The 55,194-nt window shown below is 35.3% G+C and carries 57 protein-coding genes and 1 tRNA gene (1 of these 58 only partly in view); 34 read left to right on the top strand and 24 right to left on the bottom strand.

Annotated features, from left to right (window positions below; genetic code table 11):
- Positions 1-132 precede the first annotated feature (132 nt).
- Positions 133-912 (bottom strand): tetratricopeptide repeat protein, encoded by a 780-nt coding sequence (locus PUH65_RS09200; RefSeq protein WP_305519708.1) that lies wholly within the window; start codon positions 910-912, stop codon positions 133-135.
- Positions 913-1,428: 516 nt separating this feature from the next.
- Between PUH65_RS09200 and PUH65_RS09195 the strand changes: the two genes are divergently transcribed.
- A complete protein-coding gene (locus tag PUH65_RS09195; RefSeq protein ID WP_305519706.1) occupies positions 1,429-1,575 on the top strand; it encodes a hypothetical protein in 147 nt (48 codons plus the stop codon).
- Positions 1,576-1,653: 78 nt separating this feature from the next.
- On the opposite strand, the gene PUH65_RS09190 is transcribed toward PUH65_RS09195, so the two are convergent.
- The 6 genes from PUH65_RS09190 to PUH65_RS09165 all read right to left on the bottom strand — a co-directional run bounded on the left by PUH65_RS09190 (position 1,654) and on the right by PUH65_RS09165 (position 9,115).
- Positions 1,654-2,697, bottom strand: coding sequence for a site-specific integrase (locus PUH65_RS09190; RefSeq protein ID WP_305519705.1), 1,044 nt, complete (start codon positions 2,695-2,697; stop codon positions 1,654-1,656).
- A gap of 564 nt (positions 2,698-3,261) precedes the next feature.
- On the bottom strand, positions 3,262-4,608 hold the full coding sequence (locus PUH65_RS09185; protein ID WP_305519704.1) for a chloride channel protein: 1,347 nt from the start codon (positions 4,606-4,608) through the stop codon (positions 3,262-3,264).
- Between the two features lie 997 nt (positions 4,609-5,605).
- Entirely contained in the window at positions 5,606-6,712 is a 1,107-nt protein-coding gene (locus tag PUH65_RS09180) for a GEVED domain-containing protein (protein WP_305519703.1), read from the bottom strand.
- A gap of 20 nt (positions 6,713-6,732) precedes the next feature.
- Entirely contained in the window at positions 6,733-6,906 is a 174-nt protein-coding gene (locus PUH65_RS09175) for a hypothetical protein (RefSeq protein ID WP_305519702.1), read from the bottom strand.
- A gap of 360 nt (positions 6,907-7,266) precedes the next feature.
- Complete coding sequence (locus PUH65_RS09170; protein ID WP_305519696.1) at positions 7,267-8,019, bottom strand: polysaccharide deacetylase; 753 nt, start codon at positions 8,017-8,019, stop codon at positions 7,267-7,269.
- A gap of 130 nt (positions 8,020-8,149) precedes the next feature.
- Positions 8,150-9,115: an NAD-dependent epimerase/dehydratase family protein gene (locus PUH65_RS09165; RefSeq protein WP_305519695.1), complete on the bottom strand. Its 966-nt coding sequence runs from the start codon at positions 9,113-9,115 to the stop codon at positions 8,150-8,152.
- Positions 9,116-9,350: 235 nt separating this feature from the next.
- Between PUH65_RS09165 and PUH65_RS09160 the strand changes: the two genes are divergently transcribed.
- From PUH65_RS09160 to PUH65_RS09150, 3 genes are read left to right on the top strand one after another with little or no spacing between them, the layout of a single operon-like run.
- Positions 9,351-9,512, top strand: coding sequence for a hypothetical protein (locus PUH65_RS09160; protein WP_305519694.1), 162 nt, complete (start codon positions 9,351-9,353; stop codon positions 9,510-9,512).
- A 4-nt stretch (positions 9,513-9,516) separates the two neighbouring features.
- Complete coding sequence (gene ggt, locus PUH65_RS09155; protein ID WP_305519692.1) at positions 9,517-11,202, top strand: gamma-glutamyltransferase; 1,686 nt, start codon at positions 9,517-9,519, stop codon at positions 11,200-11,202.
- Between the two features lie 10 nt (positions 11,203-11,212).
- Entirely contained in the window at positions 11,213-11,818 is a 606-nt protein-coding gene (locus PUH65_RS09150; protein WP_305519691.1) for a Crp/Fnr family transcriptional regulator, read from the top strand.
- A gap of 206 nt (positions 11,819-12,024) precedes the next feature.
- On the opposite strand, the gene PUH65_RS09145 is transcribed toward PUH65_RS09150, so the two are convergent.
- From PUH65_RS09145 to PUH65_RS09120, 6 genes are read right to left on the bottom strand one after another with little or no spacing between them, the layout of a single operon-like run.
- Positions 12,025-13,452 carry an SDR family oxidoreductase gene (locus tag PUH65_RS09145; RefSeq protein WP_305519690.1) on the bottom strand — a complete coding sequence of 476 codons (1,428 nt, stop codon included), beginning with the start codon at positions 13,450-13,452 and terminating at the stop codon, positions 12,025-12,027.
- Complete coding sequence (locus PUH65_RS09140; protein WP_305519689.1) at positions 13,449-13,934, bottom strand: SRPBCC family protein; 486 nt, start codon at positions 13,932-13,934, stop codon at positions 13,449-13,451. Before PUH65_RS09140 ends, PUH65_RS09145 begins: the two co-directional genes overlap by 4 nt.
- 23 nt (positions 13,935-13,957) lie before the next feature.
- Complete coding sequence (locus PUH65_RS09135) at positions 13,958-14,431, bottom strand: sterol desaturase family protein (protein WP_305519688.1); 474 nt, start codon at positions 14,429-14,431, stop codon at positions 13,958-13,960.
- A 1-nt stretch (position 14,432) separates the two neighbouring features.
- Entirely contained in the window at positions 14,433-14,891 is a 459-nt protein-coding gene (locus PUH65_RS09130) for a hypothetical protein (RefSeq protein ID WP_305519687.1), read from the bottom strand.
- Positions 14,891-15,736, bottom strand: a complete 846-nt coding sequence (locus PUH65_RS09125; RefSeq protein ID WP_305519685.1) for a phytoene/squalene synthase family protein — start codon at positions 15,734-15,736, stop codon at positions 14,891-14,893. The genes PUH65_RS09130 and PUH65_RS09125 overlap by 1 nt, the downstream gene beginning before the upstream one ends.
- A gap of 2 nt (positions 15,737-15,738) precedes the next feature.
- Positions 15,739-17,208 carry an NAD(P)/FAD-dependent oxidoreductase gene (locus PUH65_RS09120; RefSeq protein ID WP_305519683.1) on the bottom strand — a complete coding sequence of 490 codons (1,470 nt, stop codon included), beginning with the start codon at positions 17,206-17,208 and terminating at the stop codon, positions 15,739-15,741.
- An 86-nt stretch (positions 17,209-17,294) separates the two neighbouring features.
- Here PUH65_RS09120 and PUH65_RS09115 point away from each other — a divergent pair, with 86 nt between their 5' ends.
- From PUH65_RS09115 to PUH65_RS09080, 8 genes are read left to right on the top strand one after another with little or no spacing between them, the layout of a single operon-like run.
- Entirely contained in the window at positions 17,295-17,960 is a 666-nt protein-coding gene (locus PUH65_RS09115) for a TetR family transcriptional regulator C-terminal domain-containing protein (RefSeq protein ID WP_305519682.1), read from the top strand.
- Positions 17,960-19,273 (top strand): AarF/ABC1/UbiB kinase family protein, encoded by a 1,314-nt coding sequence (locus PUH65_RS09110; RefSeq protein ID WP_305519680.1) that lies wholly within the window; start codon positions 17,960-17,962, stop codon positions 19,271-19,273. Before PUH65_RS09115 ends, PUH65_RS09110 begins: the two co-directional genes overlap by 1 nt.
- Positions 19,270-19,551 carry a TIGR03643 family protein gene (locus PUH65_RS09105; RefSeq protein ID WP_305519717.1) on the top strand — a complete coding sequence of 94 codons (282 nt, stop codon included), beginning with the start codon at positions 19,270-19,272 and terminating at the stop codon, positions 19,549-19,551. Before PUH65_RS09110 ends, PUH65_RS09105 begins: the two co-directional genes overlap by 4 nt.
- A gap of 1 nt (position 19,552) precedes the next feature.
- Positions 19,553-20,176, top strand: a complete 624-nt coding sequence (locus PUH65_RS09100) for a flavin reductase family protein (protein ID WP_305519679.1) — start codon at positions 19,553-19,555, stop codon at positions 20,174-20,176.
- A 15-nt stretch (positions 20,177-20,191) separates the two neighbouring features.
- The gene (locus PUH65_RS09095) at positions 20,192-20,323 is read left to right on the top strand and encodes a DUF2256 domain-containing protein (RefSeq protein ID WP_305519716.1); all 132 of its coding nucleotides are present in this window, start codon (positions 20,192-20,194) and stop codon (positions 20,321-20,323) included.
- Positions 20,324-20,328: 5 nt separating this feature from the next.
- Positions 20,329-21,024, top strand: a complete 696-nt coding sequence (locus PUH65_RS09090) for an SDR family NAD(P)-dependent oxidoreductase (protein ID WP_305519677.1) — start codon at positions 20,329-20,331, stop codon at positions 21,022-21,024.
- 15 nt (positions 21,025-21,039) lie between these two features.
- On the top strand, positions 21,040-21,690 hold the full coding sequence (locus PUH65_RS09085; RefSeq protein WP_305519676.1) for a MarR family winged helix-turn-helix transcriptional regulator: 651 nt from the start codon (positions 21,040-21,042) through the stop codon (positions 21,688-21,690).
- Positions 21,683-22,990, top strand: a complete 1,308-nt coding sequence (locus tag PUH65_RS09080) for a deoxyribodipyrimidine photo-lyase (RefSeq protein WP_305519675.1) — start codon at positions 21,683-21,685, stop codon at positions 22,988-22,990. Before PUH65_RS09085 ends, PUH65_RS09080 begins: the two co-directional genes overlap by 8 nt.
- Before the next feature lie 213 nt (positions 22,991-23,203).
- On the opposite strand, the gene PUH65_RS09075 is transcribed toward PUH65_RS09080, so the two are convergent.
- The 6 genes from PUH65_RS09075 to lysS all read right to left on the bottom strand — a co-directional run bounded on the left by PUH65_RS09075 (position 23,204) and on the right by lysS (position 30,041).
- Positions 23,204-24,055 carry a diacylglycerol kinase family protein gene (locus PUH65_RS09075; protein ID WP_305519674.1) on the bottom strand — a complete coding sequence of 284 codons (852 nt, stop codon included), beginning with the start codon at positions 24,053-24,055 and terminating at the stop codon, positions 23,204-23,206.
- A 38-nt stretch (positions 24,056-24,093) separates the two neighbouring features.
- Complete coding sequence (locus PUH65_RS09070) at positions 24,094-24,915, bottom strand: DUF3298 and DUF4163 domain-containing protein (RefSeq protein WP_305519673.1); 822 nt, start codon at positions 24,913-24,915, stop codon at positions 24,094-24,096.
- Between the two features lie 97 nt (positions 24,916-25,012).
- Complete coding sequence (locus PUH65_RS09065) at positions 25,013-25,438, bottom strand: DUF5684 domain-containing protein (RefSeq protein WP_305519672.1); 426 nt, start codon at positions 25,436-25,438, stop codon at positions 25,013-25,015.
- Between the two features lie 145 nt (positions 25,439-25,583).
- The gene (gyrB, locus tag PUH65_RS09060; RefSeq protein WP_305519671.1) at positions 25,584-27,518 is read right to left on the bottom strand and encodes a DNA topoisomerase (ATP-hydrolyzing) subunit B; all 1,935 of its coding nucleotides are present in this window, start codon (positions 27,516-27,518) and stop codon (positions 25,584-25,586) included.
- A gap of 224 nt (positions 27,519-27,742) precedes the next feature.
- Positions 27,743-28,159, bottom strand: a complete 417-nt coding sequence (locus PUH65_RS09055) for an OsmC family protein (RefSeq protein ID WP_305519670.1) — start codon at positions 28,157-28,159, stop codon at positions 27,743-27,745.
- Positions 28,160-28,343: 184 nt separating this feature from the next.
- Entirely contained in the window at positions 28,344-30,041 is a 1,698-nt protein-coding gene (gene lysS, locus PUH65_RS09050) for a lysine--tRNA ligase (protein ID WP_305519669.1), read from the bottom strand.
- A 218-nt stretch (positions 30,042-30,259) separates the two neighbouring features.
- Here lysS and PUH65_RS09045 point away from each other — a divergent pair, with 218 nt between their 5' ends.
- The 16 genes from PUH65_RS09045 (at position 30,260) to lipB (ending at position 46,550) form a co-directional block, all read left to right on the top strand.
- Positions 30,260-30,643 carry a hypothetical protein gene (locus PUH65_RS09045; protein WP_305519668.1) on the top strand — a complete coding sequence of 128 codons (384 nt, stop codon included), beginning with the start codon at positions 30,260-30,262 and terminating at the stop codon, positions 30,641-30,643.
- An 89-nt stretch (positions 30,644-30,732) separates the two neighbouring features.
- Positions 30,733-31,242, top strand: a complete 510-nt coding sequence (locus PUH65_RS09040) for a hypothetical protein (protein ID WP_305519667.1) — start codon at positions 30,733-30,735, stop codon at positions 31,240-31,242.
- 47 nt (positions 31,243-31,289) lie between these two features.
- Positions 31,290-34,460 (top strand): efflux RND transporter permease subunit, encoded by a 3,171-nt coding sequence (locus tag PUH65_RS09035; RefSeq protein ID WP_305519666.1) that lies wholly within the window; start codon positions 31,290-31,292, stop codon positions 34,458-34,460.
- A 149-nt stretch (positions 34,461-34,609) separates the two neighbouring features.
- Positions 34,610-35,833 carry a TolC family protein gene (locus tag PUH65_RS09030; RefSeq protein WP_305519665.1) on the top strand — a complete coding sequence of 408 codons (1,224 nt, stop codon included), beginning with the start codon at positions 34,610-34,612 and terminating at the stop codon, positions 35,831-35,833.
- 15 nt (positions 35,834-35,848) lie between these two features.
- On the top strand, positions 35,849-36,418 hold the full coding sequence (locus PUH65_RS09025) for a cytochrome b/b6 domain-containing protein (RefSeq protein WP_305519664.1): 570 nt from the start codon (positions 35,849-35,851) through the stop codon (positions 36,416-36,418).
- Between the two features lie 16 nt (positions 36,419-36,434).
- A complete protein-coding gene (locus PUH65_RS09020; protein WP_305519663.1) occupies positions 36,435-37,559 on the top strand; it encodes an efflux RND transporter periplasmic adaptor subunit in 1,125 nt (374 codons plus the stop codon).
- Positions 37,560-38,030: 471 nt separating this feature from the next.
- Positions 38,031-39,449, top strand: coding sequence for an anthranilate synthase component I family protein (locus PUH65_RS09015; protein ID WP_305519662.1), 1,419 nt, complete (start codon positions 38,031-38,033; stop codon positions 39,447-39,449).
- 12 nt (positions 39,450-39,461) lie between these two features.
- Positions 39,462-40,031, top strand: coding sequence for an aminodeoxychorismate/anthranilate synthase component II (locus PUH65_RS09010; protein WP_305519661.1), 570 nt, complete (start codon positions 39,462-39,464; stop codon positions 40,029-40,031).
- A gap of 74 nt (positions 40,032-40,105) precedes the next feature.
- A complete protein-coding gene (trpD, locus tag PUH65_RS09005) occupies positions 40,106-41,092 on the top strand; it encodes an anthranilate phosphoribosyltransferase (protein WP_305519660.1) in 987 nt (328 codons plus the stop codon).
- A gap of 2 nt (positions 41,093-41,094) precedes the next feature.
- Positions 41,095-41,874, top strand: a complete 780-nt coding sequence (trpC, locus tag PUH65_RS09000; protein ID WP_305519656.1) for an indole-3-glycerol phosphate synthase TrpC — start codon at positions 41,095-41,097, stop codon at positions 41,872-41,874.
- Between the two features lie 16 nt (positions 41,875-41,890).
- Positions 41,891-42,547, top strand: a complete 657-nt coding sequence (locus PUH65_RS08995; RefSeq protein ID WP_305519654.1) for a phosphoribosylanthranilate isomerase — start codon at positions 41,891-41,893, stop codon at positions 42,545-42,547.
- A gap of 50 nt (positions 42,548-42,597) precedes the next feature.
- The gene (locus PUH65_RS08990; RefSeq protein ID WP_305519652.1) at positions 42,598-42,801 is read left to right on the top strand and encodes a transposase; all 204 of its coding nucleotides are present in this window, start codon (positions 42,598-42,600) and stop codon (positions 42,799-42,801) included.
- Between the two features lie 354 nt (positions 42,802-43,155).
- A complete protein-coding gene (gene trpB, locus PUH65_RS08985) occupies positions 43,156-44,340 on the top strand; it encodes a tryptophan synthase subunit beta (protein WP_305519650.1) in 1,185 nt (394 codons plus the stop codon).
- Positions 44,337-44,879 (top strand): DoxX family protein, encoded by a 543-nt coding sequence (locus PUH65_RS08980; protein WP_305519649.1) that lies wholly within the window; start codon positions 44,337-44,339, stop codon positions 44,877-44,879. The genes trpB and PUH65_RS08980 overlap by 4 nt, the downstream gene beginning before the upstream one ends.
- Positions 44,876-45,610: a tryptophan synthase subunit alpha gene (gene trpA / locus PUH65_RS08975; RefSeq protein ID WP_305519648.1), complete on the top strand. Its 735-nt coding sequence runs from the start codon at positions 44,876-44,878 to the stop codon at positions 45,608-45,610. Before PUH65_RS08980 ends, trpA begins: the two co-directional genes overlap by 4 nt.
- A gap of 217 nt (positions 45,611-45,827) precedes the next feature.
- On the top strand, positions 45,828-46,550 hold the full coding sequence (gene lipB, locus PUH65_RS08970) for a lipoyl(octanoyl) transferase LipB (protein WP_305519646.1): 723 nt from the start codon (positions 45,828-45,830) through the stop codon (positions 46,548-46,550).
- A 164-nt stretch (positions 46,551-46,714) separates the two neighbouring features.
- On the opposite strand, the gene PUH65_RS08965 is transcribed toward lipB, so the two are convergent.
- Both PUH65_RS08965 and PUH65_RS08960 read right to left on the bottom strand, forming a co-directional pair.
- Positions 46,715-47,332, bottom strand: a complete 618-nt coding sequence (locus PUH65_RS08965) for a peptide deformylase (RefSeq protein ID WP_305519645.1) — start codon at positions 47,330-47,332, stop codon at positions 46,715-46,717.
- Between the two features lie 3 nt (positions 47,333-47,335).
- Positions 47,336-47,629 carry a putative quinol monooxygenase gene (locus PUH65_RS08960; protein WP_305519644.1) on the bottom strand — a complete coding sequence of 98 codons (294 nt, stop codon included), beginning with the start codon at positions 47,627-47,629 and terminating at the stop codon, positions 47,336-47,338.
- A 129-nt stretch (positions 47,630-47,758) separates the two neighbouring features.
- Between PUH65_RS08960 and PUH65_RS08955 the strand changes: the two genes are divergently transcribed.
- Positions 47,759-49,102, top strand: a complete 1,344-nt coding sequence (locus tag PUH65_RS08955; RefSeq protein WP_305519643.1) for a dihydrolipoamide acetyltransferase family protein — start codon at positions 47,759-47,761, stop codon at positions 49,100-49,102.
- Between the two features lie 312 nt (positions 49,103-49,414).
- A complete protein-coding gene (locus PUH65_RS08950; RefSeq protein WP_305519642.1) occupies positions 49,415-49,885 on the top strand; it encodes a GNAT family N-acetyltransferase in 471 nt (156 codons plus the stop codon).
- Between the two features lie 52 nt (positions 49,886-49,937).
- Here the strand turns inward: PUH65_RS08950 and PUH65_RS08945 are convergent, their stop codons facing one another.
- The 3 genes from PUH65_RS08945 to PUH65_RS08935 all read right to left on the bottom strand — a co-directional run bounded on the left by PUH65_RS08945 (position 49,938) and on the right by PUH65_RS08935 (position 52,374).
- Positions 49,938-50,321, bottom strand: coding sequence for a hypothetical protein (locus PUH65_RS08945; protein ID WP_305519641.1), 384 nt, complete (start codon positions 50,319-50,321; stop codon positions 49,938-49,940).
- A gap of 154 nt (positions 50,322-50,475) precedes the next feature.
- Positions 50,476-50,925, bottom strand: coding sequence for a GAF domain-containing protein (locus PUH65_RS08940; protein ID WP_305519640.1), 450 nt, complete (start codon positions 50,923-50,925; stop codon positions 50,476-50,478).
- A gap of 12 nt (positions 50,926-50,937) precedes the next feature.
- Positions 50,938-52,374, bottom strand: a complete 1,437-nt coding sequence (locus PUH65_RS08935) for a TonB-dependent receptor (RefSeq protein WP_305519639.1) — start codon at positions 52,372-52,374, stop codon at positions 50,938-50,940.
- 337 nt (positions 52,375-52,711) lie between these two features.
- Between PUH65_RS08935 and PUH65_RS08930 the strand changes: the two genes are divergently transcribed.
- The 4 genes from PUH65_RS08930 to PUH65_RS08915 form a co-directional block, all read left to right on the top strand.
- Positions 52,712-53,479 (top strand): MBL fold metallo-hydrolase, encoded by a 768-nt coding sequence (locus tag PUH65_RS08930; protein ID WP_305519638.1) that lies wholly within the window; start codon positions 52,712-52,714, stop codon positions 53,477-53,479.
- Between the two features lie 71 nt (positions 53,480-53,550).
- Positions 53,551-53,635: transfer RNA gene (locus PUH65_RS08925), tRNA-Leu, on the top strand.
- A gap of 475 nt (positions 53,636-54,110) precedes the next feature.
- On the top strand, positions 54,111-54,644 hold the full coding sequence (locus PUH65_RS08920; protein WP_305519637.1) for a YceI family protein: 534 nt from the start codon (positions 54,111-54,113) through the stop codon (positions 54,642-54,644).
- A 36-nt stretch (positions 54,645-54,680) separates the two neighbouring features.
- On the top strand, positions 54,681-55,194 hold the beginning of the coding sequence (locus tag PUH65_RS08915) for a hypothetical protein (RefSeq protein WP_305519635.1). The gene runs 806 nt beyond the window's last position; the window shows 514 of its 1,320 coding nt (coding positions 1-514); it begins with the start codon at positions 54,681-54,683; its stop codon lies off the right edge, out of view.

Below are 55,194 nucleotides of genomic sequence, written 5' to 3'. Positions count from 1 at the left end.
TGCGGCTTTGCGATGGTGCGGCTAAATATGGTAAATCTTTCTATTATAAACTAAACTTCGAAATATCTAAAACTTTTAAACTTGTGAAAATCCCGCACTATTGCAAAACCGCTGTTATATGATGTGCTTTTTTTAGAGTGAGTTTTTGTATAATTCTTTTAGATTATTCAAATTTCGTCCGAGTAATTTTTCGGCGTCTTTTGGCGCATTGTCTATTTGTTGTTTTGATAAATCTTTCTCAAGTTCTTTAATTTCCTTGATTGCTTCTTCTTGCTTCAAAATACTAAAATCTACTTTTGATTCATTATAAATCAAATACCATAAATAACTTTGATAATTATCTTTTTCAAAATACTTTCCATTTTTAAAAAAGTTCGCAAGTTCTAATCTTGCTGAAGTTATATTTCCACTTAATTCAAGGTTTTCAGGATTTGGAAGTTTTGCAAGTCTTATAATCCATTCTTTAAATTTTGAATTATCAGGTTTAACACCATTTCCACTTAAATAGCAATTAATAACATTCCACATACAAGTTTCATCATCATTATTTGCGCATTTTAGAGCATATTCAAATGCTTTTTCAGAGTTTTGTTCAATTCCGTTTCCATTTCCATAAGCCATCATCATTGCATAATGGGCATTATTAAAACCATTATTAGACGATTTTTTATACCAATCAATCGCTTCTTTTTCATTTTTTATTCCTGTCGTTCCACTTTGCAAAAAATATCCAAGATTGTATTGGGCTTCAGCATTTCCTAATTCAGCAGATTTTTTTAAAATAGGAAATGCATCATTATATTTTCCTTGCTGAATTAGATCTTTGGCTTGCATATTTAATTCGTCAGCATTTTGAGAAAATGCAGTTTGAAAAGTTACTAAACTAATTATAAAAAGTAAAATTTTCTTCATTATTCGGTTTTTTGGTAGCATATCATATAACGTTTTGCGGCTTGGCGATGTGGCGGAAATCGAAGCACAAAATTTCAAATTTGTACTAAATTTCAATCGAAGAACCGAACTTGAAATTAGCACTAAATCCGCCATATTGCCAAACCGATGTTACCAGATGCGCCTGTTCCTTCGTTTGTTTTTGTTTCGTTAAATTTAGAAATATTTTCAATTATTCAGTGATATTTTTTCAATAAATTTCAAAAAAAAGTCCAAAATTCAGTTGCGCAATTTTTGTCCAAGTCGATTTGTCCAATTTTTGACTGTTAAACCTCTATTTTTTCAAAATTTTTTCGGTTGCGCAAAGTTCAGAACGCATTTTGTTCAGCAGTTTTAGTCCAGCAAAATTTTGTCCATTTTTTTGTTAAAGTCGAGTAGAATTTGTCCAAAAAGTTGTCAGAAATGGTCATTGAAAATTTCGTTAAGTCAGAGGTTTTTTGAAAATTTTCGTCAGCGTTTTTTTTAGTCCGATAGAAAATGAATTCAGACCTCTCAGCGTTGTCAAAGTTAGGTCTGGATTCAGTTTCTTTTACGATTCAAGTTTGTCCAATATTCGGAACCATTGTTTTATGCCGGATTTTCTATGGCGTTTCTGGTAACTTACTTATATGTTCCACAAAATAATACACAACCTACCAAATCTGTAGTGATAAGTATCATAAATGGATTACATTATATATTTCCAAATATATCATTTTTTTCTTATAAATCGTCGAATGGGCTTTTAATTTGTTGTAGATTTTTTGTACTTACGTGAGTGTAAATTTCAGTGGTTCTGCTGCTGTTGTGTCCCAGTAATTCTTGAATATAACGCAAGTCGGTGCCGCTTTCTAATAAATGAGTGGCGTAACTGTGTCGCAACCAATGCAAGGTAACTGGTTTTGTTATTTTTACCTTGGCTAAAGCCTGTTTCAGAACATTATGCAAACTGTGTTCAGAATAGCAACTTCCTTTTTGTGAACCTTCAAATAAAAAAGTGGTGGGTTTGTAAATGCTGTAATATTCTCGTAATAATGCCAGGATCTTTGGCGATAAAGGCGTAATCCTGTCTTTCTTGCCTTTTGATTGGCGAATGATTACAATGTTTCTTTTCGAGTCAATATCTGTCGGTTTTAAATGTAAAAGTTCGCTTCGTCTTAAGCCGCAACTATAAATTAAACTGAGCATCGTTTTATGTTTGATGTTCTGGTGTGCCTCTAAAATCGCTTTTATTTCTTCTTTGCTTAATACATTCGGTAAAATCTTTTCCCGCCGTGGACGATGAATTTTTGCAATATCTATTTTCTTTTCTACAATGGTGGCAAAATATAATTTTATGGCACTCACAATTTGATTTTGATAGGAAGCCGAAAAATTATTATTCAGAAGAAAAGCAGTATTATAAGTGATTACATCTTCATTGGTGATTTCCGCAATGTCTTTGTTGCGGTAAAAAATAAAGAAAGATCTTAAGGCCTCTGTGTAAGTCTTTATAGTACTTTGGCTGTATCTTCTGGAAGATAACCACTGAGTGAATTTTTGCAACTGCACGATTCCGTCTGCAGATGGGGTGGTGTTTTCGTAGTGTTCAATCTTAAAGTGATCTCTGTTCTGGGGCGTATCGGGAAGGTGCCAAAGTCTCTTTTGCTGGCTCCAGCGCGCGCCTTCAAATTGCTTTATTCTTTTGATTAAAGTAACATCTTTTTCAAACTGTACTGCAATTCTACTTTCACTTCTGTGTTGTATAAGTTTCGCTGTCCAGATCATAATGAGTTGGTTTTAAGAAGTAAAGATAAATGTAATTTATTGTATGCCCGTTCTAAATTGTTGCAAAAATTTAAACTCCTTGCTCGAATTCGAATCCTTTCGCATGGCTATTATAAAAGATCACCGTTCTTCTTTCACCCTCTGTTTTAAGGACAAAAACTTTTTTAAAACAATTTTAATTAACTGAAAAATCATCAATTGCGGTTGTTTATCCATAATTATACGTTCGCAACCCTAAATTATACGTTCGGAACCGCAAATTATACGGTCACTAACCTATAATGATACGCTAGCAACCCCAAAATATACGTAGACCAAGGTATAATTATACGTTAGGAATCCCAAATGATGGGCTCAGAGCGTATAATTAGAGGTTTAATGGGTTTTTTTGTAGCCAACTTGAGGAAAAAATACTCGTCTTATGATAAGAGAAACTGCCCGAAATTCTAGCCCTGATCGCAGTGAAAATCCCCGGAATGAGGGAAGAGCAAAGCGAAGTCCGAAAGTAGGGATTGTAACGGAGAGCAGGATTGGTTTTGGGAGCAACTAAAATCTTGTTGCTCCTTATTCTTTCCGTAATTCCTCCAGATACATTACTTTTAGTTGATCGTACAGCGAGTGTTTGCTTACCAGCACGGAGATCAGCGAGGAAACCATGCCGGCCAGCATGAGGTAGAAAATTAAACTGTGGCGGTCGGTCATCTCCAAAACGATAATTGAAGAGGTAAATGGTGCGCGCGTAATTCCGGTGAGGAAAGCCACCATTCCAGCTAAAATAACCACGTTGGTTTCGTGCGGTGTTAAATTAATCCAGCCCGCAATCACTGATCCCATGCTGGCTCCGGCTGCTAAAGCGGGTGCAAATATGCCGCCCGCGCCACCCGAAGTGAAGGATAATGCCGGACCAATCATTCGGAATAGAGGCATGTACCATTCTTCATTTTTATCCTCGGTGAAAAGCACTCGCTGCATAATTCCTTTTCCTGAACCCAATATTTCCTCATTAATGAAATAGGCCAAAGTAGCGATGATTAATGCCGAAATAACCAGGAAGATAATATTGGAGCGGTCGCTTTTTAAATTTTTTTTCCAGTTGCTGATGTTGATCATCATTCGGGAAAGTTGACTGGCAAAAATTCCAGAAACTGCCGAAACCAAAATTACGGGAAAGATAATCATCATACTGATTTCACTCGTTTTCGGATATCCTAAATAAAGATAAGAACCCGCAAAAGTCTGCGCCGTAAGTCCTGCAATAATTACCGCAGTAAACAAGGCTGTTTTAAAATAGTTGATGTGTGTTTTCGAAAGTTCCTCCACGGCAAAAACAATTCCACCCAGCGGCGTGTTGAATGCTGCGGAAAGTCCGGCTGCTGCACCAGTCATGATCATATTCTTCTTCGATATTTTTGGCCACCACTCGGGCAGGTATTCATTAATCTTCCGAAAAACGGATCCCGCGATTTGGATTGTAGGCCCTTCTCGCCCTACAGCGCCACCACCAATCACCAAAATAATGGAGGAAAGAACTTTGAATAAAATAATTTTGATGCTGAGTAATTTGGAGATTTTATAATGTTCCTTCGGATTGGCTAATTCTACCGATGCCATAACCTGTGGGATTCCGCTTCCTTTCGCATAAGGCGCAAATCTCTTGATGAGCCACCACGACAAAACAAAAGCAATTGGCGCTACGATGAAGATGAGCCAACTGTGCCAGCGCATCATTGCGTGCATCAGGTTTTCGCCCCACTGAAAGAGTTGGGCGTAGGATACAGCGAAAATAGCGGTGATAAAAGAACCGATCCAAAACGGAATCGCCTGCAGCAAATTGTGCTTCAGTTTTTCGTTATGAATCCTGTCAAATGATCTTTTAAGGGATCGGCGAATAAGGATAAAGAGACTTCGCATAGTGCAAAAATATAATTTTTTGAACGTTTTAAAGGTATTAATCTGGGATAATCCCGCATTATTTTATTTGGAATAATTTCATAAATGCACGGATGTTTTTACGCGCCGATACCACGGATTTACACAGATTTTTATAATAACTCTCTATGTAAACAATGTATTCATCTGTGTTCCTCTGTGTAAATCAGTGAGAGTAACTGCCACGAATGCACGGATGTTTTTACGCACCGATACCACGGATTTACACAGATTTTTTTAATAACTCTCTATACAAACAGTGTATTCATCTGTGTTCCTCTGTGGAAATCAGTGAGAGTAACTGCCACGAATGCACGGATGTTTTTACGCACCGCTACCACGGATTTACACAGATTTTTTTAATAACTCTCTATACAAACAATGTATTCATCTGTGTTCCTCTGTGGAAATCAGTGAGAGTAACTGCCACAAATGCACGGATGTTTTTACGCGCCGATACCACGGATTTACACATATTTTTAATAACTCTCTATACAAACAGTGTATTCATCTGTGTTCCTCTGTGGAAATCAGTGAGAGTAACTGCCACAAATGCACGGATGTTTTTACGCACCGATACCACGGATTTACACAGATTTTTTTAATAACTCTCTATGCAAACAATGTATTTATCTGTGTTCCTCTGTGGAAATCAGTGAGAGTAACTGCCACAAATGCACGGATGTTTTTACGCACCGATACCATGGATTTACACAGATTTTTTTAATAACTCTCTATACAAACAATGTATTCATCTGTGTTCCTCTGTGGAAATCAGTGAGAGTAACTGCCATGAATACATGAGTGTTTTTATTTAAAGTATTTTCTATTGGTTTAAATAAAAATTCTAATACGGTAAAAAAAATAGATAAACTTACCATAGAATTTAGTTTGACTTTATTCGTGCATACAGGCAAAAAAACATCAAAAAAAGGTCTGCAATTTCGCAGACCTTCATTTAAATAGAAATTAATCGGTTTTATTTTTTAACAATTTTCACAGATTGCGTTCCATTCTCAGTTTGAATATTAACAACATAAACTCCTGGAGCCAATTTGCTAAGATCAACTTGATTTTTCACTGCGCTTAAAGCGTGTGAAGAAACTACTTTTCCTGTTAAGTCAAATACCTGTACAGTACTTACTTTAGAAGCAGCTTCAACATTTAATATGTCTACCACTGGGTTCGGATAAACTTTAACCTGAGTTTTGCTAACATCTGAGACTGCCAAAGCGGTAATGTTTAAGGTGTAATCTTCAACTTGTCCAAAACTAGAAGTTCCACAAGGCGTTAAGTTTGGAGTCAATACAGAATCGTGTAATCTAACTCTCATACGAACCTGACCTGCAGAAGTATTTGCAGGAATAGTAATCGTTCCAGTCCAAGGTGATGTTTTTTTAGGAGTTACTAAAACTTGTTCACCAGCGTCTGCGAAATCTTTGTCATTGTTAAAATCAATCCAAACGAGAACTTGATCGTCTCCGAAAGAAGTTCCTGTAAAAGAAGCGGTAAAGGGGTAAGGTTGACCTGCAGTAACATTTCCAACAACTTGAGAGAAATCTTCATATCCCGCTGTAGAAGTGGAGTTGTTATTAATATCAGCAAAACTCACATTGCTTATTTTTTCAAAACTTGTATTGGTCGCACCTGCAGTACAATAAGTGGGAGCAATGGTTGTAAATGAAAAGACCGAACAACCAGTCGCAGATCCAGCCGCATTTTTAGGAACCACTCTCCAGTAATAAGTAGAAGAGGCATCTAAGTTTAATGCCGTATAACTTGTTCCTGTGACGTTACCAACCAATGTAGTTGGATTAGCATTTTTATCAAGATATACGTCATAAGAAGCTGCTTCAGAACCAGTTGTTGGAGCAGTCCATGTTAGGTTTACAGAGTTATAAACAATGCCAGTAGCACCGTTTGCGGGAGAAGTTGGTGTTGCACAATTTGGTGCAGCAGTTGGCGGTGCAGCAACGACTACATTATCAACATATAACGCGGCACCATCTAGCCCTACATATTGAAACGCAATTTTCACATTTGGATTTCCAACATAAGAATCTAAATTAATAACTACTGGGTTCATTGTCCAGTTCGTAAATACTCCTAAATCATTTTCTGACCAGAGTTGAGTCCAGGTGCTCCATTGTCTGTAGAGATTTTAATAAAGGCATCATAATTATTTTCTGGATCAACTGACCAGTAGTAACTTAAACCAATATTGGCTTTTAATGTAAATGATGTTGCTGTGGTAAAATCCATACTGGGCGTAATGAGCATTTCATTTTGTGCTCCAGGCAGTGGATCATAGTCAACAGTTGCTCTAAAATCGGATGCTCCAAGGTCAGAAACACTCCAAGTTTGTACAGTGTTTGTTTGCGCAACAGTCTAGGTTGCAGGAATGCTTCCAGACTGGAAATTTTCGTTCAGCAGCATTTGTGCATTTGCGGTTAGTGGTAATGCCATCATGCTGGCAAAGAGTAAAAGTTTCTTCATATTATAAAATTTAATTAGTGTATGCTAAAATTTGAAAATATAAATAGAATCCACAATAAAATATGTTAATTTGTGATGTTTTTGTATAAATATGTTTAAAAATCTAAATAATTCATAATATGAAATGCGGTGGTTATCGTTCTTTTAAACAGCAAAATCCTTTATCCGTGCAGATGCCAACTCATTTTCATTCATCCAAATTAAAAACTGATCCACCTTATCCTGAAGTTTTTTTCCTGATCTGTATTTTTTATAAAAAGGAATTTCAAACTGAAGTTTTTCAAAATCAGTAAACTGCCAGGAGTTTAGGTAAACTAAAACAAATTCATCTTTTTTAATGGTTTCGATCACCATACTTTCATAATAAGAAAGTGGAATCATCTGGAAAACAAAATCATTATAAGGAATTTGGGAGTAGGGCGAAATACTGTCGTGTAAAATACTTAAACCATGTTCTTCGGTGTACGGTGCTTTTCTTTCAAACCGTTTAAAAGGAAATATTAAAGCAGTTTCTTCAATTAAAGAAACATAGGTAAACCGCAAACTTTGAATGGTACTTAGATCAAATGCAGCTTCTTTCATGCGAATTCCCCGAATTTGCTTTCCAATTAAATCTTCCGTGTTTTTCTTGATGAGTTCAATTTGCTCGATCGTAGAATCAATATTGTAGAAAGAGATTTCGTGACCATCATTAATGATTTTCTTTACTAATTTATCCAAATGAGCAATGAGTGAAATTTCAATAAAAAAAGTCGCCAGGATTTCCTGACTTTCTAAACTCCGCAAAAGTGCTTTGGTATTTTGAATCGTGATTTCTAAAATTTCTTCACTCTTCAATGCTCCGGTATTTTCGAAAATCCGATCTGGATTAATAATATTAAAAGTCAATAGAATCATTTCGTTATGCGATTGTTTTGGTGAAAGTATAAAAAAAATCTGCAAAATCAATCAGAGAAATCCAATTGAAATTACAGATTTTAAGAGAAACGTTTATTTTAAAACTTTAAAAAAGCGAAAAAAAGTCTTATTAATTTTTAGCCAACTTCATCTTTAGATTTTTCAGCATATCTTTTGTCATTTCGGTAATTCCGTATTCGTAAGAAAGTCCCCAGTCTTTTTTCGCCACCGAATCATCAATCGATGCTGGCCACGAATCAGCAATTTGCTGACGGAAATCGGGTTTGTAATCAATGGTAAAATCAGGCATTTCTTTTTTAATTTCTGCTGCCAGTTCTTTTGGGGTAAAAGACATTCCACCCAAATTATAAGCCGTATGAACAGTTAGACTTTCTTTCGGAGCCGCCATTAAATCAAGGGTTGCTTTAATTGCATCATCCATATAAAGCATTGGCATTCCTGTGTTTTCTGAAATGAAACTGGTGTATTTTCCCTTTTCAATTGCTTCGTAGAAAATCTCTACCGCATAATCCGTAGTTCCGCCACCAGGTGGAGTTTTCCACGAAATTAAACCCGGATACCGAATACTTCTAACATCAACTCCAAATTTATCGTGATAATATTCGCACCATTTTTCACCCGCCATTTTAGAAATTCCGTAAACTGTAGTTGGATTCAAAACCACTTCCTGTCCTACGTTTTCTTTCGGCAATCCTTTCCCAAAAACCGCGATAGAACTCGGCCAGAAAATTTTCTGAAGCAAACCTTCTTTTGCCATTTCACAGAAATTAAGCAGTGGTTCTACATTCAGTTTCCAGGCAAAAAGCGGTTGTTTTTCCGAGGTTCCCGAAAGCAGAGAAGCCAGGTGATAAACCGTCGTAATTTCGTAATCTTTAATGACCTGGCGAACCAGTTGCGTATTGCTCACATCCATTCTTTCATAGAATCCCGCAGAAGTCAGGTCCTTATCCCAACGGTCAAGTCCGGAAGCAACCACATTTTCTGCGCCATGAATTTCAACTAATCGATTGGTAAGTTCGGTACCGATTTGCCCAAGGGCACCAGTGATAAGAATTTTTTCCGTTTTGGATTCCATTTTTAGATTTTAGATTGACGCAAATTTAATAAAATCGATTATCAAAAGAAATACTATTCACAAAATAATTTTTTGGGCGACAATTTCCCGCTTCCACTCCCGCTTTTTTTTTTGCCTTTCTCCTTCCAGCGCTAAAAAAAATGAGCTTCATTCAAGTCGGGTCGCAGTTCAGGATTTAATCAGAAATCCTTCGTTTTTAACTTTCAATTTTCTTATTTTTGGTAAAAATTACATAATGGAATACACGGTTGTTGAAAATCAATTTTTAGACGTCCTTATCAAAGAAGTTAACACCAAAATAAAAGAAGGTTGGATTCCTCAAGGTGGAATTTCCTTTAAAACGGATAATATTTTTTATAGAAGATTGTATGCACAAACATTAATAAAAAATAAGTAGTCATATGAAAAAAATTATTTTCTTCTTTCTGGTCTTTTCCCAGTTGGGATTTGCACAATTCACGGACATAAATATTGTAAAAGAAATTCACACCAAAAACAAAGGTCTGGTCGTTTCTGCACATCCACTAGCAAGTGAAGCCGGAGCAAAAATTTTGAAATTGGGCGGAAACGCTTACGATGCCGTGATCGCCACTCAATACGCTTTAGCAGTTGTTTATCCACAAGCCGGAAACATTGGCGGCGGCGGATTTCTGGTCGGCGTAAAGAATAATGGAGAAAAATTCACCATTGATTTTCGGGAAACAGCGCCGGAGAAATCTTCCAGAGATATGTACCTCGACAAAAAAGGAAATGCCAATACCGATCTTTCCCAAAACGGAAGATTAGCCGTGGGAATTCCGGGTTCTGTAGCGGGATTTTATGCGACTTTAAAACATGCAAAACTTCCAATGGAAAAACTGATTCAGCCTGCAATCGATTTGGCAGAGCAAGGTTTTGCCATCACGCAGAAAGAAGCCAGTTTGCTGAATAATCAAATGGAATTCTTTAACCAACATAATAAAAACAAAACGGTATTTCAGAAATCAACTCCGTGGAAACAAGGTGATTTATTGATTCAAAAAAAATTGGGAGAAACTTTAAAACTCATTCAGAAAAATGGTGCGAAAGGTTTCTACGAAGGAAAAACTGCACAACTCATCATCGATGAAATGAAACGCGGAAACGGAATCATTACTTTAAATGATTTGAAGAATTATAAAGTAGTCGAAAGAAAACCGATTTCCTTTGATTACAAAGGAACCGAAATCGTCTCAATGCCCTTACCATCAAGTGGTGGAATTCTTCTGGCGCAAATGCTGAAAATGAGCAATTTCGAAAAGTTAGAGAAATACCAGCAAAACTCAACTCCGGCGGTGCAGATCATGGTTGAAGCAGAACGTCGTGCCTTTGCAGACCGCGCAGAATATATGGGCGATCCAGGATTTATTAAAGATAAAACCGAAATGCTGATTTCTGAAGAGTATTTAAAAAACCGTTGGAAATCATTTACCATGAATCGTGCAACACCGAGTTCCGAAGTGGGCAAAATTATTCCGCAACCCAAGGAATCTACGGAAACTACGCATATTTCAATTATCGATAAAGATGGAAACGCAGTTGCAGTGACGACAACTTTAAATGGATTGTACGGAAGTAAAGTCGTTGTTTCGGGCGCAGGTTTTTTTCTTAATAATGAAATGGATGATTTCTCTGTAAAACCAGGCGTTCCCAATATGTTTGGTGCCGTTGGTGGTGAAGCAAATGCCATTCAACCAGGAAAAAGAATGTTGAGTTCAATGACTCCAACCATCGTGATGAAAAATTCGAAGCCATATATTATTGTGGGAACTCCTGGTGGAACTACGATTCCAACCTCCGTTTACCAATCGATTGTAAATATTGTGGACTTTAAACTGAGCCCAAATATGGCCGTAAATTCACCGAAATTTCATCAGCAATGGTTACCTGAAAGTGTTTTGGTTGAAAAGAATTTTCCAGAATCCACGATCGCAGACTTACAAAAGAATAATTATAAAATCGAAAGAACTTCCCAAATTGGAAGAACAGAACTCATTATCATCGACGAAAACGGAAATGCAATCGCAGTTGCAGACGGACGTGGTGACGATTCTGTAGCAGTAGAATAAACATCTAATTATGGCAGCAACGAAGTTCAAACAACAACTTAGAGAGAAAATATTATTTTATAAACCCGATTTTAATCAAGAGGTTTTAAATAAAGGTTTAGAGAAATTCCAAGTGACTGATTACAAAGCCGGCGATTATCTTGTGAAAGCAGGAGAACTTTGTAAAAATGTTTTCTTTGTGGAAAAATCGATTTCGCGCTGTTATTTTCTGGGTGAAGATGGCGAAGAAAAAACACTTTGGCTCGAACCCGAAATGAGTTTTATTACCGACTATGAGAGTTTCAATAGCCAAGGGCCGAGTAATTGTAATATTCATATTTATGAAGATTCCTTGATCTGTCATATTGATCGGGAAAGTTTATCGAATCTGTATGTCGATTATCACGATTGGGCGCAGGTAGGAATCGCCATTATTGAAAATCATTTCATCAATTTATTTAAAATTACGACGACCATTCATTTTAACGATGCAAGTAAAAACTACGAACTCTTAGAAAAATCTTTTTCGAAATATTTAGATGTGGTGCCGTTGAAACACCTTGCTTTCTGGTTCAACATCTCTGCCGTTCATCTTTCAAGAATTCGTGCAGAACGGCTCAAAACAATGCGGAATTAACATATGTTAAGTTGATTAAGGAAAGGTAGTTTTATCTTTGTCACAGATTCTAAAACACATGATGAAAAAAAGAGAGCAATCTCATTTCTTGCCTTTGTTGTATTTAAAATTTTGACCGGTAGATTATCTTTAATCGCTCTTCAAAACTTTAACTTTTAAAGTAAATAATACAGCAAAGAGGCAAGTTTTTTTATTTTACAGCCATTTTATTTTCCTGCTAATTTTTTCAGCATTCCATTAAAGATCAAGCCGTGAAAGGGCAGAACAGAATACCAGTACAATCTTCCCGATAATCCAAGCGGACGAAAAGTTGCTTCCTGATGCAATACACCATCTTTAATTTTAAATTCCAACCACGCTTCACCCGGAAGTTTCATTTCAGCAAAAAGTAGAAGTCTTTTCTCTTCACGGTTTGCATAAAGAACGCGCCAGAAATCTACCGAATCACCGGCTTCTAAATTATTCATATTTCGACGGCCTCTTCTTAATCCAACGCCGCCAAAAAGTTTATCTAAAAAACCACGAATTCTCCACAGGAAATCGGCGTAATACCAACCTGTTTTTCCGCCGATACTAAAAACACGGTCAAAGGCTTTTTCCTCGTCATCTACTTTTTCTTCGCGAATATCTTTGAAACAACCTTCTTCCGGAACTTCCAGATATTGCCAAACTTTTCGACTGTGGAATTGATTTGAAAAGGAATCAAACCAACTCGATAAAACATCATTCTGCTTGATTTTATCGAAGGCCTGTTGAATAGCTTCGTGGTAAGAGAAAAGATGAATATTTAACTGTTCGGCGAGATTGTTTTTTTTCGCAACCACATCGATTTTCATGCTGTCAACTAAATTTACCGCAAGAAAATAACTGGTTGAAGTCACGAAATAAAGCCAGTAAGAAGACAGTTTTGGAGTCATCACTGGAACGATGAAAATATATCTTTTCAAACCACGTATTTCCGCATATTGCAAAAGCATTTGTTTGTAAGTCAGAATATCTGTTCCCGCAATATCGTAATTTTGATTGTAGGTAAATTCTTTTCCTAAAACGCCGACCAGGAACTGCATTACATTTCGAATCGCAATTGGTTGACACTTGGTGTTGAGCCAGATTGGCGTAATCATCACGGGTAATTTTTCCACCAAATCACGAATGATTTCAAAAGACGCACTTCCCGAACCCACAATAATTCCAGCCCGAAGACTTGTTAAACTGTACACGGAACTTTGCAATGCCTGCTCAACATCTTTACGGGATTGAAGATGTTTTGACAACTTCTCTTCATTAATAATTCCAGTCAGAAAAATAACTTGTTTGACATTTGTTTTTTCTAAAGCACGACGAAAATTATCGGCAGAAACTTTTTCCTTTTCCTGAAAATCACCGTCGCTGGAAGACATGGAATGAATTAAATAATACGCTGCGTCAATATCTTTTTGAATATTATTTAAAGTTGATTCATCTAAAAAATCATTTTCAATGACTTCAATTTGATTAAGTTTTTCTTTAAATAATTTAAGTCCAAACCGATTTTTATCCCTTACAGAACAAACCAAATGATGACCTTCTTCTAATAACTGAATCAGAAGTCGTTTGCCAATATAACCGGTTACGCCTGTAAGAAGTATTTTCATGGTGTTAGGAATTTTTCTAAGATGGTGTATCGACTTTCAAAAATAAATTTCACTTTATCTCGCACAAATTTACCGGCAAAGAAATCACCTAAAATTCCGAACGGCATTTTGAAATTAACGATGTCGGTCATTAAAACTTTACCGTCTGCTAATTCTTCAAAATGATGTTCGTGATGCCACATGGCGTAAGGTCCAAATCTTTGTTCATCAACGAAAAACTGTTTGTCCTGTAAATGGGTAATTTCTGTAATCCAGTTGGAACTGATGCCTGGTAGAATTCCTATTTTATAAGTGATGATTTGTCCTTTGTAGGTTTTGTTTGGGGGATTATTGGTAATCCGAAACTCCATTTCTTTCGGTGTAATTTTATCTAAATTGGTTGGCAACGTAAAAAACTCCCACGCTTTTTCTAATGAAAGTGGTAAAATCTGTTCGGAAGTCAAAGTGTAAATTCCGGATTGTTTGGTCAAATTAATTTTCATCGCTAGATTTAAGATTGCAGAATTTATTTTTTTACGGTTGATAATCGCGCTTCTCTGAAATAATGTAAAGGCACGAAAAGCATCCCAAAACATTCACCTTCTTCTTTTCCTAAATGTTTGTGGTGCATTTTATGCGCTTTTCTCAACCCTCGGAAATACCAGTTATTTGTTTTGTCAAACCATTTGAAACGGCGGTGGATTAAGACATCATGAACTAAGAAATAACAGATTCCATAAATGAGAATTCCCAATCCAACGAAAAACATCCAGTTGATTTCTCCTCGTGTTCCGAAGTAGAATAGTAAGATACTTGGGATTGCGAAAACGATAAAAAAAGCATCGTTTTTTTCAAATACATGTGGGTAGCCCGGTTGATGGTGATCTTCGTGCAGATACCAGCCGAAACCGTGCATAATAAATTTGTGAGTAAGCCAGGTAACGCCTTCCATGGTTACAACAATGACCAGTGTCAGCAGAATATATCCTATAATTTCCATTTTATAATTTTAAATAATCTTTGATGTATAATTTCAAATCTTCGTCATTTGTGTTTTTATATTCCTTTGCTAAAAAATTGCGGTCATCTTTAATCTCCTTGTTATACCCTAAAATTGCAGGTGCACTTTCCTGAGTAATTAACCGCATTAATCTGACTTCTAAATTCCTAGGGTCTGATTTTAATGATTTTTCCATTAATTGTTTTCCTTCATTAAAGTAAGACATTTTTTTCAATGGATTAAAAGCATGTTTTGCCATAAAAAATTTCCCCACGGCCAAAAATCCTTCATAGATTGGTTCTTTGGAGTTTTTATAGTCTGTGCTGGATTTTTCAATCAGCATTTTTGCCGACTTTTCTGAGTTTCCGCCAGTTTTTAATAAGGCTCGGTATTCTGTTAAATTTTGGGAAAACATCAGATTTGAAATTAATAATAGTAATAAAAGAGTAATTCTTTTCATTAAAGTAAATTCAGGTTTTTGTTCAAAATCATTTCACCGAAAAGATACATTTTTCTGGCGTTTGAAACTCTAATTCTTTTTGTTAAAAGCAATTCCGGTTTTGTTTTTCTAATTTTTTTAAACAAATTAAAGTAATATTTATACGCCATAAATACTGCTAATTTGCAGGAAATTGGTAACATTTTAATTCCGGTTTTTGCATGGGCAAAATCTCTGGCAATATCTTTTTCAATTTCTATTTTATCTTGATTAGAAAAGTTATTGAAATCAACACCCGGGAAATAGGTGCGGTTTAAATCAATAAAATCTGCGCTGATATCCCGTAAGAAATTAATTTTCTGGAAAGCCGCACCCAAACTTTGAGCGTATGGTTTTAATCTTTCGTATTCTGGAATGTTTCCATTCACAAAGACTTTCAGACACATTAAACCAACTACTTCAGCAGAGCCATAAATGTATTCGTTGTACTTTTCGTCATTCAGATCTTTAATTTCTCCCAAATCCATTTTCATAGAATGTAAGAAAGCATCGACCAAATCCTGGGGAATGTTTTTTTCTCTTTGGGTTAAACAGAATGAATGCAGAATTGGATTTAAAGAAATGCCATATTCCTTTGATTCCCGGTAATTTCTTTCAAAATCATCCATCAATTTCACTTTGTCGTAATCATGAAAAGTATCTACAATTTCATCTGCTAACCGAACAAATCCATAGATATTGTAAATGTGCTGGCGAATCTCCGGCTGAAATAGGGAAGACGCCTTGTAAAACGAGGTGCTGTATTTTTCGGTAACCATTTTGGAAGACTGTCCGCAAAATGAGTTAAATATTTCTAAATTATTCATGGTTAGAATATTTTGTTTTGATGTTGAAGAATATAATCTGTCACTACTTTTCCGGAGATTAACGCGGGCGGAACACCCGGTCCTGGAATGGTCAGTTGACCGGTATAGAAAAGATTCTTTATTTTTTTATTGCTAATGCTCGGTCTTAAAATCGAAGTCTGAAGTAAAGTGTTCGCCAAGCCGTACGCATTTCCACGGCAAGAGTTGTACCGCTCTTTAAAATCCTGCACGCCAAAACTCTTTTTAAATAATACAGAACTCCGTAAATCTACGCCTATGTTTTTTTGTACACGATCCATTATTAATTCAAAATATCTATCGTGAATATCTTGGTTGTCCTCTAAATCTACGGCTACCGGTATTAAGAAAAATCCAACTTCCTTTCCTTCCGGACATAAATCTAAATCGGTCTTAGAAGAGAAGTTTGCGTAGAACAAAGGTTTTTTTGGCAATTTCGGTTCATCGTAAATATCAACTGCATGCTGACCAAAATCGGTATCAAAGAATAAATTGTGATGCTGAAGTTCCGGAACTTTTTTATCAAATGCGACATAATATAAGAAGGACGAGGGCGCGAAAACTTTCTTTTGCCAATATTGGTCGCTGTAATTTTTCTGTTCCGTTTTCAATAATTTTTCAGTGTGGGCATAATCTGCTCCGGAAATAACTAAATCTGCGTCGAAAGAATCGGTGGTTGTAATAACTTTTTTTGCTTTGCTGTTCTCGGTTTGAATTTCAGTCACATTTTGATTGATGTGAAATTCAACTCCCAGTTCTTTCGCCAGTTTTACCATTCCCATTGCAACTGCATTGAAACCACCTTTTGGATACCAGGTTCCCAAACCAAAATCGGCATGATTCATAAAGTTATAAAAGGCCGGTGTATTCTGTGGTTTTGCTCCTAAAAATAAAACCGGAAATTCTAAAATACTTTGGAGTTTCGGATTCTTTATATTCTTTCGAACGGTCTGTGAAATGTTTTGAACAAATAAATGTAATCGGGTAGCAGTATCTAAACTCACGAGTTCCAAGAAAGATTTGCCTGGGTTATAAACAACTTCTGTCATGGCGATTTCATAATTCTTACGGGAATCTTCCATGAATTTTCGCAGATGTTTTCCGCTGCCTGGTTCTATATATTCAAATTTTGCAATAATTTTTTCGGGTTCATCGGAAATATCGATGTAATCATTTTCTCCAAAATAAACTCTGTAACCTGGTGATAACTTCTTTAATTCATAATAATCAGAAACTTTTTTACCGAAGTCGGCGAAAAATCGCTCGAAAATATCTGGCATCCAGTACCAACTTGGTCCCATATCAAATTTAAATCCATCTATTTCTAACATAGATGCACGACCACCCAACTGCTCGTTTTTTTCTAAGACCTGAACAGAATAGCCTGCCTTAGCCATATAACAGGCAGAAGCAATGGCGGAAAATCCAGATCCTATGATAATTACTTTTTTCATTCTTTAAATAATGGAACAAAAATATACTTTTATTTTCAAAATGGAAAATATTTTTACTAAATTTGTACTTTAATTTAAACCAAGATATGAAAAATACAGAATTAACTCAAGAAAAGATTTTAGATATCTACTCTAAATATGTATTAAGAAATAATAAGAAACCACTGAATATTTTTACCTTTTGCGATGACCACGAAATTGCGGAATCCGAATTTTATTCTTTCTACGCCAACTTCGACCAACTCGAAGCAGATTACTTGAAATATTTTATGGAGCAAAGTATATTATTAATCACTGCAGAAGAATCTTATTTTGAAGACGAAGCGAAGACCAAATTGCTGTCCTTTTATTATACCTTTTTCGAACAGTTGACTTTAAATAGAAGTTTGGTGATTTATCTGATTGGTCAGGATAAAAATAATTTAGAGAATGTCAAGAAGTTGTGGTCTTTGAAAAAAGAGTTCCAACGCTTTATTAAATCATTAGATATTTCTGAACCTTTAATGGACAATGTCAATGATCGGGTGGAGAAAATGGAACGATTTAAAAATAAAGGAATTGAAGAATTATACTGGGGACATTTTATGACAACCTTAAAATTCTGGCTCGAAGATACCAGTCCAAACTTTGAGAAAACCGACATTTTTATTGAGAAATCAGTTGATACGAGTTTTGAACTTTTTGAAATAAAACCATTGAAGAAACTAATCGACTTAGGAAAGTTTCTCTTTAATGAAGTAAAAAATAAATAATGAAAACATTAGATAGAATACCTACAAGTAAAATCCAGCGTGCAAGTAAATTGATTTCTACGGGTGCAAAAGTTGGCGTGAATTACTTAAAATATTACGGTGAGAAAATCACCAAGACCGAAGAAGAGGCGAAGGAAAATCTAAATAATAACAATGCAATCGACATTTATGACAGTTTAAAAGAACTGAAAGGAAGTGCTTTGAAAGTGGCTCAAATGCTGAGCATGGAGAAAAATATTCTTCCCGCTGCATATGTTGAAAAGTTTTCTTTGTCTCAGTTTCAGGTTCCGCCTTTGTCTGCACCTTTGGTAGCCAAGATTTTTAAAAATTATTTTGGTAAAAAGCCGAATGAATTGTTTGATCATTTTGAACCCAATTCTACGAATGCAGCAAGTATCGGACAGGTTCATAAAGCCATGAAAGATGGTAAAGAATTGGCGGTGAAAATTCAGTATCCTGGAGTTTCAGATTCAATTTCGTCAGACTTAGCGATGGTAAAACCGATTGCCATGAAGATGTTCAATATTAAAGGAAAAAACTCCGACCAATATTTCAAAGAAGTTGAAGATAAATTATTAGAAGAAACTGATTATAATTTAGAAATTAAGCAAAGTTTAGAAATCAGACAAAGTTGTGAGAATTTGCCAAATCTGGCTTTTCCAAATTACTATTCAGAATTATCCAACGATCGAATTATCACCATGGACTGGATGCATGGAAAACATCTTTCCACTTTTTGTGCGGAAAATAAAGATCCACAATTAGCCAATCAAGTTGGTCAGGCGCTATGGGATTTTTACATGTTCCAGATTCACAAACTGCGTAAAGTTCATGCTGATCCACATCCGGGGAATTTTTTGGTTTCACAAGAAGGAACTTTAATCGCCATCGATTTTGGTTGTATGAAAACAATTCCGGAGGATTTTTATATTCCTTATTTTGAATTGGCGGTTCGGGAGAATTTAGAAAATAGAGCATTTTTAGATGAGAAATTATTAGAACTGGAAATCATTCTGCCAGATGATTCTGCGGAGGAAAAAGAATTTTTCACCGAAATATTCTATGAATTATTGTATTTATTTACAACGCCTTTCCAGGAAGAAAATTTTGATTTCTCCGATGGAAAATTCTTTGAAGCCATTGCAGACCTCGGACAAAAATATGCGAAGAATACGCAGATTAAAGGTAGAAATGCAAATCGTGGATCGAGACATTTTATTTATATGAACAGAACATTTTTTGGTTTGTACAATTTGATGCATGACATTCAGTCAGAAAATATTATCATTAATAATTATAAAAACTTTCAATAAAATTGAATTTAACTGATATTCAAATCGACCGAATTATAGAAATGGCGTGGGAAGACCGAACGCCTTTTGAAGCCATCACTTATCAATTTGCTCTGGCAGAAAAAGAGGTGATTGGTTTGATGAGAAAAGAGTTGAAAAGAAGTTCTTTCAATTTATGGCGGGCGAGAGTGAATTCGGGCGTAAGTCAGAAACATTTATTTAAAAGAAACAGTGAAATCGACCGGTTTAAATGTACCAGACAAAGAACGATTTCCGGAAATAAAATTAGCAAAAGATAGGATGCAACAAGAGAAAGAGATTTTATCACTGACTTTAGAAGATATTTCTACAACTGAAAAACTGTACAGAACGAAGTTGATTAATTCTTTAGCGGGAATTCGTCAGGTTGCATTGATCGGAACAAAATCGAAAGAGGGTCAGGAAAACGTGGCGATTTTTAATTCGCTTATTCACTTGGGCGCTCATCCGCCTTTGTTTGGATTTATTTCCCGACCGGATTCGGTGGAGCGGGATACTTTAAGAAATATCAAAGAAACCGGAATTTATACTTTAAATTATATTCATAGTAAATGGATAAAAAAAGCACATCAAACTTCAGCACGATATACAAAAGAGACTTCGGAGTTTGAAACAACTGGTTTAAATCCAGAATATTTAGAAAACTGTTTTGCTCCTTTTGTGAAAGAAGCCGAAATTAAAATTGAAATGAAATTTCAGCAGATTTTAGATATTGAAATTAACAACACCAAAATGATCATCGGAAGAATTGAGCAAATTCATATTCCAAAAAACCGATTGGCAGAAGACGGATTGGTAAAACCTTTCGATCTGCTTCTGAGTGGTGGTTTAGATGCTTATTATTCCAGTGATTTTTTAGAGCAATTGCCGTATGCAAAACCTTAAACAGTTTTGAAAAATATAAAAAAAGAACATCTGCCGACGAAAATTTGTCCGGTTTGTGAAAGGCCTTTTTCCTGGCGTAAAAAATGGGAGAAATATTGGGAAGCGGTTAAATATTGCAGCGAAAAATGTAAGAAAATAAAAAAATAAAAACGATGATTAATATATTGATAGTTGGGGCAGGAAAAGGTATTGGACTGGAAACTGCCCGACTTTTGAAAGACGAAAATCTCTTCACAATTTCCCGACATGCAACGCCGGAACTTGACGAATTAGGAAGTCAATTTTTTGAGTTAGATGTTTCAAAAGATGATTTGAGTAATTTATCTTTGCCGGAGGAATTGCACGGACTGGTTTTCTGTCCGGGTTCAATTAATCTGAGACCATTTAATCGGTTAACAGAAGAAGATTTCCTGGCCGATTTTAATCAAAATTTTATGGGCGCAGTTCGGATCATTCAGAAATGTTTACCGGCTTTGAAAAAATCAAAAGGAGCAAGCATCGTCTTATTCTCAACGGTGGCCGCAAAAGTGGGAATGCCATTCCACACTTCAATTGCAGCAAGCAAAGGAGCGATTGAAGGTTTTGCCAAGAGTTTAGCAGCAGAATTGGCGGCGGCAAATATTCGGGTTAATGTCATTGCGCCTTCGCTTTCAGATACTTCTTTAGCGGCACAATTGCTTTCTACAGAAGAGAAAAGAATCGCATCTGCAAAAAGACATCCGTTGCAGAGAATAGGTTTACCGGAAGACAGTGCGCAGTTGGTTGCATTTCTTTTATCCGATAAAAGTTCCTGGATGACTGGACAAATAATTGGTCTGGACGGCGGTTTAGGAAATATAAAACTTTAAAAAAACAATAACGATATGGAGTTAAATTTAATCATCGATATCCTCACTGAACTGGATACTTTTCAGAAAAATCAACCAAGCACCCAAACGAGTTTGGAGGATTTTCGCTTGTATCTGAACGAAAAAGCATACGACCAGGAAACGCCCAGAAACTTAACGGATAAGTTTGATTTAGATGTGTTCGATCTTGAAAATGAAATTGCCAAACAGGTGATTATGTTGGGCAGATATTCGAAACATCTGATTAAAAAATCTTTGGAAAATCATCCTGATTTGGTTAATGAAGATTTCACTTATTTGTTTCGACTGATGGATTATCCCTCGTTAACAAAAATGCAGTTGATTGAAAAAAACGCCCACGAGAAACAATCCGGAATTGAAATTATCAAGAGATTGGTTCGCAACGGACTGTTCGTAGAAAGCCCTGATAAAGACGACAAAAGAAGTACGAGAATTTCGGTGACGGAAAAAGGGAAAAAAGTTTTTCAGGAATCGATGAAGGATATTACCGTAGTTTCTAAAATAATGTGTGGGAAATTAGATGACGCTGAAAAAGAAAGTCTGTTAAGTTCTTTGAAAAAACTCAATACTTTCCATCATACGATTTATACCAATTTGCGAAATGAGGAACCGAGTGAACTTTTGAAAATCGTGGAAAATGCCTGATAAAATATCAGTTTTTTGGTTTCGAAGAGATTTGCGATTGTCCGATAATCACGGACTTTTTAAAGCCTTAGAATCTTCTCAAAAGGTTTTGCCTGTTTTTATTTTTGATACGGACATTCTGTCGAAACTTGAAAATAAAGAAGATAAACGAGTCGATTTTATTGTTCAGGTTTTGCAGGTTTTAAATACGTTTTTAGAAAAATCTGGAAAGTCGATTAAAATTCTTCACGGTAAACCTCTGGAAGTTTTTAAAAATTTGACCGAAGATTACGAAATAGAAAACATTCTCTGTAATGAAGATTATGAACCGGCTGCCATCAAAAGAGATCAGGAAATTGCCGATTTTTTAAGTCAAAAAAATATTGGATTTCAGTCTTTTAAAGATCAGGTTCATTTTCATAAAGACGATATTTTAAAATCTGATGGCACGCCATATTCCATCTACACGCCGTATTCAAAACAATGGTTGCTGAAATATGCAGCAGAAAAAGTAGCGTTTTATCCCAGTGAGAAACTACTTCAAAATTTAATTGATGTTGAAAAACAGGAAATTTCTTTAGAGAAAATAGGTTTTATAAAAACCGAATATCAATTCGAAATTCCTAAAATTAATTCCTCTATTTTAAAGACTTATCACGAAACCCGAAACTTCCCTACAACACCGACATCTGAAATGAGTGTTCATTTGCGATTTGGAACCATAAGCGTTCGAAAACTGGCTGCTGAAGCAAGAAAACTGAATGAAACTTATCTTAAAGAATTAATCTGGCGGGAATTTTTTATGCTGATTCTGTATCATTATCCCAAAGTAGTTCACGAATCATTCAAAAGAAAATACGATAATATTTCCTGGTTGTATGATGAAGAACTTCTCCATAAATGGCAAGAAGGAAAAACAGGTTATCCGATTGTAGATGCCGGAATGCGCGAGTTAAACGAAACTGGTTTTATGCACAATCGTGTAAGAATGGTTTGTGCAAGTTTTTTCACCAAACATCTTTTAATGGACTGGCGAATTGGTGAAGCCTATTTTGCAGAAAAATTAATGGATTACGATTTATCTGCGAATAATGGAAACTGGCAGTGGAGTGCAGGCACAGGTTGTGATTCGGCGCCGTATTTCAGAGTTTTCAATCCGGAAGAACAGCAGAAAAAATTTGATCCAGAATTTAAATACATTAAAAAATGGGTGAAAGAATTCGGAACGAATACTTATCCAAAACCAATCGTAGAACATAAATTTGCACGACTGAGAGCCCTCGAGATTTATAAAAAAGGTCTGGCAGGAGAAAATTTGTAAAGTCTGAATTTTTAGTAAAGGTCTGACAATTTAAATTATAAGTTTTACCGCAAAAGGATCAAAAGATAAATGAAATAAAAAGAATTTCAAAAGTCTGCAAAAATGGTAAATAGATTACTTTATGATGCTTTTGCAAACTTTGATTTGTCTATTTTAAAGATAAACTTTTGTCTCTTTTGCGGTTAAAGGAAATTGAGACCATTATTTAATTTTTCAAATCAAAATTTTCAAACTCTTTGGTAAAACTTGAATGTGAATAGGAGAGAAAATTTCGTTGTATTCGCCATCCAGATGCCAGTCTAGAGTGTTGACCGTAAAATCGATTTCGGGAACAGAAAGGAAAGTGACGTAAGCGTTTTCTTTTAAAGTTTTATTAAACATTCTCCACGCAAAAGCTGCACCTTGAATCAACGGAAATTTTTTGACCAAAACAACTTCTGCCAAACCGTCAACCGTACTTGCGTGTGGTGCGATGTAGGCGTTATTGCCGAACTGGCGGGTGTTAGCGACGTTCAACATTAAATATTCTCCGTCGTATTTTTTAAACTCATCAGATGAGAATTTAACTTCAATCGGTTTGTAACTAAAAAAAGTTTTGATGGTCACTTTAATATAGTTCGTAAATCCTCTGCTTGTTTTTTCGAAATGCTTGACTACTTTACCATCGAAACCCGTTCCTGAGACATTGATGGATAATCGGTCATTTACTTTGAAGGTATCGATTTCCCGATGTTTATTGGCTTTTATTTTTGCTAAAAGTTCATCTAAATTCTTGGTAAAATTAGTTTCATTTGAAAAACCATTTCCCGAACCTGCGGGAAATATAGCCAGAATCTTTCCTGTATTAATCAATTGTTTCGCTACAGAGGAAATTGTTCCATCACCACCCACTGCAACAAAGATGTCAGTGGCTTCAAATTTTTCTTTAATGAACTTTTCAGTTCCTGGTAAAGATTCCGAGATATAGAAATTCGGATGCTCAATTTTTTTTTGAAGTAAATCTAAAAAAGGTTGATAATTTTTCTTGGCAGAAAACGGGTTGATGATAAAAGCGACATTTTTCATGTGCAACAAAAATAGAAAAAGCAGATGATAAAACCTGCTTAAAAAAATATTAAAAAATTTTGACGCTTAAGGAAGTCATCGGTTAACAAAGGTTTAATATCCGACAAAGGAATTTTAATTAAAACAGGACCGGCCGCATAAGCGGTAATTTCATATTGGTTGTAAAGGAAATAGAGATTTTCTTTGTCAAAATAAAAGTTATCATTAATCGGAATTTCTTTTACTAAAAGCATTTCTGCCTGTCCTTTGCCGGTATCGTTTTTAATAAAATTATCCATTAAAATTGGTTGCCATAAGGCTGAATCTTTATTGGTAATAATTTCAGATAACTGAACTGTTTTGTTATTCTTTAAATCAAAAACTTTATAAAATTCATTGTAGTAGCCATGTGCTCCACCGGTATACCCATCCTGAGTATATTGAATCGTCAGGAAATCATTGTCATTTGAAATCATCTTCATATTAGAATTGCTGTACCAGTTTTGTGCAAACTCGGGTTTCCAATTCGTGAGCGCTTCTTTTTGCTGGTCGTAAAACTCAGATTGTTTTTTCTTTAAAGATTCCGCGAGGTTTGCCTTCGAATATTCATCTAAATGAATTTGATTGGAACCGTAAATAGAATCCAGAATTGACTTATTTTTTAAAGTTGGAAAAACCAATAATTTCGATTCAAAATTAACCGTTAAATTTTTATCAACTTTTAGAGAGTCTTCTACTTTAATAGAATCTACGGGTAATTTGTCTGTTTTGGTGGTCATCTGTTCACCCATTTCAGTGGATGTTTCAGTGGTTGATTTCCCTTTGTCACAACTCATTACGGTTAGTGAAAGTAGGATTGATAAGGTCAAGAAATTTTTCATTCTGAAAGTTAATAAAAATTTAGGTGCTAAAAAAGTTGATTTTTAGATTCAAAAAAAACCGTCGAATGGACGGTTTTTATATAGTAAGAATTAAATGTTACTTACGCTCGTCGGGCAAAGCATTAGGGTTGTATGCAGCATCACCAAAAGCAAGCATGGGTAATCCTATAAATGGAAAAAGCACTAAAACAATTGTCATTAAGGTGTCTTTTCCAAAAAATTTGGATAGTCGATCAGAAATCATAACTCCAAAAATGATATTTACAAATGGAATCATCAACATGATAAACCACCAAATGGGTTTTTTAACAATATCAACCAAAACAATCGTGTTGTAAATTGGAATAAATGCTGCCCAGGCATCGTCTCTTCCGGCTTTCTGAAAAATTTTGTAAAGACAGAATGAAAAGAAAAGATAGATGATTAAATAGAAAAAAAGCATTCCAACACCCATCGCCATCGCGCCGGCGACATCTCCTGAATTCATGCCATCGTACGGATTAGTTTGTAATAAAGTTAACATAATTTATTTTTTTAAATTTATCAAATATATAATAAAATTTTACAAAACAAATTAAATTCAAACCAAATAAGATATATTACAGACGATATCATTAAAAAGCCGCCCAAATTATTTGGGCGGCTTTTACTGAATTTTTCAGATATCATTAAACATCGATTTTTGCATAGATTGCATTTTTCTCGATGAATTCACGTCTTGGTGGAACTTCATCGCCCATCAACATAGAGAATACGTTATCGGCTTCTGCTAAACTTTCAATTCTGATTTGTTTTAGCATTCTTTTTTCCGGATTAAGGGTCGTGTCCCAAAGTTGCTCTGGATTCATTTCCCCCAAACCTTTATAACGTTGCACTTCAACACCTTTTCCGTCAGGAGCAAGTTCCAAAGTAAATTCTTCACGCTCTTTTTCATTGTAAGCATAAACTTTTTTACTTCCTTTTTTCAAAAGATACAAAGGTGGTTGGGCGATATAAATATAACCGTTCTCAATTAATTCCTTCATATATCTAAAGAAGAAAGTCATAATTAAAGTGGCAATGTGAGCACCGTCAATATCGGCATCACACATAATCACAATTTTATGGTATCTTAATTTGGAAATATTTAAGGCTTTGCTGTCTTCCTCTGTTCCCACAGAAACTCCCAGCGCCGTATAGATGTTTTTAATCTCCTCATTGTCGTAAACCTTATGAAGCATTGATTTCTCAACATTCAGAATTTTACCACGTAAAGGTAGAATCGCCTGGAAATGACGGTCACGACCTTGTTTAGCCGTACCACCTGCGGAATCTCCCTCTACCAGGAATAATTCAGAAATTTCTGGGTCTTTTGAAGAACAGTCAGAAAGTTTTCCTGGCAGTCCACTTCCTCCCATCGGAGATTTACGCTGAACAAGTTCTCTCGCTTTTTTCGCAGCCTGTCTGGCTTTTGCTGCAAGAACCACTTTCTGTACAATAATTTTTGCTTCGTTTGGATGCTCTTCTAAGAAGTTAGAAAGCATTTCACCAACGATTTTATCAACAGCACCGGAAACTTCAGAGTTTCCTAATTTCGTTTTGGTTTGTCCCTCAAACTGAGGTTCCATTACTTTAACAGAAATTACAGCAGTTAGTCCTTCACGGAAATCATCACCGGTAACTTCTACTTTTTCTTTTGCCGGAAGTCCTAATTCATCAGCAAATTTCTTTAAAGTTCTTGTAAGCGCTCTTCTGAAACCTGCAAGATGAGTTCCACCTTCGTGGGTGTTGATGTTATTTACATAGGAATGTAAGTTCTCATTGTAAGAAGTATTGTATCTCATCGCAACTTCAACCGGAATATTGTCTTTTTCACCTTCCATGAAAATTACGTTATTCATAATGCTTTCACGGTTTCCGTCGATGTATTCTACAAACTCTTTTAATCCACCTTCAGAATGGAAAATATCACTTTTAAAACTACCATCTTCCTCTGTAACTCTTTCATCCGTTAGCGTAATCGTAATCCCTTTATTCAAATAAGAAAGTTCACGGAGTCTGCTTGCTAAAGTATCATAACTATAGATCAGTTCCTGAAAAATAGTATCATCGGGCTGGAAGAAAACTTCTGTTCCTCTTTCATCAGTAGTACCGATTTCAGCAACATCTGCTAAGGCTTTTCCTTTGGAATATTTTTGCTGGTAAACTTTACCATCTTTATAAACAGTTGCGATTAATGAATTAGAAAGTGCATTCACACAAGAAACCCCTACACCGTGCAATCCACCGGAAACTTTATAAGAATCTTTGTCGAATTTTCCACCCGCACCAATTTTGGTCATTACGACCTCCAATGCTGATTTTTGCTCCTTCTCATGCATGTCTACCGGGATCCCACGACCGTTGTCCTTTACCGAAATCGATTCGCCTTCATGGATGACTACAGAAATCATGTCGCAATGTCCGGCTAACGCCTCATCAATCGAGTTGTCGATTACTTCATAAACTAAATGATGTAAACCTCTTGATCCAACATCACCGATGTACATTGATGGACGCATTCTCACATGCTCCATTCCTTCTAACGCTTGTATACTACTCGCTGTATATTCTTTTTGGCTCATATTTTTTATATTCATCAAAGCGAATCCGCCTTGAATTTATCTCTACTTTTTAATTAAAATTTTAGTGAAAATAAAGTGATTTTCTTCTATTTCAAAATGCTAACAAATATACTGAATTTCGTCGGAATATGAAAGTTAAAGAAGTCATAAAATTGGGCCGGTTTTCCACAAAAAAATCCTCAAAGTTTGAGGATTTTCAGTGTGAATTTTTTATTCAGTTTTTGTTAAACTAAACTTGCTTCAACTTTGATTTCAGTATTTAATAATTTAGAAATCGGGCAGTTTTTTTCTGCATCAGCAACTAATTCATCAAATTTTTCTTTAGAAATTCCCGGAACTTTCGCTTTCAAAGTCAACATTGATTCTGTTATTTTACCTTCTTTTGAATCTAAATTAATGACGCATTTTGTTTCTAAATTTTCTGCTTTAAAACCTGCTTCATCTATTTTGAATGATAGCGCCATATTGAAACAACCGGCGTGAGCGGCTGCTATTAATTCTTCGGGATTGGTTCCCACACCTTCTTCAAAACGAGAACTATAGGAATATTGTGTCTGGTTCAAAGTCGTACTTTGAGTTGTTAAATTTCCTTTTCCGTCTTTGCCTGAACCTTGCCAAATGGCTGTTGCGTTTCTTTTCATAATGTAATTTTTTTGGTGTTTTTGTATACATCAAATTTACATCTTTAATTTTATACCAATTTTCTCCAAGAATATCTGATTGACAGATTATCTAAACTGGTTAAAAGCAGGTGAATAGATAGAATTTAGAAATAAAAAAAGCGAACTGTAAAAGTTCGCTTTTGGTAATTTGTATAATTTTGTTTTAAATCAATTTCATCAAAACGACATCATCAATTTTCTCTACTTTAACCAAATTATATTTCGTTAAATTTTTCGCTGCTTTGTCCCATTTTTTTCCAGAAAGTTGAGATTTTACTTTAACAACTCCTAAAGTCATTGGTTCTTCAGAAGAATTCAAAATCTCCAAAACCAGTTTTTCTTCTTCATCCAATTCGAAAGTTGGCGTTGCTTTTTCCGGTTTCATTTGTGGGAAGAATAACACTTCCTGAATGGATGGATTATTTGTTAAATACATGATCAATCGGTCCATTCCAATTCCTAAACCAGAAGTTGGCGGCATTCCGTATTCCAAGGCTCTCAAGAAATCCTGATCGATGAACATTGCTTCGTCATCACCTTTCTTACCTAATTCCACTTGTTTTTCAAAACGCTCTCTTTGATCGATTGGATCATTTAATTCTGAATAAGCATTTGCGATTTCTTTACCACAAACCATCAATTCAAAACGCTCTGTTAAACCTTCTTTGCTTCTGTGTTTCTTTGTTAAAGGTGACATTTCAATAGGGTAGTCGGTAATGAAAGTCGGTTGAATATAATTTCCTTCACATTTCTCTCCGAAAATTTCATCAATTAATTTTCCTTTACCCATTGTTTCATCTACTTCAACGCCGATGAATCTTGCGAAATCGAAGATTTCTTTTTCTGATTTTCCAGTAATATCAAATCCTGTAAAATGTTGAATTGATTCCGTCATCGAAACTCGTGGATAAGGCGCTTTCCAGTTAATCGTGTGTTCGCCGAAAGTAGAATCTGTAGATCCATTCACTTGAATTGCAGAAAATTCCAACAATTTCTCGGTGAAATCCATCATCCAGTTGTAATCTTTGTATGCAACGTAAATTTCCATCGCCGTAAATTCTGGATTATGAGTTCTGTCCATTCCTTCATTTCTAAAGTTTTTGGAGAATTCATAAACACCGTCAAATCCACCAACGATCAATCTTTTCAAATAGAGTTCGTTCGCAATTCTTAAATATAATGGAATGTCTAAAGCGTTGTGATGTGTGATAAAAGGTTTTGCCGCAGCACCACCTGGAATCGCCTGTAAAATAGGAGTTTCAACTTCAAAATAACCTGCGTTATTAAAGTAAGTTCGCATCGCATTGAACAGTTTTGTTCTTTTAATGAAAACTTCCTTCACTTGCGGATTTACGATTAAATCTACATAACGTTGTCTGTATCGAAGTTCAGGATCATTGAAAGCATCAAAAGTATTTCCCTCAGCATCAACTTTCGGTAATGGAAGTGGACGTAAAGATTTGGTTAGAATCTTGAAATTGGTAACCTTCACGGTCATTTCACCAACTTGCGTGTTGAACAGTTCACCTTCAATTCCGATAATATCACCGATGTCTAAAAGGTGCTTGTAAACGTCATTATAAAGCGTTTTATCTTCACCAGGACAAATTTCATCTCTATTAAAATAAACCTGAATTTTACCTTCAGAATCCTGAAGTTCCGCAAAACTTGCTTTCCCCTGAATTCTACGGCTCATCAAACGACCTGCAATGGTCACTTTTTTACCTTCAACAAAATCGTGCTTAATGCTTTTGGTTGTTTCTGTAATTTTATATTCATCGGCTGGAAAAGCGTTAATGCCCATTTTTTCAAGGGTTTGTAACTTTTCTCTCCTGATAATTTCCTGTTCTGATAACTGCATTTTTCTTGCTATTTTAAGTCTGCAAATTTAGTAAATTTTTCGCTAAGATTTCAATGTTGAAATTCAAGATAGATTTATAAATTGAGTATATATTTTTTCATTTTTAAAGTCATTTCATTTCTAAAGATTTTCCTCCAGATAAACATGATATTTATTTGGATTGATTCCAAATCTGCAATATATTATATTCTATGTACTAATTTCCGTAAATTTGTGTTGTGAAAAAATGGTTTATTTATTTCCTGTTGTGTACTTATCTTACTTCTTTTAGTGAGGTCAGACAATTGGTGAAAATGCCGAGATTGGTTGAGCATTTTATTTCACACAAAATGGCGAATCACGATATGTCAATTTATGCCTTCATTAAGATGCATTATATTGATGAGCAGATTGTAGACAGTGATTACAAACAGGATATGAAACTGCCTTTCAAAACGCATGATTTTTCCAATTCGATTGTTAATCTCAATATTCCGCCAGAAAGTCCAAGTTTAAACATTTTACAACAATCCATTTATGTGGATCGTTCGACTCATTTTTCGTATTCTGAAAAATACTATCCTTCGGTATTTTCTAAAATTTGGGAACCGCCAAAAATTTAATTTAAAATTTCAGTCTAAATAATGTTGTCTAGTCTTTCGATTTTGACATTCATTAACCCTTACGTATAGTCTAATTTTAAATTAAAAAAATGGACGAATTACATTTGCATTTGGTGGTAAACCATTTGCCGATTATATTTCCTGACGTTGGAATTATAATACTTCTTATCGGAATTTTCACTAAATCAGAAGTCACCAAACGAAATTCTTATATCATTTTTATTCTTGGAGCCATTACTTCAATGGTTGCCATGGGAACGGGTGAAGGTGCGGAAGATTCTGCAACAAAAATTGCAGGCCTTGCTGAAAATCTGATAAAAAAACATGAAGAAGTCTCTGAGATTTTCGCAGCCTTAACCTATGTTTTAGGAGCAATTTCTTTGGTTGCGCTCATCGCCAGTTTCAGAAATTCAGTCATTTCTAAATATGCGCCATTTGTTGTTGGCATTTTCGCGGTCGTTGCATTATTTTTTGCAAAGAAAGCCGGGACTACAGGCGGCGAAATTCGCCATACCGAAATCAGAACGGGCCAGGACTTCGATTATCGAAATTATGAAGGCAACGGTCCGGCTTCCAAAAGTGATAAACATGATGATTAACAATGTTGTCAGTGTATCATGCGCTGGCAACTTTTTAAAGAAAAAATATGCTTAATAAAATAATAGAATTTTCCATAAAAAATAAACTGATCATCATTTTAATGACGCTTGGTTTAATTATTTATGGATTGTTTGAACTCAGAAATCTACCTATTGATGCGGTTCCTGATATCACTGATAATCAGGTTCAAATCATCACCGTTTCGCCAAGTTTGGGTGCGCCGGATGTCGAACGGTTTATTACTTTTCCTTTAGAACAGATCAATTATAATATTCAGGGAATTAAGGAAATGCGAAGTTTCTCGCGTTTTGGTTTATCGGTGATTACGATTGTCTTTCATGACGATATCGATTTAATGTCGGCTCGTCAACAAGTTGCAGAACGGCTTCAACAAGTCTCGAAAGATATTCCTGTAAGTTTAGGAGTTCCGCAAATGGCGCCAATTTCCACGGGTTTAGGGGAAATTTACCAATATGTTGTCCGTCCGAAAAAAGGCTACGAGCATCGATACAATCCCATGGAACTCCGAACCATTCAGGATTGGATTGTTCGCCGACAATTACTCGGAACGCCCGGAGTTGCTGATGTTGCCAGTTTTGGTGGCTATTTAAAACAATATGAAGTTGCCGTAAATCCCGCCATTTTAAAATCGATGGGCGTTACGATCACCGAAGTTTTTGATGCCTTACAAAAGAACAATCAAAATACCGGTGGTGCTTATATTGAAAAAGGCCCCAGCGTTTTATTTATCAGAACAGAAGGTTTGATGAATCAAATTCCGGATATTGAAAATACGGTCGTCAAAAATCTGGCTGATGGAACGCCAATTCTCATTAAAAACATCGGTAAAGTTCAATACGGAAAAGCCATCCGTTACGGTGCGATGACCTACAACGGCGACGGCGAAGTTGCCGGTGCCGTCGTAATGATGATGAAAGGCGCAAACTCCAATGAAGTCATTAAAGACGTAAAAACCAGGATTGAAGAAATTCAAAAAACGCTGCCGGAAGGAGTGAAAATCGATGCGTTTCTGGACCGAACCAAAATGGTGAATAATGCCATTAGTACGGTAGGTAAAAACTTATTGGAGGGGGCGCTAATCGTCATATTTGTCTTGGTTTTATTTCTTGGAAATTTCCGTGCTGGACTTCTTGTTGCGTCGGTTATTCCTTTGGCAATGCTTTTCGCCATTATCATGATGAATATTTTCGGTGTTTCCGGAAACTTAATGAGTTTAGGAGCGCTGGATTTTGGATTGATTGTCGATGGAGCGGTCATAATTGTGGAAGCGATTCTGCATCGGTTCAAGCATTTGACCAAGTTTCAGGACAAGAAAATTTCCCAGGAATTTATGGATCGCGAAGTGTATACTTCGTCCAGTACCATGATGAACTCTGCGGTTTTCGGTCAGATCATAATTCTGATTGTGTACCTGCCGATTTTGACTTTACAGGGAATTGAAGGAAAGATGTTTAAACCGATGGCACAAACCGTCATCTTTGCTTTGCTTGGAGCATTTATCCTTTCTCTGACGTACATTCCAATGATGAGTTCTTTGTTTTTATCTAAAAAGATAGATTTAAAGAAAAACTTTTCAGATAGAATGATGGAAAAGTTTGAAGCCTTTTATCACCGTACTTTAAATCTGGTTTTAAAGGTTCCAAATCTGGTTTTCTTTAGTGTGGTCGGTATGTTTTTCATCTCTTTATTCGTAATGTCGAGATTGGGTGGCGAATTTATTCCCTCGCTGCCGGAAGGAGATTTTGCTGTTGATACGAGAGTTTTACCAGGAAGTAATCTTAAAACATCAACTGATGCAGTCCAGAAATCTTCTAAAATATTAATGAAGAAATTCCCGGAAATCGAAAAGATTGTCGGGAAAACCGGAAGCAGTGAAATCCCAACCGATCCAATGCCAATAGATGCAAGTGATATGATGATCATCTTAAAACCTCGCAAAGAATGGACATCTGCTACAACTTATAATGAGTTATCGGAAAAGATGTCCGCCGAATTAAAGAAAAATCTGGTCGGCGTAACGTATTCTTTCCAATATCCTGTCGCTATGCGTTTTAACGAACTCATGACGGGAGCAAGACAAGATGTTGTTTGTAAAATTTACGGTGAAGATCTCGATACTTTAAAAGTGTATGCCGAAAAATTAGGTGAGATTTCTAAGAAAATTGATGGCGCTCAAAATATTTACGTAGAACCAATTTCCGGAATGCCGCAAATCGTGATTTCCTACAAAAGAGAAGCGCTTTCGCAGTTCGGATTAAATGTTGAAGACGTCAACAATATCGTCAACACTGCATTTGCGGGACAATCAACCGGTTCTGTTTTCGAAGGCGAGAAGAAATTTGATTTGGTTGTTCGTTTAGATGGCGAACAAAGAAAAAATGTAGATGACGTCAACAATCTTTTAATTTCAACACCTTTAGGAACTGAAATTCCGTTGAGCACCGTGGCTTCCGTGGAACTCAAAGAAAGCGTCAATCAAATCCAAAGGGAAAATGCTCAGCGAAGAATTATCGTCGGCTTCAATGTCAGAAATCGTGATATTCAGTCGACCGTAGAAGATTTACAGAAAGTGGTTGAAAAAGATTTCAAACTTCCACCCGGATATTCAATTTCTTACGGAGGAACTTTTGAAAACCTTCAACATGCGAAATCCCGTTTGATGATCGCGGTTCCAATCAGTTTACTGCTGATCTTACTCATGCTATATTTCGCCTTTAATTCCGTGAAATATGGTTTGCTCATTTTCTCTGCAATTCCACTTTCTATGATTGGCGGCATTATGTCGCTTTGGATCCGTGGAATGAATTTCAGTATTTCCGCCGGCGTCGGTTTCATCGCACTTTTCGGAGTTGCCGTACTCAATGGAATCGTTTTAATCGCCGAATTTAACCGTCAGAAATTACATCATTCCGATTTAAAAGACGTCGTAAAAATTGGTGGAAGAACAAGATTGCGTCCGGTTTTAATGACCGCTTTAGTCGCCTCACTCGGCTTTTTACCGATGGCTTTAAGTCAAGGCGAAGGCGCAGAAGTTCAAAGACCTTTAGCAACAGTCGTCATCGGCGGATTGCTCTTGGCCACGTTCCTCACGCTCTATTTGTTGCCCCTAATTTACATTTGGTTCGAAGAACATTTCCCGGACCGACGTAAAAAAATTGTAGAAATAAGTGCCGAAGAAGATGGTTACGATGAATAAAATAATTATTTGGGCAGACAATTCCGCCTTCCGCTCCCGCTTTTTTTATTGCTGGCTTCGACAAGCTCAGCCACCAATAAAAAAGAGCTCCGCTCAAGTCGGGCTGCAGATTTTCGCTAAATCAAGAGACTTTAATTAAATTTAAAAAGATGAAACAACTTATAAAAATAATAACAGCATTTTCAGTTTTGATTGCAATTCAACAGAAAGCACAAACACCGATTTCCCTGGAATCGGCCTATGAAAAAGCCTTTAAAAATAATCTCAATTTAAAAAACGGACAACTTCGAATCGATTATCAGGACAAGATCAAAAAATCTGCTGCCGTAATCGATCCGCTCAATGTTTCCGGAGAAATCGGGCAATTTGTTTCCGCTTACACGGATACTAAGTTTTCAGTGAATCAAACTTTCAGATTACCTGGTTTTTACAACAGTCAGAAACAGGTTTTAATGGAAGAATGGAAAAACTCCATGCTGAATTTAGATGTTCAAAAATGGCAATTGAAAAGAGAAATTGCTTTGATTTACAATGAACTCAATTATCAGACTGAAAAAGAAAAATTGCTGTTGAGAGCCGATTCCATTTATACCAATTATTACAAACGCGCCGAACTTCGACTGAAAAAAGGAGAAAGCAATATTCTGGAAAAAACCACGGCAGAAAATTACAGAAGTCAGGCAGAAATTCAGTTGGCAAATTTGAAGAAAGACCGTGAAGTTTCCCTTTATCAGTTCAATTATTTGATCAATGATGAAACAATGTATTCAAACGAAAATTCAAATTTCTATGAAATAAATGGTCCGAATCAAGATATAAATTACGCTGGAAATCCCATCGTTTTAAAACAATTGGAACAGCAGAAAGCAATAGAAGTGGCCAAACTAAATGCAGAGAAATCCAAACTTTTGCCGACGTTCAATATTGGGTATAATAATTCCAGCATGTACGGAACTGGCGCAGATGATCAGTTTTATGAAAGATCAGCACGTTTTCATTCCGGCATGATTGGCGTGGGAATTCCACTTTTTAACGGAGCGCAGAAATCATTAATTGAAGGTCAGAAAATCAACCAACTCATTGCAGAAAACAACTATGAACTCGGTTCTAAAAATCTAAAAAATCAACATGCAACACTTTTCGGTGAGTATGAAAAACTAAAAAGTGAAACTGATTATTACAAATCCAAAGGTTTAAAAAATGCAGAGACCATTATGAAAACTGCAAACCGATTGTATTATGAAGGTGAAATCAACTATTTGGAATGGTCTATTTTAATCAACCAAAGTTTAGACATTCAAAACAAACTCATCGACACGCAAAAATTGCTGAATGAGAAAATAATTCAGTTAAATAATTTAACGCAACAATAATTTAAAATAAACAAAATGAAAACATATACCGTCCTTCACCGCGTCCTTCACTGGATTTTTGCACTGGGAATTCTGGTTTTATTTACCACCGGATTTCTCCGAATTGTGTGGATGAGCAAAGCCGTAATTTCTGAGGCTATGAATAAAAATGCACAAATTCAAAGTTTAAATCTAGACAAACAAAGTCTTCGAACCATCGTTCATTCCATTCAGGATCCTATGTTTCAATGGCATGTTTACGCTGCTTATGTCATTACTTTTGCCTTTATAGCCAGAATAATTTACATGATCGTCAAAGGAATTAGATTTCCGAATCCTTTCCTAAAAACAACTTCTGCTAAAGAGAAATTTCAAGGTTTTATCTACGTCGGATTTTACGTTTTAATAGCCGTTCAAATAATTACTGGTAGTATTTTAAAATTTGAGATCGGCTCAGAATCACTTTCCAATCTAGCAGAAACTACTCATAAACTCGCTGTTTACTGGATGCCGATTTTCGTTCTTTTACACTTCGGCGGAATTGCCATTTCTGAAAATACAAATCGAAAAGGAATCACCTCAAAAATGATCGGTGGTGAATCTTAATAACAAAATTTTTAAAATGAAAAAAGTACTTTTAATATTTTTAAGCCTCATGATTTTTTCCTGTTCCAAAGAAGAAGTGGTTCAGGAAGAAATCGGCACCGTCGTTGGAGATCAGGTTTCTTTAACCGATTTACAAATCAAAAATTCGGGCGTTGAAACTAGCACTTTAAATAACCTCGATATTGCGCATAAAATTATGCTCACCGGACAGATCGATGTTCCGCCGCAAGGAATGGCAAGTGTTTCCGCACCAAGCGGCGGTTACGTGCGAGTCTCGATATTTATGCCTGGAAATTATGTTTCTAAAGGACAGACTTTAGCAACTTTAGAAAATCCCGAATTGGTGCAATTGCAGCAGGATTATCTCTTGGCAAAATCGAATTTACAATACGCACAACAGGATTATTCGCGCCAGAAAGATTTAAACGAGAACAAAGCCAGTTCTGATAAGGTGACTCAAAAAGCCTTTAACGAAAGCCAAAATCAAAATATAATGATGAAAGGAATGGCGCAGAAATTAAGTGCAATGGGAATTAATCCTGGTTCTTTAAACGCCAATAATATTCGCCGATCCTTTGCCGTAACTTCGCCAATTTCAGGATATATTTCTACCGTAAATGTAAATATCGGACAATACGTTTCGCCGATGGATAAAATGTTCGATATCGTCAATACTGGTGATTTACATTTGGCTTTAAAGGTTTTTGAAAAGGATTTAAGTAAGATTAAAGTAGGTCAGAAAGTTTTCGCTTTTACCAATCAAAATCCTACAAAAAAATATGAAGCCCGCGTCTTTATCATCGGTAAAGATTTCTCCGCTGACCGAAGTGTTTTGATTCATTGTCATTTTGTCGATAACAGTTTGCAATTACTTCCGGGAACTTTTATGAACGCAGAAATGGAAGCCGATTCGGAAGAAGGCATCGTAATTCCCGATGACGCCATCGTAACTTGGGAAGAAAAACAATACATTTTTGAAGAAGTTAAACCCAAAACCTACAAAATGTTTCCCGTAGAAATAGGAAATGCTGAAAATGGTTTTACAGAACTTTTAAACTTTAAAGATGAAAATAGAAGTAAAAAGTTTGTGACCAAAGGCGCTTATCAATTATTAATGGCGCTGAAAAATGTAGAAGAGTAAATAACTGTGTAATTTTTATTAAACCGCAAAAGAGACAAAAGTTTTACGTTAAAATGAATCAAAAGTTTACAAAAGTCACATGAAATAACGACTTTACCATTTTGCACTCTTTTGAAAACCTTTTTAATTTATATGTCTTTTGCTACTTTTGCGGTTACAAAAGAAGGATTTGAATTGTTAGATAATTACTAATTATTTTAAAAATTACTTGCAGATAAAAAAAACATTTATATATTTGCTCCAATGAAATGCGGATAAAATATTTCTTCAGTAGAATATTGACCGTTCCATTTGACAATAAAAAAAACATTTCTATACAAATGAAAACAAGAACAAACATTACTTGGTGGCATCATTCAAACTTCAAAAGGGTCTGAAGCAAATCTTGTATTCTGTTTGTAAAAACATATAAAAAGACTTTGACGTGACTCGTTAAGGTCTTTTTTTTTTATCTAAATTTTAAAAAATATCATGGAATTTAATCAAACTGTTAACATCAAAACAACCATCAAATCGGTGATGAGCGATCTTTTCACGCCGGTCGGAATTTACCTTCGACTTCGTGATAAATTTCGTGATACAATTTTGCTGGAAAGTGCCGGAAATCAAAATACCGATAACAACTTTTCTTTTATCGCCATCAATGCAGTTGCGGGAATCGAAATCCGAAATTTTGAGGAAGCAGAAACTAAATTTCCTCTTGGAAATCCACAAAAGATCGCTTTAAAAAAAGAAAAGTTAAGTGAATTACTCAATGATTTTACCAAATGTTTTGTTTGCGAAGAACCATCTAAAGAAATCGGGAAATCGGCGCAGGGATTTTTCGGATATACGAGTTATGATGCGATTCCGTTTTTTGAAAATATAAAATTTAAAGAACTTTCAGAGGAAAATAAAATTCCATTATTGCGTTATCGCCTTTATCAATACGTGATTGCAATCAACCATTATAACGATGAAATGTTCATCATCGAAAATAAGATTGATGGACTAAAATCGAATACCATCGAAATCGAAAATTTGATCAACCAGAAAAACGCTCCCATTTTTCCATTTAAAATTACCGATTATGAAACTTCAAATTTAAAAGATGAAGAATATCGCGAATTAGTGGAAACTGCAAAGAAACACTGTTTCCGTGGTGATGTTTTTCAACTGGTTTTGAGCAGAAGATTCGAACAGAAATTTAATGGAGATGAATTTAATGTTTATCGTGCTTTGCGACATATTAATCCTTCGCCTTATTTATTTTATTTCGATTACGGAGATTATAAATTAATGGGTTCAAGCCCTGAAAGTCAATTGATTATTAAAAATGGAAAAGCCATTATTCACCCGATTGCCGGAACTTTTAAAAGAACAGGAGAAGTTCAAAAAGATTTAGATGCTGCCGAAGAATTAAAGAAAGATGCGAAAGAAATTGCAGAACACACGATGTTGGTTGATTTGGCAAGAAATGATCTAAGCATTTGTGGAAAAAATACCACAGTGACGAAATTAAAAGAAGTCCAGTTTTTTTCTCACGTCATTCATTTGGTAAGCGAAGTTACGGCCGAAGTTTCTGAAAATCAAAATCCTTATGAAATGATTGCCACCACTTTTCCGCAGGGAACTTTGAGTGGTGCGCCTAAATATAAAGCCATGGAATTAATTGATTCTTACGAAAAAACTTCGCGCTCCTTTTATGGAGGTTGTATCGGTTTTGTCGGTTTCGATGGAAGTTGTAATCAGGCGATTATGATCCGAACTTTTTTAAGTAAAAACAACACGCTTTATTATCAAGCCGGCGCTGGAATCGTGGCGAAATCTACGGCAGAAAATGAATTGCAGGAAGTCAATAATAAACTGAATGCGCTGAAAATGGCCGTTAAAAAAGCAACTTCAATTTAAGAAAATACAATTATGAAAATATTAGTCTTCGATAATTACGACAGTTTTACGTACAATTTGGTTCAAATGATTGAGCAAATTAGCGGTGAAAAAGTAGATGTTTTTCGCAATGATCAAATCACTTTAGAGGAAATCGAAAAGTATGATAAAATTGTGCTTTCTCCAGGTCCAGGAATTCCGAGTGAAGCGGGAATTTTAATTGAACTGATTGAAAAATATGCGCCAACGAAATCGATTTTAGGAGTTTGTCTTGGTCAGCAGGCGATTGCAGAAGCCTTTGGCGGAAGTTTAATTAATCTAACGGAGATTTATCACGGTGTTGCAACGAATGCTCGAACCATCAAAAAAGATGCTCGACTTTTAAGAGATTTACCCGAAAATTTGGAAGTTGGAAGATATCACAGTTGGGCCGTAAATCCTGAAGACTTCCCGGCCGAATTGGAAATTACTTCAGTTGATGAGAACGGCATGATCATGTCGCTTCAACATAAAAATTACGATGTTCAGGCCGTTCAATATCATCCGGAAAGTATCTTAACACCACACGGCAAAAAGATTATCCAAAATTTTTTAAAGAACTAAAGCCACGAAGTGGCGATATCAATAGCATAGGGTGAAGCCCTATGAAAATATGATAACACGAAAACATAAAAAAGATGAAAGAAATATTACAATATTTATTCGACCACCAAACTCTGAGCAAAGCCCAAGCGAAATCTATTTTATTAGAAATTTCAAAGAATATTTTTAATGAAATTGAAGTGACTTCTTTCGTTACCGTTTTCCTAATGCGAAGCATTACGCTCGCAGAATTGGAAGGTTTTACAGAAGCATTGCAACAACTCGCACCAAAAATCGATTTGGGAACCGATGATTTGGTGGACATTGTTGGAACCGGTGGCGATGGAAAAAACACTTTTAATATATCAACTTTGGCGAGTTTTGTCGTAGCCGGAACTGGACAAAAAGTTGCGAAGCATGGAAATTACGCAGCCTCAACAATTAGCGGAGCATCTAATGTGTTGGAAACTTTAGGTTATCGATTTAGAGAATCGGAAGCCGAGTTGAAAAACGATTTGGAAAAAGGAAATTTCTGCTACTTACACGCACCGATTTTCCACACTTCCTTGAAATCAATCGCACCGATGCGTAAAAATTTAGGTTTAAAAACTTTTTTCAATATGTTGGGACCTTTGATTAATCCAGCGCAACCAAAATATACCATGATTGGTGTGGCAAATTTAGAAATTGCACGGATTTACCAATATTTATTGCAGAAGAAAAATGCTGATTTTTTGCTGGTAAATGCTTTGGATGGCTATGACGAAATAAGTTTGACCAGCGATACGAAAATCATAGATAAATACGGAGAGAAGATTTATTCAGCCGAAGAATTGAAGTTTAGAAATATCGAAGCAGAAACTATTTTTGGCGGAACTAGTATTGAAGAAGCAGCGCAAATATTTAAAACCATTTTAGAAGGAAAAGGAACGTACGAACAAAACGCTGTTGTTTTAGCCAATGCAGCGATGGCTTTGAAGAATACGGAGAAATATGGTGATTATGAGAATTGCTTAATGATGGCTAAAGAAAGTTTAATGGATGGAAAAGCCCTGAATTGTCTAAATGTTTTAATTGATTAAAAATGAATATTCTCGATAAAATAATTGAACAAAAAAAGCAGGAAGTTGCGGAAGCGAAAAAGAATATTTCTTTAACGGAATTAAAAGATGCACCACTTTTTGACCGAAAAACTTTTTCTTTAAAAAAATCAGTGAAATCGGGTAGTGGAATTATTGCTGAATTTAAAAGACAATCTCCCAGTAAAGGAATCATCAATGATCAAGTAGATGTTTTAGACGTTGCAAAATCATACCAAAAATTTGGAGCGAGTGCCATTTCAATTTTGACTGATTCAGAATTCTTTGGAGGAAAATTAGGAGATATTTTGAAAGTAAGAGATGAAATTTCTATTCCAATTTTGCGGAAGGATTTTATGATTGATGAATACCAGTTTTACGAAGCGAAAGCGAATGGAGCAGATGTTATTTTATTAATTGCGGCCTGTCTTTCTCCAAACCAAGTTCAGGAATTTACAGAATTATCTCACGAATTAGGATTGGAAGTTTTATTGGAAATTCATACCGAAGAAGAATTAAAATATTTTAATAAAGAAATTGATTTGGTCGGAATTAATAATCGAAATCTAAAAGATTTCAAAGTTGATTTACAACATTCTGTTAATTTAAAAAACCTTTTGCCAACAGAAGTTCTGGCCGTTGCAGAAAGTGGAATTTATTCTGTAGAAGACTTTAAATTTCTAAAAGAAAAAGGATTTGATGGGTTTTTGATGGGCGAGTATTTTATGCGAGATGAAAATCCGGGAAGTACTTTTGAAGAGTTTGTTTTTAATGTATCAATCTAATTTTAATAATTTACGAATGGATTCTAATTTAAAATTAAAAGTTTGCGGTTTAGCAAAACTAGATCAAATTGAAGAATTAGTTTCTTTAAAGACAGATTTTTTAGGCTTTATTTTTTATAAAAAATCTCCTAGATATGTTTTGGATTCTTTGACTTTAGAAGAAATAAAAGCAATCAAACATAGCGGAAAGGTCGGAGTTTTTGTTAACGAAAGTGCAGAAAAAATTAGAGAAATTTCTGAAAAAGCAAACCTCAATTTTATCCAACTTCACGGCGATGAAAATGATGATTTTATCACCGAATTAAAAATAGAATTAGACCCGGAAATTAAAATCATCAAAGTTTTCAGAATAGGAACTGATTTAGGAAATTTAAAATTTAAAATCCAAAATTTAAAATCTGAAGTCGATTATTTTCTTTTCGATACCGATTCAAAATCGTTTGGCGGAACAGGAAATTCTTTCGACTGGCAAATTTTAAATGATTTAGAAATCAACAAACCGTATTTTTTAAGTGGAGGAATCTCAGAAGACAATATTATAAATATTAAATTATTAAAGCAGAAACCTTTTGCTTTAGATATCAATTCAAAATTTGAACTGGAACCAGGAAATAAAGATATTGGAAAAATTCTTAAGTTTAAAAATGCATTAAGTCGCAAAGTGACGCGTTAACAAAGAATAGGATGAAATCCTATTAATGTTGAAATCAAAAAAACACAACCATGCCACAATCATTAGTCAAAAATTACGTCCATATCGTTTTCATCACAAAGCACAGAAATGATTTTATCGATGAAAAAATAGAAAATGAATTGTGCAAATACATTGCGACCATTTGCAAGGATTTCGAAAGTACAGCAATTCAAATTGGAGGAACAGATAATCATATCCAATTTTATGTTTGCTTTCAAGAAAAATTGCGTTGATGAAATTGGTTCAGGAAGTTAAGGCGCATTCTTCCAAATGGATAAAAACAAAAGTTAGTAAATATGAACATTTTTTTTGACAAGACGGTTACGGTGGATTTTCTGTTTGTAGAAGCAATCTGGAAATTGTTAAGAACTACATCGTGAATCAGAGAAAACATCATGAGGGATTAAATTTCAAGAATGAATTTGTAGAAATGTTAATTGAAAATAATGTGGAATATGATGAAAAATATCTTTGGGATTAATGTGACATGCATTAATAGGATTTCATCCCATATTGCTATCAAATAGGATTTTATCCTATCCTTTGTTAAATCGCCACTTGGTGGCTTGAAAAATTAAATATATAATATGAAAACATATAGAAACCCAGATGAAAATGGTTATTACGGCGAATTCGGTGGAGCGTTTGTGCCAGAAATGTTATATCCAAATGTAGAGGAACTTCAACATAATTATTTAGAAATAATTGATTCGGAAGAGTTCCAAGAGGAATATCAAGATCTGTTGAAAAATTACGTTGGTCGTGCAACTCCGTTATATTATGCAAAGAATTTGAGCGAAAAATATCAAACGCAAGTTTATCTGAAAAGAGAAGATTTGAATCATACTGGCGCGCATAAAATTAACAATGCTTTAGGTCAAGCGTTGCTCGCTAAAAAATTAGGAAAACACAGAATTATTGCAGAAACTGGTGCTGGTCAACATGGCGTTGCAACTGCGACTGTGTGTGCTCTGCTCGGTTTAGAATGTATTATTTATATGGGCGAAGTTGATATCGCTCGTCAAGCACCAAATGTTGGTAGAATGAAAATGTTAGGCGCGATCGTTATTCCAGCAACTTCGGGTTCTAAAACTTTAAAAGATGCGGTGAATGAAGCCTTGAGAGATTGGATTAATAATGCCACAACCACTCATTATATCATTGGAAGTGTGGTTGGTCCACATCCTTTTCCGGATTTGGTAGCGCGGTTTCAAAGTGTAATTTCGGAAGAAATAAAATGGCAGTTGAGGGAAAAGATTGGACGCGAAAACCCTGATGTGGTTATTGCTTGTGTTGGTGGCGGAAGTAATGCTGCCGGAACTTTCTACCATTTTGTTGATGAACCAACCGTGAAGATTATCGCTGCTGAAGCCGGCGGTTTCGGTTTGGATTCTGGCAAATCCGCGGCGACGACTTTCTTGGGAACATTGGGAGTTTTGCATGGAAGTAAAAGTTTGGTCATGCAAACCGAAGATGGACAAGTTATTGAACCGCATTCGATTTCTGCTGGACTGGATTATCCTGGAATTGGACCAATGCATGCGAATTTATTTAAAGAAAATAGAGCAGAGTTTTTCAGCATTACTGATGACGAAGCGTTGAAATCTGCTTTTGAATTGACTCAAATCGAAGGAATTATTCCGGCGTTGGAATCTGCGCATGCTTTGGCGGTTTTGGAAAAGAAAACCTTTGGGAAGGATGAAGTTGTCGTGATTTGTTTAAGTGGAAGAGGCGACAAGGATATGGAAACTTATTTGAAACATTTAGAATGAAAATTACAAAAATTGAAATTTTTAATATCTTCGAATGGATAGCAGTTTACATTGTAGCTGTGTATATGATCATTTATGGTGTCTCAAAACCAATCCAATTCGGAGATTTTCAGTCTTACAAAGAACCCATCAATACAATGGATCCAATGTCTTTGATGTGGGCATTTTATTCCTATTCAAAACCTTATGTTATCATCATTGGAATATTCGAAGTTTTAGGAGCGGTGTTATTGATGATTCCGAGAACAAGAATACTTGGTGGATTTGTTTTAAGTTCAATTTTAATCAACATTATTCTTCAGGATTATTCTTTTAAAGTTCATGTACGAGCATTAGTAAATGCTATTTTATTTCAAGTATTAATTTTAATAATTCTGTTCAAACATCGTTTCAAAATTCTGGATGCTTTCAAAATTTTAAGAGGTAAGTTTATCTTTAAAATTAGATGGATTTATATTCCGATTGGCATTGTGATGATTGCTGTTATTGAATTATTAATGTTTAGTATCAACTATTTAATTAAATTTTTAAACCCATGAAAAAACTCAATATATATTTCACTGCGGGAATTCCAAAGTTGAAAGACACGACTGAAATTTTAAAATTAATCCAAAATTCTGGTGCAGATTATATCGAAATTGGAATGCCATATTCTGATCCGGTTGCTGATGGACCTGTAATTCAGAAAGCACACGAAATCGCTTTGAAAAACGGAATGACCATCGCCGAACTTTTTGGACAACTGAAATGGGTAAAGTCAGAAATGAAAATTCCGATTATTTTGATGGGCTACATTAATCCAGTTTTAAGTTTTGGATTTGAGAAATTCTGCGAGGAATGTAAGGATTCCGGAGTTTCGGGATTGATTATTCCTGATTTGCCACCGGTGGAATTTGAAAAGAATTATCGTTCAATTTTAAAAAAATACAATCTGAATTTTATCTTTTTAGTAACGCCGGAAACTTCTGATGAAAGAATAAAATATTTAGATTCTTTAAGTTCAGGATTTTTATATGCCGTTTCAAGTTCTTCTACAACGGGGAATGAGGCGAAAGAAATCAATAATGAAGAATATCTGAATCGACTAGCGAATTTACGTTTGAAAAATCCGGTGATGATTGGGTTTGGAATTAAAAATAAATCTGATTTTGATAAGGTTACCGAAAAAGCAGATGGTGGAATTATCGGAACTGCTTTCGTTAATATTTTGCTTAATAATGATGACTGGGCAAAAAAAGGAGAAAATTTTATTCGTAGCATAATAAATTAATTTTATAAATTTGCCAAGGAAAAAACAAAGGACCTTCTTTCTTAATTTTAGAAATAAGAGGTGAAAGAAGCAGAATCTCGCAATAGGGATAGAAGTGGAAATCCCAGAGTAGAGGCGCGAGCGAAGCGAGCGCCGAAATGAGGAATTGCAACGGATAGCCCGACCCAAGCGGCTGGAAAAGTTTCGCATAGGGGATTGCCCAAAAAAGTAAAATAAAATGATAAGCACACAGAATAGAACTTTGCAGTTTCAGGAATTAGGGTTGATGGATTATGAACCGGCTTTTGAATTTCAGGAAAAATTGATGAAGGAAATTATCGATTTGAAATTGGCGAATCGCAACCGAACTGACGATGAACAGGTAGAAACTCGGAATTATTTATTGTTTGTGGAGCATCCGCATGTTTACACGATTGGGAAATCCGGGGACGAGCATAATATGCTGGCGAATGCGAAAAAGTTGGAGGAAATTAATGCGACTTATGTGAAGACGAATCGCGGTGGAGATATTACGTATCACGGTTTCGGGCAGATTGTGGGTTATCCGATTTTGGATTTGGATAATTTTAAATCTGACATTCATCTGTATATGCGAAATTTGGAGGAAGTGATTATTCGCACGATTGCAGAATATGGTTTGAAAGGGGAAAGAAGTGAAGGCGAAACTGGAGTTTGGCTGGATGTTGGAAAACCTTATGCGCGTAAGATTTGTGCGATGGGCGTGAAGACTTCAAAGTGGGTGACCATGCATGGTTTTGCGTTGAATGTGAATACTGATTTGCGTTATTTTGAATATATTATTGCGTGCGGAATTAAAGATAAAGGTGTGACTTCTTTGCAAAGAGAATTGGAACGCAAATTCTCTGAAGAGGAAATGGCTGAAGTGAAAGAGAAGATTAAAAAACATTTCTGTGACGTTTTTGAAGCGCATATTTTTTAAGAATTTTTCTCACAGATTGCACGGATTCTCACAGATTTAATGATAATTGAAAATCACCTCGCAAAAGGTGATTTTTTTATTTGTAAAATTCAACTAATATAGCAATTACAGAAAATAGTTAGAACGAATCTGTGTAAATCCGTTAAATCTGTGCGCAAAAAAAATCACTTTACTTCCTTGTAGAACTCCACTTTTTCGAAAGTCTTTATTTTCTGATTCTCAATTTTATCAGAAATTAAAATCCCAGAGAGATGATCGATTTCGTGCTGCAGAATAACCGCCGTAAAACCTTCCACAATTTCAGTGTGTTTCTTTCCATTTAAATCAAAATATTCTAACTGAATAACCTGACTTCTGTAAAAGTTATCTCTGAAAACCTCGATGGATAAATCACCTTCCGGACCGAAATTCAAAACTTCTGAACGCCAGAGAATTTTAGGGTTGATAAAATATTCCAAAGGTTTTCCTTCTTTATCAAACCTTTTTGCCCAAATGATATTTCGATTAATTCCAACTTGTGGTGCTGCGATTCCAACTCCGCTTCCCGTGGAAAGAAGGGCAAGTTTCATTCGGTTGACCAAAATCTTCGTGTATTTATCTTTTGGATTTGCATCCATCGATTGATCAAGTAAAACTCGATGCTGCAAGGAATCAGATGTTTGAAAAATAGGCAAGGCTGAATCGATATTCCCTTCCGTAATTCTTGAAATTTCTGATTTTGTATATTTTTGAGAAAAGGCAAAGACAGAAAATAAGACCAATAATAAGGAAACCTTCTTCATGATTTAGAAAGTTTTGTATCCTTTATAAACCTGTGCAGATTTCTCTAACATCGATGCCGATTGATTTCTGAAATTCATCAAATGATCTGTGCCATTGTGTTGGTGGTGATGTTCGTCACTTTCCCAAAGTTCAACTATAAAGAATACGCCTTTGTTGGTATTGTCTTCGATCAAGTCGTACTGTAAACAACCTTCTTCTTTTCGGGTTTCAAAAACTAATTTTTTCAGTAATTCCAAAGCGTCCATTAAATCACTTTCTTTGAATTGGAATAGGGCTACGATATGCAGGTTTTTCATTAAGATAAATATTTAGACAAATGTAAAAATAGAAAACTTAATTATTGAAATAAAATCAAAAAAATGCCCTAAAAATTCGTTTTTTCTTAATGGGAAAATTTTTTATCTTTGTGAAAATCGAAATATAAAATGGCAGAATATAAATTACTACTTCCATCGATGGGAGAGGGCGTGATGGAAGCGACGATTATCAGTTGGATGTTCAATGAAGGAGATTCCGTAAAGGAAGATGACTCCGTTGTAGAAATTGCAACCGACAAAGTTGATTCCGATGTTCCGACTCCAGTTTCGGGGAAAATTATTAAAATCCTGAAACAAAAAGATGAAGTTGCAAAGATTGGCGAAGCAATCGCAATTTTAGAAGTTGCCGGCGCTGGTGATGCAGTCGCTGATCAACCTCAAGAACCAAAATCTGCGGAAGAAGTGAGAACTGAAATTCCAAATGTAGATTCCGACGTTGTAAAAGGTTTGGAAGCAGCCATGGAAAGCGCAAAAGTTGCGACCGGTTTCGAAGGTTCCGATTTATACTTATCTCCATTAGTAAAATCGATCGCACAAAACGAAAAAATTTCTGACAACGAATTGCAATCCATTAAAGGAAGTGGTTTAGACGGAAGAATTACCAAAGAAGATATTTTATCATTTGTTGCAAACAGAACTGCTCCTGCAGCGCCACAAGTGATTTCTACGCCTTCAGTTGCGGCAACTCCAAGTCCGGCTCCACAAGCAGCCGCTCCAGTTTCTGCGCCAATGAAATTAAATGAAGGTGACGAAGTAATCCAGATGGACAGAGTTCGCAAAATCATCGCTGATGCAATGGTGAACTCCAAAAGAACCTCTCCACACGTAACTTCTTTCATTGAAACCGATGTTACGAATGTGGTAAAATGGAGAACGAAACATAAAGACTTATTTGAAAAGAGAGAAGGTGAGAAATTAACCTACATGCCGATTTTCGTAAAAGCAATTGTAAAAGCGATTCAGGACTTCCCGATGATCAATGTTTCTGTAGATGGTGATAAAATCATCAAAAAGAAAAACATTAACATCGGAATGGCAACCGCACTTCCAGACGGAAATTTGATTGTTCCTGTTATTAAAAATGCAGATCAACTTTCCCTTTCCGGTTTAGCAAAAGCGATCAACGATTTGGCTTACCGTGCACGTAATAAAAAATTGAGACCGGAAGATACGCAAGGTGCGACTTACACGATTTCTAATGTTGGAGGCTTCGGAAACCTAATGGGTACGCCGATTATTCCACAACCTCAAGTTGCGATTTTAGCAGTTGGCGCGATTGTGAAAAAACCTGCAGTTTTGGAAACAAAAGACGGCGATGTGATTGCAATCCGTAATTTGATGTTCATGTCACATTCTTACGATCACCGTGTAGTAGACGGTTCTTTGGGAGGAATGTTCCTGAAACACGTTCACGATTATCTTCAAAACTGGGATATGAATACTGAAATTTAATTTTCAGAAGACCAAAATATAAAAGCAAACCTTTGAGAATTTCTCAGAGGTTTTTTTTTGGAGCCTAATCCCGCTTTCCGCTATATCTTTTCCTCGTCGTTCCTGCTCAGAAAAGGATGCCGCTGCAATCGGGGCTAGTTAGGACTGGATTTTAAATTAAATTCTCGCGATTTTGTTTAATTATTATTTGCCACGAATGCACGAATAATACTTTTGGTTAATTTAGATTTTTTTAAAGTAAGGAAATTCGTGCATCCGTGGCTTTCTTTCCTCTTTAAAAATCTTAACTTTGAATTCTAAAAATTAAAAGAAATGTTTACGATTAGAAAAGCAACACCAGAAGATACTCCTGTAATTTTTGACCTTATTAAAAAACTTGCCGTTTACGAAAAAATGGAAGATGAAGTTGTGACTTCTGTGGAAGAACTTCAGGAAAATATATTTGTAAAGAAATTCGCACACGTTATTATTGGTGAGGAAGATGGAATTCCGGCTGGATTTGCGCTTTATTTTTACAATTTTTCAACATTTGTAGGAAAACCTGGATTGTATCTTGAAGACCTTTATGTTGAGCCAGAACACCGCGGAAAAGGATATGGCAAAACGTTGCTCATCGAACTTACCAAAATTGCAAAAGCAGAAAACTGTGGCAGAATGGAGTGGTCGGTTCTGAACTGGAATCAACCCGCAATTGACTTCTATGAATCACTTCAAGCAAAACCAATGAATGAATGGACGGTTTATAGATTAGATGGAAAAGGAATCGCTGATTTGGCAGGATAAAGAGCCTAATTTATAGAAGATAAGAACTCTTTGTCTCTGACGTTATCGTAGATTAGTGAGATGAATAATTAGAATTAATAAAAGATAAAATGCTAATTAACAATGTAACTAATTGAATAATAAGATTTTTATCCTTAAACCATAATTTATTATAGTAGTGCATATTAATTAATGAATTGCGGCCTTTTTCATTTAGTTTATAGTTTAGATGATTTTTTTCTGAATTTCGGCAGTGCTCATCAATATTTCTATTAATTACTAAAAACTGTATACTTTCATCTAATTTTTTTTCTGAAATGCCTAAAGTTTCTTTTAAATAATTAAATGAAAGAGATTGACTTAAAGTTTGTAGAATAGTATCTTTATGTAAATCGCCGTTGTTATAATAAACTTTGTTAAGTTCTTTCAAAAGATTGTGATTGTTTAAATGATTCATGATATAATTATTTGCCACGAATTTAATTAAAGTAATTGCTTTTTTATGGTTTGCTTAGATTTACCAGTATTTTGTCTACTTTATATATAAAACTTTACTTAATAAAAAAACGCGAAATTTATATTTCGCGTTTTTTTAAATAAAGTTTATTTGATTACATAATCTTAGCAACCTCTTCACACAGCCATTCTAACATCTCACGATCTTCATCAGTGAAAGGATCTACTTTGTGAGAGTCAATATCGATTTGTCCGATATTCTGACCGTCTTTCATAATAGGAACTACGATTTCTGCTTTGGTGTCAATGGAACAACTTAAGTAATTGTCTTGTTCATGAACATCCGGAACTACAAAGGTTTCATTAGACACAGCAACCTGACCACAAATTCCTTTCCCATAAGGAATAATGGTATGATCCGTCGGAGCACCAACGTAAGGTCCCAAAATCAATTCTTCTTTGTCTCCATTTTTAAAGTAGAAACCCGTCCAGTTGAAATAGGAAATCTCCTGATCCAATAAAGCACAAATTTTTTGAAGTTTCTCTTCTTTATTATGTTTTGGGCTTTCTAAAATAATAGAAAGACGTTTTTTTATTTCTGACATTTTATGGTTTTATTAAATAAATTCTTTAAGTATGAGTTCTTCTTTATAACCGAACATTCCGCGCTCTTTAATTAAATCTGCAACACCTTCCGGAACTTCTTTTTCCCAACCTGGAACATGATTGGCGATTTTATCTAGGATAATTCTGGAGTAAATTTCAGAATAATCTGGATTGTAATTTTGAATATCGACAATCCTTTTATTGAGTTTAAAGTATTTGTATAATTCTTTTAAACTGTCTTTAACTTTTAAATTATTCGCAGTCAATAATTCGTGAGTTTCGGGATCTTTGTATGGGTAAAGGTAAACGCGCATGCCTTTTCTGAAGAATTTACCAAATGCTTCCAAGATTCCACCTGAAAGATTTTCGTAATAGTTTTCATCAAATACATCAAGCATATTGTTTACACCCATTGCCACGCCGATTTTACCATTAGTATACGGTGCGAAATAATCGATCAGTCGATAGTATTCTGAGAAGTTAGAAATAATGACGGTGTAACCAAGTTTTCCTAAAACATCAACCCGATCCAGGAAATCTCTTTCATCGATATCTCCGGCTGCTCTTAAATTCGCGATGGTGATTTCAAATAAAACCTCGGTTTCTTCTTCGCTACAACCCCAGTCTTTTTTAAACATATTGAGACCTTTCTCAAACATGTCAATATTGACCAAAGTCACCGGTCGGAAACTTCCTCTTACTGCAAATATGTTTTTTTTGTAAAGAATATCGGCAGGCAGCATATTGTTTCCTTCTGCATTGAAAATAACCGCATCAGTCATCCCATTTTTCACCAGTTGTAAACTCATCAATCGGTTATCAACATATGAGAAAGCGGGACCACTGAAATCGATCATATCAATTTCTAAATTGTCTTTCGAAATATCATCTAAAAGAGAATTGATCATTCTCCGCGGATTATCAGAGTAATTAAAAGCACCGTAAATCAAATTGACTCCTAAACTTCCCAATGTTTCCTGCTGTAAGGTGGCATCGTTTTCATTGAATTTTACGTGAAGGACAATCTCGTTATAATCGTCTTTTTCATCCAATTGAAATCTCAAACCTACCCAACCATGGCCTTTCATCGTTTTATCGAAATTGATGGTGGTAACGGTATTCGCGTAGGAGAAAAACTTTCTACCCGGGCAAGTTTCACGCGATACGCGTTCCTCAATTAAAGAAACTTCATACCGCAACATTTTGCGTAAACGGTTTTGGGTAACATATCTGTTTTTGGCTTCTTTTCCGTAGATCGCATCAGAAAAGTCTTTGTCGTACGCCGACATCGCTTTTGCAATCGTTTGGGAAGCACCTCCAGCACGGAAGAAATAACGAACTGTTTCCTGACCTGCTCCAATTTCGGCAAACGTACCGTAAATGTTTTGGTCAAGATTAATCGCTAAGGCTTTTTGTTTGGGTGTTAATTTTTGGGGAATCACTGGCAATCCTAATTTTTTGGTAAAAATACAAATTATTCAAGTAATAATTCTAATTTTCACTCAAATGCTTATAGATAGGACAATTCTAATTTTAAAAATTTCAATCGACAGTATCACAAACGATCTAAATTACGGATTATTTATCTTTTTAAAATTTTGACACCAAAATGAGAGGTGAAAATTTCCGTTCTGTTGCATTTATGCTAGCATCAGCTTTCAATTTATGTTTATGAAAACAAAATTGTCCAAATTTTAGCATAAATAGTAGTGGCTCCGAAAGTAGAGACATTTCATAATCACTAAATTTTGTAATTTTACCAGAATTAAACCGACCTCAAAAAAAATGAAGTTGAAATTTTTAGGAAGTGGAACATCTCAGGGAGTTCCTGTGATTGCCTGCCATTGCGAGGTTTGTACCTCATTAAATCCAAAAGACAGGCGTTTTCGTTCGTCGGCTTTGGTGACTACCGATTCTGGTAAAAAAATTCTGATTGATTGTGGACCCGATTTCCGGATGCAAATGCTTGAAAACAGAGAAGAACAGATCGATGCGGTATTATTAACACATGAGCACAACGATCATGTCATCGGTTTGGATGATATGCGTCCGTTGATTTTTCGCAATAAAAAAAATATAGAAATTTACTGTATGAAAAGGGTGGGGGATGAAATAAAATCCAGATTCCCTTATGCTTTCGCAGATGTAAAATATCCTGGTGCGCCTTCCTTTGATTTACATGAAATTCAAAACAGATCTTTCGAAATATTAGGAACGGATATTAGTCCAATTGAAGTTTTGCATCATCGGCTTCCTATTTTTGGATATAAAATTAAGGATCTTGCTTACATTACCGATGCCAGTTTCATTACTAATGAAGAAAAAGAAAAATTAAAAAACCTGGACTTTTTGATTGTAAACTGCATCAGAAAAGAAGATATACATCCCGCTCATTTTATCTTACCACAGGTAATAGACCTCTTTGAAGAACTAAAACCAAAGAAAATGTACCTCACTCATATCTCTCATCATATGGGTTTACATGATGATACAGAGATGGAACTTCCTGATAATATGTTTCTTGCATATGATGGGTTAGAAATTGACTTTTAAATATTGAAAATATCCGAAAATAATTTTTCTGAAATAAAAAATAATTCTATATTTGCACACCAATTTAGAAAGCCCGGCTGGCGGAATTGGTAGACGCGCTAGACTCAAACTCTAGTATCGCAAGATGTACCAGTTCGATTCTGGTGCCGGGTACCATAAACCTCTGTAATCTTTAGATTTACAGAGGTTTTTTTATTTTATCTTTTCGTGTAGTTTTCACACTGTAATTTTGATTAGGGATTGTGAGACAAAAGACTGTAGAATTCAATTTTAAATCATCTTGTTTTTAAGTTGATTCCTTCATTAAATAATTTCAAAATATATCTTTTTTTTAAATAATACTTATGTTTTATTATGATTTCTGTCAAGTCTTTACAAAGACATCAATTGATAAAATTAACAATAATTAACATTTTTGCGTTTTCTTTATTTAAAATCAATTAATCTTTCTTTTATTTTGCTTATTTTGTAATTTTATTACAATATTAATATTTTTTGTGTAATAATATAAGAAAATAAGATATATGTCATTTATATTTCCTCTAAAAAATTATGAATATTACAATTATCAGGATATCTTTGTACTACAAAATGATGGTAAAACAAACTGGAAATATTAAAATTAGATACAATGAAAAATTTAGTAAACGTTAAAACATTGGTCCTTGCTTTCGGACTGTTTTCAGGATTAGTTGCTGCACAAAAAATTAGCAGTAATAATGTTAAAACTACTGTTACCGGTACATCTACATTACATGATTGGTCTATGACTTCGACAACCGGTACATTTTCTGGTACTGTTGCTGGAAATGCAATTCAGGATGTAACCTATAAAATGAGTTCTAAAACTTTAAAAAGTGGAAAAGGTCCGATGGACAATAATGCTTATAAAGCAATTCAGGCAGATAAATATCCGAACATTACTTTTACAGCAGGTTCTGTAAATATGGGTAAAGGAACGATGACGGGTAAATTAACAGTAACCAATGTTACGAAAACCATCACCTTACCTGTAAACGTTACAAAAAATGGTAATTCTTACACCGTATGGGGACAGGCAAATATTAAAATGACTGACTACGGAATTACTCCTCCAGCATTTATGATGAACTCTGTGAAAACAGGAAATGAGATCACTATTACCGTAAACGCAGTAGCTAACTAAACAAAACAAACATTATAAATAATTAAAATTAAGAATATGAAAACTATGTTAATCAGAGCATCAATGCTTACAATGTTCGTCGCTGGAATTAATTTCATCAGTGCGCAGGATGTTTCAACTTCAATGAGAGACTATTTGGCTCCAGAAAAATCATCACGTAACGTATTTGAAGATCCTAAAGTGGAATCTCCAGAATTCGATGGTATCAAGGTATCTGTTGGTGGTGATTTCGCTTTACAGTTTCAGGCAATTGATCATGAAACAAAAGCGCCTTCCCTAGGAGTTCGTCCAGGAACTACAACTCCGAATCAATTAAATGATATGGGTAAAGATTTTAACCTTCCTACAGCCAATTTAGATTTAAATGCTTATTTGTACAAAGGTTTGAAAATGCACTTAAGAACTTATCTTTCTGCACGACACCACCACGAAGCTTGGGTGAAAGGAGGATATATCCAGGTGGATAATTTAGATTTCATCAAAGAAGGTTTTGCAGCTGATATCATGAAATATGCGAGAGTGAAAATCGGTATGGATGAAATCAACTATG

Source organism: Kaistella sp. SH40-3 (genome assembly GCF_030686865.1).
GTDB lineage: Bacteria > Bacteroidota > Bacteroidia > Flavobacteriales > Weeksellaceae > Kaistella.
This window is presented reverse-complemented; position numbering and strand designations above follow the sequence as displayed.

Excerpts from the sequence above, each read along its gene's own strand:
- PUH65_RS09200 (WP_305519708.1), bottom strand. The coding sequence starts at position 912 with ATGAAGAAAATTTTACTTTTTATAATTAGTTTAGTAACTTTTCAAACT.
- PUH65_RS09195 (WP_305519706.1), top strand. The coding sequence starts at position 1,429 with ATGAATTCAGACCTCTCAGCGTTGTCAAAGTTAGGTCTGGATTCAGTT.
- PUH65_RS09190 (WP_305519705.1), bottom strand. The coding sequence starts at position 2,697 with ATGATCTGGACAGCGAAACTTATACAACACAGAAGTGAAAGTAGAATT.
- PUH65_RS09185 (WP_305519704.1), bottom strand. The coding sequence starts at position 4,608 with ATGCGAAGTCTCTTTATCCTTATTCGCCGATCCCTTAAAAGATCATTT.
- PUH65_RS09180 (WP_305519703.1), bottom strand. The coding sequence starts at position 6,712 with ATGAACCCAGTAGTTATTAATTTAGATTCTTATGTTGGAAATCCAAAT.
- PUH65_RS09175 (WP_305519702.1), bottom strand. The coding sequence starts at position 6,906 with ATGCTCATTACGCCCAGTATGGATTTTACCACAGCAACATCATTTACA.
- PUH65_RS09170 (WP_305519696.1), bottom strand. The coding sequence starts at position 8,019 with ATGATTCTATTGACTTTTAATATTATTAATCCAGATCGGATTTTCGAA.
- PUH65_RS09165 (WP_305519695.1), bottom strand. The coding sequence starts at position 9,115 with ATGGAATCCAAAACGGAAAAAATTCTTATCACTGGTGCCCTTGGGCAA.
- PUH65_RS09160 (WP_305519694.1), top strand. The coding sequence starts at position 9,351 with ATGGAATACACGGTTGTTGAAAATCAATTTTTAGACGTCCTTATCAAA.
- ggt (WP_305519692.1), top strand. The coding sequence starts at position 9,517 with ATGAAAAAAATTATTTTCTTCTTTCTGGTCTTTTCCCAGTTGGGATTT.
- PUH65_RS09150 (WP_305519691.1), top strand. The coding sequence starts at position 11,213 with ATGGCAGCAACGAAGTTCAAACAACAACTTAGAGAGAAAATATTATTT.
- PUH65_RS09145 (WP_305519690.1), bottom strand. The coding sequence starts at position 13,452 with ATGAAAATACTTCTTACAGGCGTAACCGGTTATATTGGCAAACGACTT.
- PUH65_RS09140 (WP_305519689.1), bottom strand. The coding sequence starts at position 13,934 with ATGAAAATTAATTTGACCAAACAATCCGGAATTTACACTTTGACTTCC.
- PUH65_RS09135 (WP_305519688.1), bottom strand. The coding sequence starts at position 14,431 with ATGGAAATTATAGGATATATTCTGCTGACACTGGTCATTGTTGTAACC.
- PUH65_RS09130 (WP_305519687.1), bottom strand. The coding sequence starts at position 14,891 with ATGAAAAGAATTACTCTTTTATTACTATTATTAATTTCAAATCTGATG.
- PUH65_RS09125 (WP_305519685.1), bottom strand. The coding sequence starts at position 15,736 with ATGAATAATTTAGAAATATTTAACTCATTTTGCGGACAGTCTTCCAAA.
- PUH65_RS09120 (WP_305519683.1), bottom strand. The coding sequence starts at position 17,208 with ATGAAAAAAGTAATTATCATAGGATCTGGATTTTCCGCCATTGCTTCT.
- PUH65_RS09115 (WP_305519682.1), top strand. The coding sequence starts at position 17,295 with ATGAAAAATACAGAATTAACTCAAGAAAAGATTTTAGATATCTACTCT.
- PUH65_RS09110 (WP_305519680.1), top strand. The coding sequence starts at position 17,960 with ATGAAAACATTAGATAGAATACCTACAAGTAAAATCCAGCGTGCAAGT.
- PUH65_RS09100 (WP_305519679.1), top strand. The coding sequence starts at position 19,553 with ATGCAACAAGAGAAAGAGATTTTATCACTGACTTTAGAAGATATTTCT.
- PUH65_RS09090 (WP_305519677.1), top strand. The coding sequence starts at position 20,329 with ATGATTAATATATTGATAGTTGGGGCAGGAAAAGGTATTGGACTGGAA.
- PUH65_RS09085 (WP_305519676.1), top strand. The coding sequence starts at position 21,040 with ATGGAGTTAAATTTAATCATCGATATCCTCACTGAACTGGATACTTTT.
- PUH65_RS09080 (WP_305519675.1), top strand. The coding sequence starts at position 21,683 with ATGCCTGATAAAATATCAGTTTTTTGGTTTCGAAGAGATTTGCGATTG.
- PUH65_RS09075 (WP_305519674.1), bottom strand. The coding sequence starts at position 24,055 with ATGAAAAATGTCGCTTTTATCATCAACCCGTTTTCTGCCAAGAAAAAT.
- PUH65_RS09070 (WP_305519673.1), bottom strand. The coding sequence starts at position 24,915 with ATGAAAAATTTCTTGACCTTATCAATCCTACTTTCACTAACCGTAATG.
- PUH65_RS09065 (WP_305519672.1), bottom strand. The coding sequence starts at position 25,438 with ATGTTAACTTTATTACAAACTAATCCGTACGATGGCATGAATTCAGGA.
- gyrB (WP_305519671.1), bottom strand. The coding sequence starts at position 27,518 with ATGAGCCAAAAAGAATATACAGCGAGTAGTATACAAGCGTTAGAAGGA.
- PUH65_RS09055 (WP_305519670.1), bottom strand. The coding sequence starts at position 28,159 with ATGAAAAGAAACGCAACAGCCATTTGGCAAGGTTCAGGCAAAGACGGA.
- lysS (WP_305519669.1), bottom strand. The coding sequence starts at position 30,041 with ATGCAGTTATCAGAACAGGAAATTATCAGGAGAGAAAAGTTACAAACC.
- PUH65_RS09040 (WP_305519667.1), top strand. The coding sequence starts at position 30,733 with ATGGACGAATTACATTTGCATTTGGTGGTAAACCATTTGCCGATTATA.
- PUH65_RS09035 (WP_305519666.1), top strand. The coding sequence starts at position 31,290 with ATGCTTAATAAAATAATAGAATTTTCCATAAAAAATAAACTGATCATC.
- PUH65_RS09030 (WP_305519665.1), top strand. The coding sequence starts at position 34,610 with ATGAAACAACTTATAAAAATAATAACAGCATTTTCAGTTTTGATTGCA.
- PUH65_RS09025 (WP_305519664.1), top strand. The coding sequence starts at position 35,849 with ATGAAAACATATACCGTCCTTCACCGCGTCCTTCACTGGATTTTTGCA.
- PUH65_RS09020 (WP_305519663.1), top strand. The coding sequence starts at position 36,435 with ATGAAAAAAGTACTTTTAATATTTTTAAGCCTCATGATTTTTTCCTGT.
- PUH65_RS09015 (WP_305519662.1), top strand. The coding sequence starts at position 38,031 with ATGGAATTTAATCAAACTGTTAACATCAAAACAACCATCAAATCGGTG.
- PUH65_RS09010 (WP_305519661.1), top strand. The coding sequence starts at position 39,462 with ATGAAAATATTAGTCTTCGATAATTACGACAGTTTTACGTACAATTTG.
- trpD (WP_305519660.1), top strand. The coding sequence starts at position 40,106 with ATGAAAGAAATATTACAATATTTATTCGACCACCAAACTCTGAGCAAA.
- trpC (WP_305519656.1), top strand. The coding sequence starts at position 41,095 with ATGAATATTCTCGATAAAATAATTGAACAAAAAAAGCAGGAAGTTGCG.
- PUH65_RS08995 (WP_305519654.1), top strand. The coding sequence starts at position 41,891 with ATGGATTCTAATTTAAAATTAAAAGTTTGCGGTTTAGCAAAACTAGAT.
- PUH65_RS08990 (WP_305519652.1), top strand. The coding sequence starts at position 42,598 with ATGCCACAATCATTAGTCAAAAATTACGTCCATATCGTTTTCATCACA.
- trpB (WP_305519650.1), top strand. The coding sequence starts at position 43,156 with ATGAAAACATATAGAAACCCAGATGAAAATGGTTATTACGGCGAATTC.
- PUH65_RS08980 (WP_305519649.1), top strand. The coding sequence starts at position 44,337 with ATGAAAATTACAAAAATTGAAATTTTTAATATCTTCGAATGGATAGCA.
- trpA (WP_305519648.1), top strand. The coding sequence starts at position 44,876 with ATGAAAAAACTCAATATATATTTCACTGCGGGAATTCCAAAGTTGAAA.
- lipB (WP_305519646.1), top strand. The coding sequence starts at position 45,828 with ATGATAAGCACACAGAATAGAACTTTGCAGTTTCAGGAATTAGGGTTG.
- PUH65_RS08965 (WP_305519645.1), bottom strand. The coding sequence starts at position 47,332 with ATGAAGAAGGTTTCCTTATTATTGGTCTTATTTTCTGTCTTTGCCTTT.
- PUH65_RS08960 (WP_305519644.1), bottom strand. The coding sequence starts at position 47,629 with ATGAAAAACCTGCATATCGTAGCCCTATTCCAATTCAAAGAAAGTGAT.
- PUH65_RS08955 (WP_305519643.1), top strand. The coding sequence starts at position 47,759 with ATGGCAGAATATAAATTACTACTTCCATCGATGGGAGAGGGCGTGATG.
- PUH65_RS08950 (WP_305519642.1), top strand. The coding sequence starts at position 49,415 with ATGTTTACGATTAGAAAAGCAACACCAGAAGATACTCCTGTAATTTTT.
- PUH65_RS08945 (WP_305519641.1), bottom strand. The coding sequence starts at position 50,321 with ATGAATCATTTAAACAATCACAATCTTTTGAAAGAACTTAACAAAGTT.
- PUH65_RS08940 (WP_305519640.1), bottom strand. The coding sequence starts at position 50,925 with ATGTCAGAAATAAAAAAACGTCTTTCTATTATTTTAGAAAGCCCAAAA.
- PUH65_RS08930 (WP_305519638.1), top strand. The coding sequence starts at position 52,712 with ATGAAGTTGAAATTTTTAGGAAGTGGAACATCTCAGGGAGTTCCTGTG.
- PUH65_RS08920 (WP_305519637.1), top strand. The coding sequence starts at position 54,111 with ATGAAAAATTTAGTAAACGTTAAAACATTGGTCCTTGCTTTCGGACTG.